Origin of the sequence: Microbacterium sp., from assembly GCF_036566905.1 — a bacterium.
In the GTDB taxonomy this organism is placed as follows: Bacteria; Actinomycetota; Actinomycetes; order Actinomycetales; family Microbacteriaceae; genus Microbacterium.
This window is the reverse complement of record NZ_DATCVK010000204.1, coordinates 1-51,838: the sequence shown is the minus strand read 5'-3', so window position 1 is coordinate 51,838 and position 51,838 is coordinate 1. Positions and strand designations below refer to the sequence as shown.

The 51,838-nt window shown below is 71.0% G+C and carries 46 protein-coding genes; 26 read left to right on the top strand and 20 right to left on the bottom strand.

Annotated elements, in window-relative coordinates; all coding sequences use genetic code 11:
* The coding region (locus VIP82_RS17295) for a CHAT domain-containing protein (RefSeq protein ID WP_331910853.1) at positions 1-1,689 on the top strand (1,689 nt) is incomplete at its 5' end.
* Positions 1,673-3,928 (top strand): caspase family protein, encoded by a 2,256-nt coding sequence (locus tag VIP82_RS17290; RefSeq protein ID WP_331910851.1) that lies wholly within the window; start codon positions 1,673-1,675, stop codon positions 3,926-3,928. The genes VIP82_RS17295 and VIP82_RS17290, both read left to right, overlap by 17 nt.
* A gap of 19 nt (positions 3,929-3,947) precedes the next feature.
* Here the strand turns inward: VIP82_RS17290 and VIP82_RS17285 are convergent, their stop codons facing one another.
* Positions 3,948-5,498 (bottom strand): 5-oxoprolinase subunit B/C family protein, encoded by a 1,551-nt coding sequence (locus VIP82_RS17285; RefSeq protein ID WP_331910849.1) that lies wholly within the window; start codon positions 5,496-5,498, stop codon positions 3,948-3,950.
* A 16-nt stretch (positions 5,499-5,514) separates the two neighbouring features.
* Entirely contained in the window at positions 5,515-6,270 is a 756-nt protein-coding gene (locus tag VIP82_RS17280; protein WP_331910847.1) for a 5-oxoprolinase subunit PxpA, read from the bottom strand.
* Positions 6,271-6,386: 116 nt separating this feature from the next.
* On the opposite strand from VIP82_RS17280, the gene VIP82_RS17275 reads away from it, so the two are divergent.
* A complete protein-coding gene (locus tag VIP82_RS17275) occupies positions 6,387-8,156 on the top strand; it encodes a dipeptide ABC transporter ATP-binding protein (protein WP_331910845.1) in 1,770 nt (589 codons plus the stop codon).
* Positions 8,157-8,175: 19 nt separating this feature from the next.
* Here the strand turns inward: VIP82_RS17275 and VIP82_RS17270 are convergent, their stop codons facing one another.
* The 3 genes from VIP82_RS17270 to VIP82_RS17260 form a co-directional block, all read right to left on the bottom strand.
* Positions 8,176-9,138, bottom strand: a complete 963-nt coding sequence (locus VIP82_RS17270; protein ID WP_331910843.1) for an ABC transporter permease — start codon at positions 9,136-9,138, stop codon at positions 8,176-8,178.
* Between the two features lie 43 nt (positions 9,139-9,181).
* Positions 9,182-10,186, bottom strand: coding sequence for an ABC transporter permease (locus tag VIP82_RS17265; protein ID WP_331910841.1), 1,005 nt, complete (start codon positions 10,184-10,186; stop codon positions 9,182-9,184).
* A 104-nt stretch (positions 10,187-10,290) separates the two neighbouring features.
* Positions 10,291-11,949 carry an ABC transporter substrate-binding protein gene (locus VIP82_RS17260; RefSeq protein WP_331910839.1) on the bottom strand — a complete coding sequence of 553 codons (1,659 nt, stop codon included), beginning with the start codon at positions 11,947-11,949 and terminating at the stop codon, positions 10,291-10,293.
* A 257-nt stretch (positions 11,950-12,206) separates the two neighbouring features.
* On the opposite strand from VIP82_RS17260, the gene VIP82_RS17255 reads away from it, so the two are divergent.
* The 3 genes from VIP82_RS17255 to VIP82_RS17245 all read left to right on the top strand — a co-directional run bounded on the left by VIP82_RS17255 (position 12,207) and on the right by VIP82_RS17245 (position 14,227).
* Complete coding sequence (locus VIP82_RS17255) at positions 12,207-13,070, top strand: spermidine synthase (protein WP_331910837.1); 864 nt, start codon at positions 12,207-12,209, stop codon at positions 13,068-13,070.
* A gap of 87 nt (positions 13,071-13,157) precedes the next feature.
* Positions 13,158-13,685, top strand: a complete 528-nt coding sequence (locus VIP82_RS17250) for a tetratricopeptide repeat protein (protein WP_331910835.1) — start codon at positions 13,158-13,160, stop codon at positions 13,683-13,685.
* A gap of 50 nt (positions 13,686-13,735) precedes the next feature.
* Positions 13,736-14,227, top strand: a complete 492-nt coding sequence (locus VIP82_RS17245) for a SprT-like domain-containing protein (protein ID WP_331910833.1) — start codon at positions 13,736-13,738, stop codon at positions 14,225-14,227.
* A 6-nt stretch (positions 14,228-14,233) separates the two neighbouring features.
* On the opposite strand, the gene VIP82_RS17240 is transcribed toward VIP82_RS17245, so the two are convergent.
* Positions 14,234-14,875, bottom strand: coding sequence for a 2-phosphosulfolactate phosphatase (locus VIP82_RS17240; RefSeq protein ID WP_331910831.1), 642 nt, complete (start codon positions 14,873-14,875; stop codon positions 14,234-14,236).
* A gap of 87 nt (positions 14,876-14,962) precedes the next feature.
* On the opposite strand from VIP82_RS17240, the gene VIP82_RS17235 reads away from it, so the two are divergent.
* Positions 14,963-15,469, top strand: coding sequence for a hypothetical protein (locus VIP82_RS17235; RefSeq protein ID WP_331910829.1), 507 nt, complete (start codon positions 14,963-14,965; stop codon positions 15,467-15,469).
* A 6-nt stretch (positions 15,470-15,475) separates the two neighbouring features.
* On the opposite strand, the gene VIP82_RS17230 is transcribed toward VIP82_RS17235, so the two are convergent.
* Entirely contained in the window at positions 15,476-16,069 is a 594-nt protein-coding gene (locus tag VIP82_RS17230) for an NADPH-dependent FMN reductase (RefSeq protein ID WP_331910827.1), read from the bottom strand.
* A 142-nt stretch (positions 16,070-16,211) separates the two neighbouring features.
* On the opposite strand from VIP82_RS17230, the gene VIP82_RS17225 reads away from it, so the two are divergent.
* Positions 16,212-17,954: a gluzincin family metallopeptidase gene (locus VIP82_RS17225; RefSeq protein WP_331910825.1), complete on the top strand. Its 1,743-nt coding sequence runs from the start codon at positions 16,212-16,214 to the stop codon at positions 17,952-17,954.
* Positions 17,951-19,255 (top strand): ComEC/Rec2 family competence protein, encoded by a 1,305-nt coding sequence (locus VIP82_RS17220; RefSeq protein ID WP_331910823.1) that lies wholly within the window; start codon positions 17,951-17,953, stop codon positions 19,253-19,255. Before VIP82_RS17225 ends, VIP82_RS17220 begins: the two co-directional genes overlap by 4 nt.
* A 47-nt stretch (positions 19,256-19,302) precedes the next feature.
* Here VIP82_RS17220 and VIP82_RS17215 read toward each other — a convergent pair whose 3' ends face one another.
* Together VIP82_RS17215 and VIP82_RS17210 are read right to left on the bottom strand one after the other, a co-directional pair.
* Positions 19,303-20,760 (bottom strand): ABC transporter permease, encoded by a 1,458-nt coding sequence (locus tag VIP82_RS17215; protein WP_331910855.1) that lies wholly within the window; start codon positions 20,758-20,760, stop codon positions 19,303-19,305.
* 23 nt (positions 20,761-20,783) lie between these two features.
* Positions 20,784-21,602, bottom strand: coding sequence for an ABC transporter ATP-binding protein (locus tag VIP82_RS17210; protein ID WP_331910821.1), 819 nt, complete (start codon positions 21,600-21,602; stop codon positions 20,784-20,786).
* Positions 21,603-21,742: 140 nt separating this feature from the next.
* On the opposite strand from VIP82_RS17210, the gene VIP82_RS17205 reads away from it, so the two are divergent.
* Complete coding sequence (locus VIP82_RS17205; RefSeq protein WP_331910819.1) at positions 21,743-22,432, top strand: hemerythrin domain-containing protein; 690 nt, start codon at positions 21,743-21,745, stop codon at positions 22,430-22,432.
* Positions 22,433-22,455: 23 nt separating this feature from the next.
* On the opposite strand, the gene VIP82_RS17200 is transcribed toward VIP82_RS17205, so the two are convergent.
* From VIP82_RS17200 to VIP82_RS17190, 3 genes are read right to left on the bottom strand one after another with little or no spacing between them, the layout of a single operon-like run.
* Complete coding sequence (locus tag VIP82_RS17200; protein WP_331910817.1) at positions 22,456-22,863, bottom strand: VOC family protein; 408 nt, start codon at positions 22,861-22,863, stop codon at positions 22,456-22,458.
* Between the two features lie 41 nt (positions 22,864-22,904).
* The gene (locus VIP82_RS17195) at positions 22,905-23,558 is read right to left on the bottom strand and encodes a response regulator (RefSeq protein WP_331910815.1); all 654 of its coding nucleotides are present in this window, start codon (positions 23,556-23,558) and stop codon (positions 22,905-22,907) included.
* Positions 23,555-24,757, bottom strand: a complete 1,203-nt coding sequence (locus tag VIP82_RS17190) for a histidine kinase (RefSeq protein WP_331910813.1) — start codon at positions 24,755-24,757, stop codon at positions 23,555-23,557. Before VIP82_RS17190 ends, VIP82_RS17195 begins: the two co-directional genes overlap by 4 nt.
* Before the next feature lie 272 nt (positions 24,758-25,029).
* Here VIP82_RS17190 and VIP82_RS17185 point away from each other — a divergent pair, with 272 nt between their 5' ends.
* The 9 genes from VIP82_RS17185 (at position 25,030) to VIP82_RS17145 (ending at position 35,223) form a co-directional block, all read left to right on the top strand.
* Complete coding sequence (locus tag VIP82_RS17185) at positions 25,030-25,878, top strand: nitrilase-related carbon-nitrogen hydrolase (protein WP_331910811.1); 849 nt, start codon at positions 25,030-25,032, stop codon at positions 25,876-25,878.
* A gap of 9 nt (positions 25,879-25,887) precedes the next feature.
* The gene (gene hydA / locus VIP82_RS17180; protein ID WP_331910809.1) at positions 25,888-27,321 is read left to right on the top strand and encodes a dihydropyrimidinase; all 1,434 of its coding nucleotides are present in this window, start codon (positions 25,888-25,890) and stop codon (positions 27,319-27,321) included.
* 30 nt (positions 27,322-27,351) lie between these two features.
* The gene (locus tag VIP82_RS17175) at positions 27,352-28,368 is read left to right on the top strand and encodes a TIGR03842 family LLM class F420-dependent oxidoreductase (RefSeq protein WP_331910807.1); all 1,017 of its coding nucleotides are present in this window, start codon (positions 27,352-27,354) and stop codon (positions 28,366-28,368) included.
* A 10-nt stretch (positions 28,369-28,378) separates the two neighbouring features.
* On the top strand, positions 28,379-29,308 hold the full coding sequence (locus VIP82_RS17170) for an ABC transporter permease (RefSeq protein ID WP_331910805.1): 930 nt from the start codon (positions 28,379-28,381) through the stop codon (positions 29,306-29,308).
* On the top strand, positions 29,305-30,096 hold the full coding sequence (locus tag VIP82_RS17165; protein ID WP_331910803.1) for an ABC transporter ATP-binding protein: 792 nt from the start codon (positions 29,305-29,307) through the stop codon (positions 30,094-30,096). The genes VIP82_RS17170 and VIP82_RS17165 overlap by 4 nt, the downstream gene beginning before the upstream one ends.
* Positions 30,093-30,926, top strand: a complete 834-nt coding sequence (locus VIP82_RS17160; RefSeq protein ID WP_331910801.1) for an ABC transporter permease — start codon at positions 30,093-30,095, stop codon at positions 30,924-30,926. The genes VIP82_RS17165 and VIP82_RS17160 overlap by 4 nt, the downstream gene beginning before the upstream one ends.
* 58 nt (positions 30,927-30,984) lie before the next feature.
* Positions 30,985-32,175, top strand: a complete 1,191-nt coding sequence (locus tag VIP82_RS17155) for an ABC transporter substrate-binding protein (protein WP_331910799.1) — start codon at positions 30,985-30,987, stop codon at positions 32,173-32,175.
* 131 nt (positions 32,176-32,306) lie between these two features.
* Complete coding sequence (locus VIP82_RS17150) at positions 32,307-33,623, top strand: aspartate aminotransferase family protein (RefSeq protein ID WP_331910797.1); 1,317 nt, start codon at positions 32,307-32,309, stop codon at positions 33,621-33,623.
* Positions 33,624-33,690: 67 nt separating this feature from the next.
* Positions 33,691-35,223, top strand: coding sequence for a CoA-acylating methylmalonate-semialdehyde dehydrogenase (locus tag VIP82_RS17145; RefSeq protein WP_331910795.1), 1,533 nt, complete (start codon positions 33,691-33,693; stop codon positions 35,221-35,223).
* A gap of 13 nt (positions 35,224-35,236) precedes the next feature.
* On the opposite strand, the gene VIP82_RS17140 is transcribed toward VIP82_RS17145, so the two are convergent.
* Both VIP82_RS17140 and VIP82_RS17135 read right to left on the bottom strand, forming a co-directional pair.
* Positions 35,237-36,208, bottom strand: a complete 972-nt coding sequence (locus VIP82_RS17140) for a diacylglycerol/lipid kinase family protein (RefSeq protein WP_331910793.1) — start codon at positions 36,206-36,208, stop codon at positions 35,237-35,239.
* Between the two features lie 22 nt (positions 36,209-36,230).
* A complete protein-coding gene (locus VIP82_RS17135; RefSeq protein ID WP_331910791.1) occupies positions 36,231-36,701 on the bottom strand; it encodes an Lrp/AsnC family transcriptional regulator in 471 nt (156 codons plus the stop codon).
* 125 nt (positions 36,702-36,826) lie between these two features.
* Here VIP82_RS17135 and VIP82_RS17130 point away from each other — a divergent pair, with 125 nt between their 5' ends.
* The 3 genes from VIP82_RS17130 (at position 36,827) to VIP82_RS17120 (ending at position 40,200) form a co-directional block, all read left to right on the top strand.
* Positions 36,827-38,275: a DUF6421 family protein gene (locus tag VIP82_RS17130; protein WP_331910789.1), complete on the top strand. Its 1,449-nt coding sequence runs from the start codon at positions 36,827-36,829 to the stop codon at positions 38,273-38,275.
* Between the two features lie 93 nt (positions 38,276-38,368).
* Positions 38,369-39,082, top strand: coding sequence for an SDR family NAD(P)-dependent oxidoreductase (locus VIP82_RS17125; protein ID WP_331910787.1), 714 nt, complete (start codon positions 38,369-38,371; stop codon positions 39,080-39,082).
* Positions 39,083-39,129: 47 nt separating this feature from the next.
* The gene (locus VIP82_RS17120) at positions 39,130-40,200 is read left to right on the top strand and encodes a threonine aldolase family protein (RefSeq protein WP_331910785.1); all 1,071 of its coding nucleotides are present in this window, start codon (positions 39,130-39,132) and stop codon (positions 40,198-40,200) included.
* A gap of 188 nt (positions 40,201-40,388) precedes the next feature.
* On the opposite strand, the gene VIP82_RS17115 is transcribed toward VIP82_RS17120, so the two are convergent.
* The 3 genes from VIP82_RS17115 to VIP82_RS17105 form a co-directional block, all read right to left on the bottom strand.
* Positions 40,389-42,152, bottom strand: a complete 1,764-nt coding sequence (locus VIP82_RS17115; RefSeq protein WP_331910783.1) for a coiled-coil domain-containing protein — start codon at positions 42,150-42,152, stop codon at positions 40,389-40,391.
* 205 nt (positions 42,153-42,357) lie between these two features.
* The gene (locus VIP82_RS17110; protein ID WP_331910781.1) at positions 42,358-44,271 is read right to left on the bottom strand and encodes a M3 family metallopeptidase; all 1,914 of its coding nucleotides are present in this window, start codon (positions 44,269-44,271) and stop codon (positions 42,358-42,360) included.
* A gap of 62 nt (positions 44,272-44,333) precedes the next feature.
* On the bottom strand, positions 44,334-44,921 hold the full coding sequence (locus tag VIP82_RS17105) for an NUDIX hydrolase family protein (RefSeq protein WP_331910779.1): 588 nt from the start codon (positions 44,919-44,921) through the stop codon (positions 44,334-44,336).
* A gap of 121 nt (positions 44,922-45,042) precedes the next feature.
* Between VIP82_RS17105 and VIP82_RS17100 the strand changes: the two genes are divergently transcribed.
* Positions 45,043-45,714 (top strand): alpha/beta hydrolase, encoded by a 672-nt coding sequence (locus VIP82_RS17100; RefSeq protein WP_331910777.1) that lies wholly within the window; start codon positions 45,043-45,045, stop codon positions 45,712-45,714.
* Here the strand turns inward: VIP82_RS17100 and VIP82_RS17095 are convergent.
* Entirely contained in the window at positions 45,711-45,962 is a 252-nt protein-coding gene (locus VIP82_RS17095; protein ID WP_331910775.1) for a hypothetical protein, read from the bottom strand. The genes VIP82_RS17100 and VIP82_RS17095 overlap by 4 nt on opposite strands.
* 322 nt (positions 45,963-46,284) lie before the next feature.
* On the opposite strand from VIP82_RS17095, the gene VIP82_RS17090 reads away from it, so the two are divergent.
* The 3 genes from VIP82_RS17090 to VIP82_RS17080 all read left to right on the top strand — a co-directional run bounded on the left by VIP82_RS17090 (position 46,285) and on the right by VIP82_RS17080 (position 48,479).
* Positions 46,285-47,949: an ABC-F family ATP-binding cassette domain-containing protein gene (locus tag VIP82_RS17090; protein ID WP_331910773.1), complete on the top strand. Its 1,665-nt coding sequence runs from the start codon at positions 46,285-46,287 to the stop codon at positions 47,947-47,949.
* Between the two features lie 104 nt (positions 47,950-48,053).
* On the top strand, positions 48,054-48,236 hold the full coding sequence (locus VIP82_RS17085) for a PspC domain-containing protein (protein ID WP_331910771.1): 183 nt from the start codon (positions 48,054-48,056) through the stop codon (positions 48,234-48,236).
* A gap of 60 nt (positions 48,237-48,296) precedes the next feature.
* Positions 48,297-48,479, top strand: coding sequence for a PspC domain-containing protein (locus VIP82_RS17080; RefSeq protein WP_331910769.1), 183 nt, complete (start codon positions 48,297-48,299; stop codon positions 48,477-48,479).
* A gap of 6 nt (positions 48,480-48,485) precedes the next feature.
* Here VIP82_RS17080 and VIP82_RS17075 read toward each other — a convergent pair whose 3' ends face one another.
* Positions 48,486-49,244 carry a hypothetical protein gene (locus tag VIP82_RS17075; RefSeq protein ID WP_331910767.1) on the bottom strand — a complete coding sequence of 253 codons (759 nt, stop codon included), beginning with the start codon at positions 49,242-49,244 and terminating at the stop codon, positions 48,486-48,488.
* A 399-nt stretch (positions 49,245-49,643) separates the two neighbouring features.
* Positions 49,644-51,838 (bottom strand): bifunctional polysaccharide deacetylase/glycosyltransferase family 2 protein (locus VIP82_RS17070; protein WP_331910765.1); only part of this gene is annotated, 2,195 nt, incomplete at its 5' end.

Below are 51,838 nucleotides of genomic sequence, written 5' to 3'. Positions count from 1 at the left end.
GGGCTCGCACCTGCCGCACCGGCACCGCCCGTGCCCGCACCCGCTCCGGCCGCGCCCGCACCGGCTCCGGGGTCGCCGACCACCGGTCTGGACGGCGCGACACCGGTCCCGGCCGTCGTCGACGCGGAGGTTCCCTCGCGCGTCGTCGCCGGCGTCGCGTTCGATGCGGTCGTCAGGCTGTCGCTGGAGGACCTCGCCCCGACGGCCGGCACCGCGCACAAGAAGACCCGGGCACGGTTCGACCCGTCGCGTGACATCGAAGTCGGCATGCAGCTGCGCGGCCTCGCCTTCGCCGACGGCACCCCGTCGGTCGTCACGACCTCGCTGCCCGCGAACGGGGACGGTCCCCGGCGACTCGTCTTCCGACTGGTACCCGACGCACCCGGGCGTGGCCACATCACCGTGACGTTCACCCAGCCGCCCGTGGTGGCGCCGCTCGCCGTGCTGGCACTGAGCACCCTGATCCTCTCGGACGACGCCGACGACCCGACCGGCGACGTGCGTCTGGTGGCGGCATCCGTCGCCGCGCCGCCGCGCAGCATCGCGGACCTCCCGACCCTCGTGATCGACGAGTCGATCTCACGCGGCCGCTCCGAGCTGCTCATCACGGCGAAGATCGGCAGAACCGTCGTGAAGAACTCGGTGCGTCTCGACGACAAGAGCGCATACGTCGAGGGCATCTACGCGGACCTCGCGGCGATCAGATCGGCGTATCGCCAGGCGGTGGAGGAGGATCCCGACGAGGCCGAGGAGGCCGCCGACACCGTCCGCCGCGATGTGCGCACACTCGGCGCCCGGATCGCGGAGGATCTTCTCGGCGATGAGGTCAACGCCCTGCTGTGGAGCCGGCGCCGGAGGATCTCGCAACTGGTGCTGCAGACGTCAGGGGAACTCGACATCCCGTGGGAGATCCTGCACCTCGTGCCCGTCGGCACGCAGCGACCCGACCCGGAGCGCTACTTCCTCGGCGACCTCGGGCTCACGCGCTGGATGTACGGGACGACACGACCGACCGTCCTGCCCGTCGATACCAGCCGTGTCGTCGCGATCGCCCCCGACTACATCGATCACAATCTGACCCTCCCGCGCGCCCGCGAGGAGATCGAGACCCTCGGCGACCTGCTGGCGCTCAGCCCCCGCCCGGCCGCCGATCCCGTCGCGTTCCGCCAGGCGATCGCGGATGGCTTCGACCTTCTCCACTTCGCCGGGCACGGCCGATGGCGAGACGTCGATCCGCGTGGGCAGGAGATCGCGTTCGCCGCGTTCTCAGAGGATCACGACGACGGAACCGCCTCGTACACCGACTCCGACGCCCGGCGCGACCTGCCCGAACTCGACGAGCCGCAGGCCGCGGCATCCGCCCCGTTCGTGTTCCTGAGCGCGTGCGACGTGGGCCGGCTCCGCTCGGGCGCCACCGGGCTCGGCGGGTTCGCGGAGGTGTTCCTCCGCGGCGGAGCGGGCGTGTTCATCGGGTGCTCGTGGGCGGTTCGCGATGACGTCACCGCGCTGTTCGTCCGCACCTTCTACACGCAGACGCTCGGCGAGGGCGCAACCGTCGGCGAGGCGGTGCTCGCCGCACGACGGGCGGCCCGCGAGGCCGGCGACCTCACCTCGCTCGCCTTCACCGTCTTCGCCGACCCGCGGGCGAAGCTCGTCCGCAGCGGCCTCGCGCGTGACGACCACCCCTGACCTCACCCTCCACCACCAGCAGACAGGACGTGACACCATGCCCGACACCACCGCGACCGCCCGTGGCGCGACGCTCAGCGCCGCGGAGCTCACCGCACTGCGCAAGCACGTCGTCCACACCGAGGACGGCAGGCTCGCCACGGCAGCGAGCGCCAAGCCACGCACCGTCGACGATTTCAAGACCACGGCCGACGACGTCAAGCGGATGATCGACGTCGACCTCGGCGCGTTCGTGGACCAGCAGGCGAAGAAGACGCCGGCCGGCGAGGCGCCCGCGCCCGTTCCGGTGCTCATCTGGGCCCACGGCGGGCTCACCGACAAGGCCGCGGGGCTGCAGACGGCCCAGCGGCAGGTCGGGTGGTGGAAGAAGAACGGCGTGTATCCCCTCCACCTGGTCTGGGAGAGCGGTTTCAAGACCACTCTCGAAGACGTCGTCCGGGGCAAGGCCGGCAAGCGCGGTTTCACCGACCTCACGGATCTCGCCGTGGAGGCCGCGGCCCGGGTGCTCGGCGGGCGGAAGTTCTGGGACGACATGAAGCTCGACTCCGCCGGCGCCTGCCTTCCGGCCGTCGACGGCGGCGCAGCCGGCGGCGCGTACGTGCTCGCGGCGGCGCTGCGGGAGTACATGGCCGCGAACGCCGGCGCCATCGAGCTGCACATCGCGGGGCACAGCGCCGGGTCGATCTACCACTCGCACTTCGTGCCGCGGCTGTTCGAGGGCGACGACAAGGTCGAGAGCGTGAAGAGCGTGACCTTCCTGGCGCCCGCGGTGCGCGTCGACACCTTCGAGGCGACACTGCTGCCCCTGGCCGAGACCGGGAAGATCGAGAACCTGTCGATCTTCACGATGAACGAGAACCAGGAGAGGCGCGACAACACGGCGGGGGTCTACCGCAAATCGCTCCTGTATCTCGTCTCGCGGGCGTTCGAGGCGGAGAAGGATGCCGAGATCCTCGGTCTCGAGGAGCACCTGCGTCGCTCGGGACGGACGATGGCCTACCTCGGCGACACCTCCGAGCGCCTCGTCCTCGGTCCCGTCGCCCGCGGCCGGCGCAGCAGCACGCAGGCGACCTCGCACGGCGACTTCGACAACGACGAGGAGACGATGATGAGTCTCGCGCGGCGCGTCGTCGGCGTGCCCGACAGCGACGAGACCGACCACGTGGCCGTCTTCCCGCGCCGGACGCGCGAGGTCAGCGAATTCACCCCTGCGCCGCGCCCCGAGCCGACCGGCGCCCGCGGTGCCGCACCGCGCAAGCTCGCCCTCTGCATCGGCATCGACGCGTACCCCAAGGACCCGCTGAGCGGCTGCGTGGCGGACGCCGAGGCGTGGGCCGACGCGCTCACCGACGCCGGCTTCAAGGTGGAGTCGATCCACAACGCGGACGCCACCCGCGACGCGATCCTGCGGGCGATGCTCGACAAGGTCTCGTCGGCGCGCGACGGCGACATCGTCGCGATCCAGTTCGCGGGCCACGGCACGTTCGTCCCCGACCTCGACGGCGACGAGACCGACACGTTCGGGCCCAAGGATGAGGCTCTCTGCCCGGTCGACTTCCGCGAGGGTCAGCTCATCGTCGACGACGACCTCGGCGCCATCTGGGACGCGATCCCAGACGGGGTGTCGGTCACGCTCTTCTTCGACTCGTGCCACTCCGGCTCGGTGAACCGCGAGATCACGCCCACCGAGTTCGAGTCGCGGAAGATCCCCGCCGGCGCGACACCGCGCATGACGGTGCTCGACGCGGACGAGGAGGCGGCGTTCCGTGAGGAGCGCGCGGCGTCCCCGGCGGATGCCTTCCGCACGGCCGCCTGGAAGCGGGTCGTCGAGGTCGAGACCGACCGCGCCGCGGTGCCGCGTGCGCAGCGGGCCGACGGCCGGGAGGTGCTGATCAGCGCCTGCCAGCCCGATCAGGTCGCTCTCGAGACGAACGGGCACGGCGTGTTCACGTCGGCCGCCCTCAGCGTGTTCGCCAAGACGCCGGCGCTCACCAACAGCGAGTTCGTCGCCGCGGTGTTCGACATCCTCGACGACACCTACGAGCAGCGACCGATGCTGTCGGCGGCCGGTGCCCTGAATGCGCGCGGCCTGCTGTCCTCGCTGCACGACGCGCTTCCCGCTGCGGCATCCGTCGCGATCGAGACGGACGGCCACCGCGCGCCGGCCGAGATGCGCACCGCCGCCATCGTGGCCATTCTGCGCGCGACCGCCGACCTGCTGGAGGCCGGCGGCAAGTGAGGCGGCTTCGGTAGTCCCGTCACACGGGCGGGCGCGCGTGCCGGAATCGGATGCGCGTGCCCGGCCGGGCCTGCGCGACGAGGTCGAGGCAGGCCGCCGTCACGACCGCGATCACGGGGTAGCCACCGGTCACGGGCCCGTCCGCGAGGAGGATCGTGGGCCGGCCGCTGGGCGGCACCTGCAGCGCCCCCGGGACCATGCCCTCGCTCGGCAGCTCGCCGGTGCGCACGCGGGCGAGCTCGGGCCCGTCGAGGCGTGCGCCCACGCGATCGGCGTGATTCGAGACCGTCCACACGGCGTCGTACAGCGTCGTCAGCGCCTCCGGCGCGAACCAGTCGGCGCGCGGCCCCGGTGCGAGCTCGAGCTCGAGCTCGTCGTCGTGCGGCGCGCCCCACGCCGCGGGCGGCGCGACCGGGATCGGCATGCGGGCGTCGTCGAGGACCCCGACGCCGTCACCGGCGCGGAGCGCCGCAGGTCCGAGTCCCGCGAGCAGATCGGTCGAGCGCGAGCCGAGGGCGGTGCGGCCGTCGAGCCCGCCCCGCACCGCGACGTAGGCGCGCGCCCCGTGCGAGAACCAGTCCAGATGCAGCTCGGCGCCCGCCGGCCACCGATGCGCCGCGTACGGATCGGCCTCCCGCCCGTCGATCCGGACGACACCCCAGGCGCCGGTCACCGCGACCCACAGATCCGTCTCCGCGACGGCACGCAGCCCGCCCATCGTGACCTCGATGGCGGCTGCGCCCTCGGGGTTGCCGAGCAGTCGGTTGGCGGTGCGCAGGGCCCCACGATCCAGTGCCCCCGAGACGGCCACGCCGACGGATGCCGCGCCCTCTCGTCCGAGGTCCTGCAGGGTTGCCAGCAGGCCCGGTTCGAGGATCCGGATGCCGCCGGCTCGCGCGTCGCTCGGGGCTGGAGGGGGCGTGGGCGCGGCGGCGGCACCGGCCTGCGCCATCGGCCGGAACCGAACGCGGGTCCCCGGCGCGAGGAGCGCGGGGGATGCGGCATCCGGGTCGAACAGCGGCGCGGTGGTCGTGCCGATGAGCCGCCAGCCGCCCGGGGTGTCGCGCGGATAGGCGCCGGAGAATCCGCCGGCCAGCCCCACCGCGCCCGCGGGGACGCGCGTGCGCGGCGACTCGAGGCGCGGGACGTCGAACGACCAGTCATCGCTCGCGAGGTAGCCGAAGCCCGGCGCGAAGCCGGTGAACGCGACGCGCCACTGCGCGGCGGAATGCCGTCGCACCAGCTCGTCGGCACCGATGCCGAGCAGGCGCGCGGTGTCATCGAGATCAGCCCCGTCGTACACGATGTCGAGGTCGACGAGCGGTCCATCAGCCCCGGCGCCAGTCCCGGCGTCCGCGGCGGCGGCGAGCGCCCAGGCACGTGCGGCCGTCAGCGGCATCAGCCCCGGATCGACACGGACCAGCAGGGTCCGTGCGGCCGGGACGAGGTCGACGACGCCGTCCGGTCGCGAGGCGGCGAGCGCGGCGTGGAGCGCCAGCACTTCGTCGAGCGCATCGGCTTCGAGGAGGAACGCCCGCTCCCCCACGGGCCGCACGCGCGCATTCAGCACGGCGACCACCTGCGGCTCACCATGGTGCCCGCACCTCCACGCCCGCGCCGTCGAGCGCGGCACGCACCGCGCGAGCCATCTCGACGGCAGCCGGCGAGTCGCCGTGCACGCACAGGGAGGCGGCATCGGCCCTCACGAGCGACCCGTCGATCGCGTCGACCACGCCCTCCCGCGACAGCCGCACGGCCCGCGCCGCCACCTGCTCGGGGTCGTCGAGCAGGGCACCCGGCCGCGAGCGGGGCACGAGCGAGCCGTCGGGCAGGTAGCCGCGGTCGAGGAAGGCCTCGTGCACGAACGGAAGGCCGACGGATGCCGCAGCCGCCGTCATCTCGCCCGGCAGGCCCAGCACCGGCAGCGGCCGCCCGACGACGGCGGAGACGTCGGCCACGACGCGGGCGACGGCGTCGGCCTGAGCCCGGTCGCGGATCACGGCGTGATAGAGCGCCCCGTGCGGCTTGACGTACCGGAGGTCGGCACCGGCGAGGCGCAGGGCTTCGAGCTGCTCGGCGACGGCCGCCGCGAGGTCGGCGGGGTCGATCGCCACGGCGATGCGCCCGAAGTTCTCGCGGTCGGGGTACGACGGATGAGCTCCCACCGCCACGCCGAACCGCTCGGCTCGTGTGACGGCGTCGCGCATCGACACGGCGTCGCCCGCATGCCCGCCGCACGCGATGCTCGCGCTCGAGATCACCGCGAACATCGCCTCGTCGTCGGCGGTCGGCATCCCGTCGACGGTCTCGCCGAGGTCCGCGTTGAGGTCGATCTCCGCCATGGCTCCACGGTACTGCGGCAGCGCCCGGGCGAGCGGGGGACCCCGCGCGTTACGGATCCGTAAAGGCTGGCGCCGCACCGATGCGCGAAATCACTCCGGCAGGCAGGATGGAGCGCATGGCCCGATCCACTGAACGTGTCGCGGCCGGGGCGCCGCTGCTCCAGGTCCGCGACGTCGCCGTCGAGTTCCAGACCATCGACGGCCCGGTGCACGCCGTCGAAGGCATCGACCTCGACCTCGCGGCCGGTGAGACGCTCGCGATCGTGGGCGAGTCGGGCTCGGGCAAGTCGACCACCGCGATGGCGGTCATCGGCCTGCTGCCGGGCAACGGCAAGGTCACTCGGGGCAGCATCATGTTCGAGGGCGAAGACCTCGTCGGCGCCTCCGAGGGCGTCATGCGCACGATCCGCGGCCGCTCGATCGGGCTCGTGCCGCAGGACCCGATGTCCAACCTCAACCCGGTGGCCAAGATCGGCAGCCAGATCGCCGAGACACTCCTCGCGCACGGCCTCGCCACCCGGCGGGATGTCGACCGCAAGGTGGTCGAGACGCTCGCCGCGGCGGGCCTTCCCGACGCCGCCGCCCGCGCGAAGCAGTACCCGCACGAGTTCTCCGGCGGCATGCGCCAGCGCGCGCTCATCGCGATCGGCCTCGCGTGCGACCCGAAGCTGCTCATCGCCGACGAGCCGACGAGCGCCCTCGACGTCACGGTGCAGAAGACGATCCTCGATCAGCTCGACCGAATGACGAGCGAACGCGGCACGTCGGTCATGCTGATCACGCACGACCTGGGCCTCGCCGCAGAGCGCGCCGCACGTGTGGTCGTCATGAACCGCGGACGCATCGTCGAGCAGGGCCCGGCGCGGCAGATCCTCGAGGACCCGCAGCACCCGTACACGCAGGCGCTCGTCAAGGCCGCGCCCTCGGTCGCCGCGGTGCGGCTGCGGCCCGACGTGTTCCGCGCCACCGCTCCCGCGGCGCCGAAGCCCGACATCGCCCCGGCCATCGAGCCGACGGATGCCGCCCCCGCCGCGGTGACCGAGCACGGGGTGACCTCGGCCGAGCCTCCGGCCGAGACCGCGGCCGAGGCATCCGCTCCCGACTACATCGTCGAGGTCGAGAACCTCACCAAGGTCTTCAAGGTGCGCGGCAGCAAGGAGGACTTCACCGCGGTGCAGGACGTGTCGTTCGCCATCCCGCGCGGCGAGACGGTGGCGATCGTGGGCGAGTCGGGATCGGGCAAGACCACCACGGCGCGCATGATGCTGCGCGTCTTCGAGCCGACGAGCGGCTCCATCCGCTTCGACGGCCAGGACGTCACGACGCTCAAGGGCGGCGACCTCAAGCAGTTCCGCCAGCGCGTGCAGCCGATCTTCCAAGACCCCTACTCGTCGCTGAACCCCATGTTCTCGATCGAGCGGATCATCTCCGAACCCCTCGACTTCTACAAGCGCGGATCGTCGAAGGAGCGCGCCGCCCGTGTGCGGCAGCTGCTCGACGACGTCGCGCTGCCTCAGTCGATGCTGCGCCGGTACCCGTCCGAGCTGTCGGGCGGCCAGCGGCAGCGCGTCGCCATCGCGCGCGCCCTCGCACTGTCTCCCGACCTCATCGTCTGCGACGAGCCGGTGTCGGCCCTCGACGTGCTCGTGCAGGACCAGGTGCTGACGCTCCTGCGCGACCTGCAGCGCGAGTACGGCCTGAGCTACCTCTTCATCTCGCACGACCTGGCCGTCGTGCGGCTGATCAGCGACTACGTGTGCGTCATGAAGGACGGGCAGCTCGTGGAGGCGGCATCCTCCGAGGAGATCTTCACCAACCCCCGCGACCCGTACACGCGTCGCCTGCTCGCCTCGATCCCCGGCAACGAGCTCGACATCGCGGTCTGACCGCCGCGCTTCGACAGGCTCAGCGGGCGCGGGTGCGTGGGTCCATGGCCTCGCGCAGCGCCTCGCCGAGGAGCGTGAAGCCCAGCGCCGTGACGGTGATGCAGATGCCGGGCAGGATCGCGATCCAGGGGTTCACGGCCAGCTCGAGCTGCGCGTAGGTGAGCATGCGGCCCCACTCGGCGGTCTGCGGCACGCCGCCGCCGAGACCGAGGTACGACAGGCCGGCGGCTTCGATGACCGCGGTAGCGAGCGTGAGCGTCGCCTGCACGATGACCGGTCCGACCGCGTTGGGCAGCACATGGCTCATCGTGATGCGCCCGCGGCCGAGGCCGAGGGTGGCGGCCGACAGCACGTAGTCGCTCGAGCGCTGCTGCAGCATCGATGCCCGGAGCAGTCGCGCGAAGATCGGCACCTGCGCGGCGCCGATGGCGATCATGATCGCGAGGGGGGTCTGCCCCATCAGCGCCGCGATCGAGACGGCGAGCAGCAGCGAGGGCACCGACAGCAGGATGTCGACGAAGCGCATGATCGTCGTGTCGACCCAGCCGCCGAACGTGGCGGCGACGAGACCGAGGATCATGCCGCCGACGAGGCCGAGCAGCGTCGAGACGATGCCGATCACGAGCGACGCCCGCGCACCCCAGATGAGCTTGGAGAGCATGTCGCCGCCGAAGCGGTCGAGGCCGAGCGGGAAGCCCTCGATCTCGCCGGGACCGGGGATGTGACCGGGGGTGATGTACTGCTGCCCCGGAAGCTCCTCGGGACCGTACGGCGCGAGCAGGGGCGCGAAGATCGCCACGAGAACGAAGATCGCGATGATGACCGCGCCGACCCATGCGCTCGGGTTGCGGCGCAGGCGGCGGAAGACGTCGCGCCAGAAACCGCCGCCGCGGGTCTTCGCAGCGAGCAGCTCCTTGTCGTCGACGGCGGTGTCGTCGACGGGTCCGCCGCTGGGGGCGGGGGGAAGCATCGCGGACGTCATGCCGCACCTCCGATGGGGTTTCTGATCAGCTGAGCGCGCGTCATCACTGCACCCGCACTCTCGGATCGATGAAGCTGTACGACACGTCCACGGCCAGGTTGATGAGCGCGTAGATGACGGCGATGAAGAGGATGAACCCCTGCAGCACCGGGTAGTCGCGCGTGAAGATGGCGCGCGAGAGGAACGAGCCGATGCCGGGGTAGGCGAACACCGACTCGGTCAGGATCGCCCCCGACAGCAGCAGGCCGAACTGGAGGCCGATCGTGGTCACCACCGGCAGCAGCGAGTTGCGCAGGATGAACCGGCCGCGGATCGTGCCGCGGGAGATGCCCTTCGCCATGCCGGTGCGGACGTAGTCCGAGTTCTGCACCTCGAGCACCGAGGCGCGGGTGATGCGCGTGATGATCGCGAGCGGGATGGTCGCCAGGGCGATGCCCGGCAGGATCAGGTGCAGGAACGCGTCCCACGCGGCATCCCACTCCCCCGTGATGATGCCGTCCAAGACGTAGAAGTTCGTGTAGTGCGTCGCGTCGAGGCGCGGGTCCTGGCGGCCGTCGGAGGGGAGCCAGCCGAGCTGCACCGCGAAGATCCACTTCAGGATCACGCCGAGGAAGAACACCGGGATCGTGATGCCGATGAGGCTCGCGAAGACGGCGAAGTGATCGGCGGGCTTGCCCTGCCTGCGTGCCGCCCAGTAGCCGATCGTGATGCCGACGCCCACGGCGAGGATGATCGCGAACATCGTCAGTTCGAGGGTGGCCGGGAACCGGCGCGCGAACTCCTCGGTGACGGGACGCTGGGTCTGGATCGAGACGCCGAAGTTGCCCTGCAGCAGCTGGCCCAGCCAGGTGAAGTACTGGGCGATCAGCGGCTCGTTGAAGCCGTAGAGCTCATTGATCTCGGCGATGCGCTCCGGTGTGGCCCGTTCGCCGAGGAGCGCGACGGCCGGCCCGCCGGGGAGGGCGCGAACCCAGAAGAACAAGAGGATGGTCAAACCGAAAAGCGTCGGGACGAGCAGAAGGAGGCGCCTGCCGATGGTGCGTAGCACGTGGGATTCTCCGGGGACGGCGACCGGCGGTCGCGGGCGGGCGGACGGCGGGACCCGGATGCCCCGCCCCGGCGCGGGCCGGGACGGGGCATCCGGTCACGGCGTCACTCGCTGAGCTCGACCATGTTGTAGACCTCGTCCTGCACCGGGCTAGCCGGGTAGGACGTGACGCGCGCGTCGAACGCGAGCGTCGGCACCGGGTGCGCGAGCGGCACACCGGGCAGGAACTCCATGATCTGCTCGTTGATCGCCTTGTAGGCGGCCTCCTGCTCGTCCTCGGTCGCGAGACCGCGTGCGTCGGTCAGCGCCTGGAACAGCTCGGCGTTGTCGAAGCCCCACTCGTTGGTCGGCAGACCGAAGAACGTGCCCACGAAGTTGTCGGGGTCGTTGTAGTCGCCGGTCCAGCCGAGAAGGTGGATGCCGTGCTCCGTGCCGCCCTGGATCAGGTCGAGGTACTCGACCCACTCGTTCGTCACGGGGTTGATCACGATGCCGACGGCCTCGAGCTGGCTCTGCAGGTTGGTGAAGATCTGCTCGGGGTTCGGCATGTACGGCCGCGAGATGTTCACCGGGTAGTTGAACGTGACCGTCAGCGGGTTCGCCTCGGTGTAGCCGGCCTCGGCGAGGAGGGCCTTGGCGGCCTCTGGGTCGTAGGCGTAGTCGGTGACGTCCTCGTTCCAGCCGATGACGGCCTCGGGCATGAACTGGCTCGCCGCCACCGTGCCCTCCGGGAGCACCTGCGTGATGAGCGCGTCCTTGTCGATCGCCTGCGCGATCGCCTGGCGCACCTTCGGGTCGGACAGGCCCGGAGCGGCCTGGTTCATGCCGAGGTACAGGACGTTGAACGGGTCCCGGTTGACGAGCGAGAACCCGGCGTCCTCGAGCGCCTGCAGGTCGGCGGGCGCGACCAGGTCGTAGCCGTCGATGCTGCCGGCCTCGAGCGCCTGACGGCGTGCCGTCGTGTCGCCGATGACGCGGAAGATGACCTCCTGGACATCGCCCTGCTCGCCCCAGTAGTCGGGGTTGGCCTTGAGGACCGTCTGCTCGCCGAGCGAGATCGAGTCGAACACGAACGGACCGGTGCCGGTCGGGTGCTCCTGGCCGTACTCGCTCTGGATGGGCGCCTCTTCGGTGCCGCCCACCTCGTCGGCCCCGTACTCCTCGAGTGCCGTCGGGCTCTGGATCGAGAACGACGGCAGCGACAGTGCGGGAATGAACCCGGCGAACGGCTGCTTCAGCGTGATGGTCGCCTGCGTCTCGCTGTCGGCGGTGCAGCTGTCGTAGATGGAGTCAGCACCGAAGCCGCGCATGATGACGCCCCAGTAGTACGCCATGCTCTGCGACGCCGCGACACCGGTGAAGGCGTTCTGGCGGTCGAAGTTGAAGCAGACGGCCTCGGCGTTGAAGTCCGTGCCGTCGTGGAAGGTCACGCCCTCTTCGAGGGTGAAGACGTAGGTCGTGTCGTCCGGCTGCTCCCAGCTCTTGGCCAGGAGCGGGGCGGGGTCGGCGGTGCCGGGCACCGTGCCGACGAGGCCCTCGAAGATCTGGCGCGCGACGCGGAACGTCTCGCCGTCGCTCGCGAACGCGGGGTCGAGGCTGGCCGGGTCTCCCGACGCGCCGAAGACGAACGTCGAGTCGACGTCGCTGCTCTCTTCGTCGCTGCCGCCGTCGTCGCGCTGACTCGCGCAGGCGGTGAGGACGATCGCGCCGACGGCGACCGCGGCCACGCCGGCGAGCCAGCGCCTTCTCGCAGTGTGGAGCATGTGCTGTGCACCTTCCATGTCGTGTGGGCTCCGCTGCACGTCATCGTGGAGCAGAGGTGCGCGCAAGCCCTCAGCGGGGTGTGATGCTCCGACGCTACCCGGGCGCAGCACCCGCGTCGGTTACACCTGTGTCTCGATTCGGTTTCGGCGGCGACGGATGCCGTGATCTCAGCGTTCTGCGCAGGGCCCCGCACCGATGCCGGGCAGAAGTGTCAACGACACCCGGCTCGCTGCGGCGTTGCGGCTAACGTGGAGGCATGGCACGCGCACGGGAAGAGGCCGCCGTCCCGGCCGTCCGTCTTTCAGATGGCACACTCGCCCGCGTGGTGCGGTCGTCCTTCGGCGGCGGCTGGGAGCTCGATGTCGACGGCACGCCGCAGTCGCACGTCGACCAGGACGACCCGACCCACCTGCACTTCGAGTACGTCGCCCGCATGGGGGCCGTGATCGACCGGCTCAGGATGCCGGGGCAGCCGCTGACCGCGATCCACCTGGGCGCCGGCGCCCTCACGATCCCCCGCTACGTCGAGGCGACGCGGCCGGGCTCGCGGCAGCAGGTGGTCGAGCTGGAACCCGCCCTCTGGGACCTGGTGCGCGAGAACCTGCCGCTGCCGCGCGGCGCCTCGATCCGGGTGCGGATCGGCGACGCCCGCGAGGCGCTCGGGCGGCTTCCCGCCGGGCTGGTCGGCGCCGCGGACCTCGTCGTGTCGGACGTGTACTCGGGCGCGCAGACCCCGGCACACCTGACGACCGTGGAGTTCTTCACGGAGGCCTCGCGCTTCCTCGCCCCCGACGGCGTGCTGCTGGTCAACGTCGCCGACGGCGCCGGCCTCGCCTTCGCGCGCCGCGAGGTCGCCACGGTGCAGGCGGTGCTCCAGCACGTCATCGTGCTCGCGGAGGTGCAGACGCTCAAGGGCCGCCGCTTCGGCAACCTCGTGATCGCCGCCTCCCGGGCCCCTCTGCCGACCGAATGGCTCCCCCGGCTCATGGCGGCCGGTCCGCACCCCGCCAAGGTGGCGGAGGGCCGCGAGCTCGACGAGTTCGCGCGCGGCGCCCGGGTCGCCACCGACGCCGATGCGACCCCGTCGCCGAAGCCCTCGGCATCCGTGTTCACCCGCTGACCGGCACGACTCGGCGTGGCACGCCCGCGAGGATCGGGGCGGCAGGCACACTGGGATGTGCCATCGGCGCGGCGAAGGGAGTCAGACGTGAGCTACATCAGCGGGTACGATCCCGACACTCTCCGCGAACAGGTGAATCCGAGCCAGTGCAAGGAGCGGCTCGAAGAGATCGGCGAGCAGCGCAGCCTTCCGGCGCTCCTCGAGCGCGTGTGGCTCCTCAAGGTGCTGGATCGCGCCGAGGACGCCCTGGTGATCTCGGAGCAGTCCGTGCGCGTGGCGCGCATGGCCGGCACCCGCAAGGACCTCCTGCGGGCCCGCATCCTCCATGCGACCGTGCTGCAGGCGCGGGGCGCCTTCACCGCCGCCGAGCAGGAGCTCACCACCTGCGCGGCGGAGGCCGAGGGACAGGGCTGGGCCAGCATCGGCGCCTTCGCCTACCAGCATCGGGGCAAGGTCCACTTCGACGCCGGCGACTACGAGTCCGCGCGCAAGGACTTCAAGCGCGCACTGTTCCTGCGCCAGGAGTCCGGCGCCACCGAGGACCAGCTGGAGTCCACTCTCCTCGCGATCGACGCCGCCGACCGGCGCCGGGCCGCGGCATCCGTCGCCAGCTGAGGTGGATGCCGTCGCTCTGAGTGTCGGAGATATGTTCTAGTCTCGCCTCCATGTCGGAACTGCATCGCGTGCGGCACTGGGCCGAAGCCCTCATAGCCGCCCACCTCGACCCCTCGTGGAGCTTCGCGTTCGACAACGCCAAGCGGCGCGCGGGGCTGTGCGACTACACGCACAAGCGCATCAGCGTGTCGCGCTACCTGGCGGCGCGCTACGACGACGACACCAACCACCAGACCCTGCTGCACGAGGTGGCGCATGCCCTGGCGGGTCCTCGCGCCGGACACGGTCCCCGCTGGAAGGCTGTCGCGCGCGAACTCGGCTACGTGGGCGGCGCGACCCACCAGGGCGAGACCGCGACCGAGCTGGCCCCGTGGGTCGGCGTGTGCCCGGCCGGCCATGTCGCCTACCGGCACCGCAAGGCGACCCGGCCCACGTCGTGCGCCAAGTGCGCTCCGCATTTCGACGAGCGCCACGCCTTCACGTGGACCCGGCGCGAGATCACCCGCGCGACGCGCCTGGCCGCGCTCACCCCGCGGGACTGAAGCGCATCAGTACGCGACGAACGAACCTTCGCGCAGCACCGGCACGACGGATGCCGCATCCACCGCGGCGACGTCGAGGACCTCGTCACGGGCACCCCGGTCGAGGAGCTCCTGACCCGAGCCGCTCGCGGTGAGCAGGTGGCGCACCGCGCCGCGCAGGCCGCGGAACGCCTCGCACGCGGCGGCGGACTCCGGCGAGGTGTGGTCGATGCCGAGCGCGCCGAGGGCGTCGACGATCGCGCCGGCGCCGAGCTGGTCCTCGACGGCGAATCTCAGCGGCGCGTCCGGCTCGCGGCCGGCGAGCTCGCCGGCCGCGATCACCGCGATGCTCGTGCGCTCGGCGCGGCGGTGCTGGATGTCGAGCACCGCGTCGGCCACCGCTGCCGCGTTGCGGAGACACCCCAGCAGCACCGTGGCATCCGACCCGCCGGCGGCCTCGGCGATGGCGGCGCCGTTGAGCGAGACCGCGTGGGCGGAGGCGTCGAGCGGCACGCTCTCGCCGCGCGCGACGGCATCCGTCACCGTCGTCGAGAACCGCAGCACGTCGACGATCACGACGACGTCGGCGGGCGCGAGGCGCCGGAGTCCGGCGACTCCCCAGTCGTGGCGGACCTGGTAGCGGCGCTGGTCGAAGGGACTCTCGGGCATCCGTCCAGCGTAGAACGCAGCATCCGGAATCCATGCCGTCGAGCCTCCGCCCCGTGCCCACGCGGAGGCAGGGTGCGAGACTGGAGCATGCGGATCCTGCTGAAGTTCGTGATCGACTGCGACCCCGACGCCGCGTGGCGGGCGGTGCACTCGCCGCGAGCGGTGGCCGAGCTCTACGGCCCGGTGATGGATCTGGCGCCGCTGGTGCCGCGCGGCCTGCCGACCTCGTGGACTCCCGGCGACGACGTGCCCGTGCAGCTGTCGGCGTTCGGCTCGGTGCCGATGGGGCGCCAGCTGATCCACGTCAGCGAGCGGTCGGTCGACGAGCCCGGCGGGCGCGTGCGGGTCTTCCGCGACAGCGGCATCCCGCTGACCGGTCCGCTCGCGAGCCTCGACGTCTGGGATCACCAGATGGCCGTGTCGCCGGCGCCGGGGCAGCCCGGCAAGACGCTGTGGCGGGACCGCCTCGTGATCGGCGGTCCGACCGCGCCGTTGCTGTGGCCGGTGCTGTGGGGCATCTGGCAGTGGCGCGCGGCGCGCGTGAAAGCCCTCGCACCCGGCTGGGCGCACGACCCCGAGCCCGCCGACGCCTGAGCGAGGTCAGGCCTGCGGGATCACCGTGAGCACCCGCGCGGTGTACTCGAGGAACTTCCCCATGAACATGCGGAGGAACTCCTCGGTCGACGCGACGGTCACCTCACCGTCGGCTTCGATGAGTCCCGGCGTGAAGTGGATGTACGCCTCGGGAGTCGTCATCTGGCGCGCGTTGAGGAAGCTCAGCGTGCTGCGCAGCGACTGCTGGCCCACGGCGGTGCCGATCTGCCCCGGGGACGCGCCGATGACGGCGGTCGGCTTGTCGGTCCACGCGCTCTGACCCCACGGCCGGCTGCCCCAGTCGATCGCGTTCTTCAGGGCGCCGGGGATCGACCGGTTGTACTCGGGCGTCACGAACAGCAGCGCGTCGGCCGAGCGCACCGCGGCCTTGAAGTCGAGCGCGGCGTGCGGATAGTCGGTGTCGAGGTCACGGTTGTACAGCGGAAGGTCGGCGTACGAGATCTCGAAGAACTCGAACTCCGGCGGCGCGAGCCGCTGCAGGGCCAGCGCCAGGCGCCGGTTGACGGATTCGCGCGACAGGCTGCCGACGATGACGCCGACGCGGTAGGGCGGTTCGTGCTCCACGATGTCGATCTGCATGATCCCAGCCTGCACCCGCCCGCCGGTCGGCGCACCCCACCGGACAATCGTCCCGTCACGGCGTATCACCCGCGTGCAGCGACCGCTCTTCCCCAGCGGAGCAAACCGCTGCAAGGTGGAGCCGAGGACCTGGGGGTGCGCCATGACCGATGGTGTCGAGTACGCCGAGCCCGCCGACGAGCCGCGCACGCACGTGACGCTGCGGCTCATCGCGCAGGATCCTGCGGTCAGCGGCGACGACGGCAGGATCCTGACGGCACGGGTGAAGGTGCCGTGGTCGCGCATGGAGGACGGCCCGCGCGGGGCCCGGCTGCACGTCGTCGACTACGACACGGCGACGGGTCGCTACGTCAAGCACGAACCGCTGGGAAAGGACGACCTGTTCGCGGATGCCGAGGACCAGGTCCTGCGCACAGATCTGGCCTTCCATGCCCAGCACGTCTACGCCACCGCGGCTCGTACACTGTCGACCTTCGAGACGGCGCTCGGCCGGCGGCTTCCCTGGGGATTCGGCAGCCACCAGCTCTACCTGGTGCCGCACGCGTTCGCCGAGGCGAACGCGTACTACTCGTTCGAGGACCGGGCCCTGCTGTTCGGCTACGTGCCGCCGTCGGACCCCCGTGGCGAGGCCGTCTACACCTGCCTGAGCCACGACGTGGTGGTGCACGAGACCACGCACGCCGTGCTGGACGGACTCCGCCGCCGGTTCCTCGAGCCGAGCCTGCCCGATCAGGCGGCCTTCCACGAAGGCTTCGCCGACATCGTCGCGCTCCTCTCAGTGTTCTCGATGCGTCCCGTCATCGAGCAGGCTCTCGGCAAGCCGGACAAGAGCGGCCGCATCCCGCGCGGCCGCATCCAGCCGGACGCGCTCCGCAGGAGCATGCTCGCCCGCGTCGCTGAGCAGATCGGCAGTGTGCTGACCCAGGGCCGCGGAGCGCTCCGCGAGTCCGCGTTGAACCCGCCTCCGGCGGACTGGGCGAAGCGGCCCGAGTTCCTCGAGCCGCACCGGCGCGGCGAGGTCCTGGTCGCGATCGCCTTCGATCTGCTGATCGAGATCTGGTATCGGCGGCTCCAGGCGCTCTTCTCCCGCCCGAACGGCGAGGCCGCAGGCGGCCGGGGCATCACGGTCGACCGCGCCCGCGCCGCCGAAGAGGGCGCCAAAGCGGCATCCCAGCTGCTCACGATGCTCATCCGCGGTCTGGACTACCTGCCGCCCGTCGAATTCGACTTCGGCGATCTGCTCAACGCCGTCCTGCTGGCCGACAACGAGCTCGTGCCGGACGACGACCTCGGCTACCGCCAGCTTCTGATGGACGGATTCGCCAAGGCCGGCATCCGGCGATCGTCCGACCGGGTCACCGACGTCCTCGAGGCCGAGCTCGCACCGCGCTATCTCGGGATCAACTTCGCCGGACTGCGCAGCGACCGCGACGAGGTGTTCCGGTTCCTGTGGCAGAACGCGCGCCGTCTCGATGTGTCGACGGACTACTACACGGTGATCGAGTCCGTCCTGCCGACGCAGCGGATCGGTCCCGACGGCCTGATCGTGCCGGAGTCGGTCGCCACGTATGTGCAGATGGCGGACATGACGGCGCGAGAGTTCACCGACGAGTCCGGGCTGCAGCTCTCCCCCGCGATCGCCCCGAACACCCCCGTGCAGCTGTTCGGCGGCGGCACGCTGATCTTCGACCAGTTCGGCAGGCTCAAGCTGCACATCCACAAGCGTCTCGACGACTGGCGCCGGCAGCAGAAGCGGCTCGACCACCTCGAGCGGACCGGGCGTCGCGACGCGTCGGCGCGCCTCGGATTCTCGGACGGGATTGCCCGCGGGCAGACGTTCGCCGAGCTGCACCGCACCGAGCAGAGTTCCGGGGAGACATGGTGAGCACTCCGATCCGCGTCCGCGTCCGCATGTACCAGGTCGGCTTCGGCGACTGCTTCCTGGTGTCGGTCGAATACGACGCGCCGCTGCCGGACGGCCGCGGCGAGCGGCACATCCTGATCGACTTCGGCACGAGCCATTCGCCCCGGGAGGGCATGGCTCGCGGGCGCATGGGCGACGTCGCGGCGCTCATCGAGGAGCACACCGGCGGTGAACTCGACGTTCTCGTGGTGACCCACCGGCACCGCGACCATCTGCGTGGGTTCGAGGTCGACGCCGGCGCGGCGATCATGAAGCGACTCGCACCCAAGCTCGTGGTGCGATCGTGGACCGAGGATCCCGAACTCCCGGAGACCGCGGACGGCCCGGCGGTGGCGTCGAACGAAGCGGCAGGCGTGAGTCGCGCGTCGGCGAGGTACGCCGCTCTTCTCTCGCAGGCGCAGGAGGAGGTCGCACGGCTCGCCACGCTCGTGGGACTCGACGACGAGGTCCGGGCGGCCGCCGAGGACCAGCTCAAGAACGCCGAGGCGGTCGCCCTGCTGAACGAGCTCTCGCGCGACGGCCGCGGCCGCTATCTGCACGCCGGCATGGACTCGGGCATCGACGACGTCGTCCCCGGGCTCACCGCGACGGTGCTCGGCCCTCCCACCGTCGATCAGGATCCACGGGTCGCGCAGCAGCGCGAGGAGGACCCGGAGTACTGGCTCACCGCACTCGGCGCGTCACTGCGTGTGGTGGGGTCGGCCGCCGAGACCGATGCCCGAGCGCCGATGACGCATGGGCCGGGCCCGGTCCGCTGGCTGATCGACCGGCTCGCGAACCAGCGCTCCCGCTCCGCCGCACGACTCGTCCGCGACCTGGACGAGGCGCTGAACAACACCAGCGTCATCCTGCTGCTGAAGGTGGGCGGCGTGTCGCTGCTGCTCTCGGGCGACGCCCAGATCGAGAACTGGCGGCACACGCTCGATCAGCTGAGTGACGATGCGGACCTCCGCGACCGGCTGGCGAAGATCGACCTCTACAAGGTGGGCCACCACGGCAGCCGCAACGCGACGCCACGATCGCTGCACGCACTGTGGAAGGCGCGCGCCGCTGACCTGCCCCGGCTCACGGCGGTGATGTCGACGCGGCAGGGGGTTCATGGCAAGAACGACAACGCGGTTCCGCAGGAGCACCTCGTCGAAGCGCTCCGCGAGGTGGCCGATCTCTACTCGACCGACGACCTCGACGCCGGCGAGGAGTATGTCGAACTCGTGGCGGATGCCGCTCGCGGCCCGTTCCGCCTCGTTCCCCGACCCGCATGACGGATGCCGCGGCGCGAAAGCCTGCGCCGCGGCATCCGGGTCCCGCCTCAGTCGGCGAGCGCCTCGACCGGGGCGACGCGCGTCGCCAGCCGTGTCGGCACGACCGCAGCCACCAGGGTGAGGATCGCCGTCGCGACCACGATGATCGCGACCGGAATCCATGGCACGGCCGGCGCGACCAGCGTCGGCGCGGCGAACGAGGGCGGCATGGGCACCGCGCCGAGGAGCGACTGCGCCCCGGCCCATCCGTAGGCGGTGCCGAGCACGAGTCCGGTGACCGTCGCGGTGATCGTGATGTGAGCGGCCTCGAGCAGCACCATCCGCCGTACCTGGCCCGTCGAGACACCGAGCGCACGCAGCAGTCCGAGTTCGCGTCGGCGCTGCACGACGCCGATCGTGAGGAGGTTGACGAGCCCGACCGCCGCGATGACGGCCGAGACGGCGACCAGGCCCATCATGATGCCGGCGAACGTGTCGAGGAGCGTGTTCAGCTCGTCGGGCGCATCGCCGCCCGCCGACGTGGTGAGCACCGCCTTCACCGTCTCGAGCGCGACCGCGAACATCGTCACGAGCGTCACGCCCATCACGACGCCGATGGCCATCCGGCTCGAGCGCTCCGGATAGCGGAGGGCGTTCTCGGCGGCCAGGCGCGCCGTGGCCGATCGCCCGAAGAGCCGGCCGACGAGCCGCAGCACCGGCGGCATCACGAGCGTCGCGCCGAGCGCGAGGCCCGTGAACGAGAAGATCCCGCCGAAGAAGGCGACGATCACCCCGAGCGGCGTGACCAGTCCGAGCAGGATGCCGACAGCGAGGAGGGCGCCGCCGATCGCGAACAGCGCGATCGCGACGCCGTTGCGCGTGCCTCGCCGGGTGAACGCGTCGTGGGATGCCTCGACCGAGCCGCCGAGCGCCTGCAGCGGCGTGACCGTCAGCACCCGGCGCGACCCGGCCCACGCGGCGATCCACGTGGTCAGCGCGACGACCACGGCCGGGATCACGAGCACCGCCTGCACGACGGCGTAGTCGACGCCCTCGATACCCAGCGCCCAGCTGGCCAGCACGACACCGGCCCACGACACGAGCGTGCCTCCGACGAGTCCCAGCGCGGCGCCGATGACGCCGACGACCAGACCCTGCCGCGCGACCTCGGAGCGCTGCGAGCGCGCCGAGGCGCCGATCAGGCGCAGCAGTGCGATGCGCCGCGTGCGTCCGGCGATGACGGTGGCGAACGTGTTCGCGGTCACGATGGCCGCGACGTACACGGCGACGCCGATGAGCAGGACGCTCATGATCGCGAGCACGATGGCGAGCATGCTGCTCAGCCCGAGGTACGGATCCGCGCGCAGCACGGCCGCGATGAACCCGGTCGCGCTCAGCAGGATCGCCCCGAACGCGCTCGAGATCGCGGCGACGAGGATGCTCGCGCCCATGCCGCGCTCGCGCAGCCAGGCGAGCGGGGCGGCCGCACCCGACGACGCGGTGACGGATGCCGCCGGCTGCGGCATCCGTCCCGTCTGGGCGACCGCGGTCACGACGTCACCTCCGCGACGGCGTGGCCGACGGCCGACGCGGCGGCGACCGGCGCCCCTGCGCTCAGCTCGGACGCGAGCATGTACGCCGAGATCTCTTCGGCGCTCTGGCGCGGCTTGTCGGCGACGATGCGGCCGTCTCCGAGGAACAGCACGCGGTCGGCGTGCGAGGCGGCAACGGGGTCGTGGGTGACCATCGCGATCGACTGGCCGTGCTCGCGCGTGGCGGCGGCGAGGAGGGCGAGCACCTCGCGCCCCGAGCGCGAGTCGAGGTTGCCCGTCGGTTCGTCGGCGAACACCAGATCGGGCGCCGTCGCGAGCGCGCGGGCGATCGCGACGCGCTGCTGCTGGCCGCCCGACAGCTGATGCGGCCGGTGGCCGAGGCGGCTGGTGAGGCCGAGGCGCTCGACGAGACCGTCGATGCGCGCCCGCTCGAGCGCCGTCGGACGGCGTCCGTCGAGGTCGAACGGCAGCAGGATGTTGCCGAGGGCGTCGAGGGTGGGCACGAGGTTGAACGCCTGGAAGACGAACCCCACCCGTCGGCGGCGCAGGATGGTGAGCTCGAGGTCGGAGAGACCGGTGATGTCGGTGTCGCCGATCCAGGCCCGCCCGGAGCTCGGCGCGTCGAGGCCGGCCATGATGTGCATCAGCGTCGACTTGCCCGATCCCGACGGACCCATGATCGCGGTGAACTCGCCGCGGCGGATGCCGACGCTCACGCCGTCGAGCGCGTGCACCGTGCTCTCGCCCGTGCCGTACGTCTTGCTGAGCTGCTGCACCCGGGCGGCGAGGCCCAGGTCGGTCGATGAGAGTTCCATGACTTCGACGTTAGGAACCCGCACGCGCCCCGCGCGTCGCCCGGACGAGGCATCGGCGTACATCTCCGGGATGATCTTCCCTGCGCCGCCTCGCAGGACTATCGTCTCGTCCAGCCCGACCCGCGTCTCGAGGAGCCGCCATGCCCGCTACGCCCCTGCCGCCCAGCGGCGCGCTGCCCGAAGCCCCGAAGACGTGCGATGCGAGTGGGATGGTGGAGATCCATCGCCTCTTCCGCCGCGGGTTCGGCGAGGCGCCCGATCTCATCAGACGGGTGCGCACCGGCGACACCGCGCACGCAGCGGTCGTCGCCACGCAGCTCGAGACCCTGTCGCTCGGACTGCACGCACACCACGAGGGTGAGGACGAACGGCTGTGGCCGGCACTCGATGAACGAGCGCCATCCTGCGCCGCGCACGTCGAGCGCATGAAGGCTCAGCACGCCGAACTGCTCGTGCACCTGAGCGCGATGGATCGAGCACTGCCGGCGTGGCGCGCTTCGGCGAGTGCAACGGATGCCGCGCCCGTGCTGGCCGCCCTCGACGGCGTCAATGCGGCGATCGCGGTGCACCTCCCCGACGAGGAGACCAACATCGTGCCCGTCATGGAACACACCATCACCGAGGCCGAGGTGGAGTGGTTCTCGGAGCACGGCCGCAAGTCGATCCCCAAGGGCCAGATGTGGCAGCAGCTGGGCGAGATCCTCGCCGCGCAGCCCGACGGCGGCGACGAGTGGCTGCACAAGCACATGCCCGCGCCCGGCCGGCTCGCCTGGCGCTGGATCGGCCGACGCAAGTACGCCGCCCACCGCGTCGCGCTCGAGGGCCGCTGACCCACCGGGGTCGGCCGCGGGGGTCAGGAGGCGTCGGGCGAGGCTGCCTCGTCGGAGGTGATCAGGATCGCGTTGCCGTCGGGGTCGTCGACGATGGCGGCGTAGGGACCCACGGTCTGCGTCGGCGGCATCCGGCCCCGGTAGCCGGCGTCCACGAGGTCGGCCCACGTGCTGTCGACGACCGCGTCGTCGCCGACGTAGAACTCCAGCATCTGCGAATAGCCGCCGCCGGCGGGCGGCGCCCAGGTCGGGTCGTAGCGGGAGGCGAACCCGGTCGTGATCAGCAGCGTGACGCCGCTGCCCATGCGGTGCGCGACCACCGGGCGAGCGGGGTCGGGGTCGGCGATGTCGAGCCCGAGCCTGCGGTAGAAGCGCACCGATGCGTCGAGATCCGCCACTTCGAGGACGACCATGCTCAGCTGCAGTTCCATGCGCCCGATTCTGCCGAACGCAGCACGGCGGTGGGCCGGAACTACGCCAGGCCGTGCTCGAACGCGAACACGACGAGCTGCACGCGGTCCCGCAGCCCGAGCTTCGTGAGGATGCGGCTGATGTGCGTCTTCACGGTGGCCTCCGAGAGGAACTCGCGTGCGGCGATCTCCGCGTTCGAGAGGCCGCGCGCGGCGAGGGCGAAGATCTCGCGCTCACGGTCGGTGAGGTCGCCGTAGGCCGGCGGCACCGGCCGGGGCGCGGCATCCGTGAAGCGCTCGAAGAGCTCCCGAGTCGCGGATGCCGCGATCACGGCCGAGCCGGCATGCACCGTACGGATCGCGGCGAGCAGGAACTCGGGATCGGCGTCCTTGAGGAGGAACCCGCTCGCGCCCTGGCGGATGGCCCGCGCCGCCGCCTCGTCGAGGTCGAAGGTCGTGAGCATCACGATGCGGGGCGACGCAGCTCCGGGCTCCGGGGCATCGGCGAGGAGTTCCGCGGTGGCGGCGAGGCCGTCCATGACGGGCATGCGGATGTCCATGAGCACGACGTCCGGCCGAGACCGGCGCACCGCGTCGATCCCCTCGCGGCCGTCGGCGGCCTCGGCGACGACCTCGAGATCGGGCTGCGAGTCGATGAGCATGCGGATGCCGGCGCGGAACAGCGCCTGGTCGTCGACGAGCACGACGCGGATCATGCGAGATCTCCGATCGGGATGTGCGCGCGCACGGTGAAGGCGCCGAACTCGTCGGCCGCGTCGAGGCGGCCGCCCGCGAGCTGCGCACGCTCGCGCATGCCGATGAGGCCGTGGCCGAACCTCCCCGGCTGGGTGCCCGGCACGATCGGGTTGCGCACGTCGAGCTCGACGCGATCGGGGAGCCACGCGAGCCGCACGTCGACGGGGCCGCCGGGGGCACCGTGGCGGAGCGCATTCGTCAGCGCCTCCTGCAGGATGCGGTAGACGGCGAGCTGCACGGCCGCCGCCGGCTCGCCCTCGGCCGAACTGCGCTGCGGCGCGGGGTCGACGTCGACGCGCAGCTCCACGCCGGCGGCGCGCACCTGTGCGTAGAGCTCCTCGAGATCGGCGATCGTCGGCTGCGGCCCGTCCCCCTGACGGTGGCGCAGCTGGCCGAGGAGCAGCCGCACGTCGGCGAGCGCCGAACGCGCGGTGCTCGAGATCGTCGCCAGCGCGTCGGTCGCGACCGCGGGGTCGGTCGCCGCGGCGTAGCGCGCACCGTCGGCCTGGGCGATCACGACGGCGAGCGAGTGGGCGACGACGTCGTGCATGTCGCGGGCGATGCGCACGCGCTCCTGCTCAGCGACGGTCTCCGCCTCGGCGCGCTGCTGCGCCTCGCGGTTCTCCCGCGCGCGCACCGCCGTGCGCACGAGCGCGCCGATCGTCCACGAGAGCCCCAGGGCGAACGCGGCGGCGACGAGCGTCACGAGGGCGATGGGCAGCGTCTGCCACGACAGGCCGCCGCCCGCGAACACCGGGCCGGCGAACAGATAGACGGTGATCACCAACGCACCGACGATCGCGGAGATGAATCCCGCCCAGTACACCGGCCGCACCCCGTATGCCGCCGTGGCGTACAGCACCGCGAAGATCGCGACGTCCGAGAAGCTGGGCGGGCGCCCCAGGCCGATCTGCGCCACAGCGCCCAGCCAAGCGAGCCCGAGCGCGAGCGCCGGCGACAGCCGGCGCACCGCGAGAGCGGCGCTGAAGATGCCCGCGATGAGCAGGCCGAACGCGGTGTGCCCGTCCGATCCGAACAGGTACTCCACGCCGAACGCACCCGTCGCCATGACCGCCTCGACGGGCCAGGCGACCAGCAGGAAGACCAGCGCGACCGACACGTCGGTGACGAGCTGGTATGTCTTCAGGCGGCGGAACACCGTTTCACGTTACGGGACGCGCTGTGCGGCGGCATCCGTCCAGAGATGTACCGCGGATGCCACGGCATCCGCCCTGCGATCCATCGAAAGGTCTGCCGAACCAACCATTGCGCCGCACCGGGTCAGGCTTTACTGTCGCGTCACAGGCCGAAACCGACGGGAAACGTCGGGTCGACAGGATCGGGGTGCAGGGCCGCCGCGGGAGCGGACCCCGCCGGTCCCACCCGAGGGACGAGGAACACGGCATCCGCCGGTTCACGAACGGAGAGACGATGACGACGGTACGCGCGGCGATTTCGCAGACCACCTGGACGGGCGACAAGGAGTCGATGCTCGACAAGCACGAAGGGTTCGCGCGGGACGCCGCGAGCCAGGGCGCGCAGGTGGTGTGCTTCCAGGAGCTGTTCTACGGCCCCTACTTCGGGATCACGCAGGACAAGAAGTACTACCGCTTCGCCGAGCCGGTCGACGGCCCCATCGTGCAGCGCTTCGCCGCGATCGCCAAGGAGCTCGGGCTCGTGATGGTGCTCCCCATCTACGAGGAGGCCGAGACCGGGGTGTACTACAACACCGCAGTGCTGGTCGACGCCGACGGCTCGACGCTCGGCACCTACCGAAAGCACCACCTGCCGCACCTCGACCGGTTCTGGGAGAAGTTCTACTTCCGCCCCGGCAACCTCGGGTACCCGGTCTTCGAGACCGCGGTGGGACGCGTCGGCATGTACATCTGCTACGACCGCCACTTCCCCGAGGGATGGCGCGAACTCGGCCTCGCCGACGCGCACATGGTCTTCAACCCGAACGCCACGAAGCCGGGACTGTCGAACCGGCTGTGGGAGGTGGAAGGCCCCGCCGCGGCCGTCGCCAACGGCTACTTCGTGCTGCAGCCCAACCGCGTCGGACGTGAGGACAACGAGTACGGCGATCTCGCGGTGGACTTCTACGGCACGAGCCAGGTGATCGACCCGCGGGGCAACTTCGTGGGCGAGCGCGGGTCGGGCGAGCACGAGGAGCTGCTCGTGCGCGACCTCGACCTCGACATGGTGCGCGAGATGCGCGACGACTGGCAGTTCTACCGCGACCGCCGGCCCGACTCGTACACGCGGATCGCGAAGCCGTAGGGGGCAGGAATGGCAACCACACTCATCACGGGCGGAACCGTCGTCTCGGCGACCGGTCGCGGCGAAGCGGACGTGCTCATCGACGGCGAGACCATCGTCGCCGTCCTGGCGCCGGGGTCCCAGCTTCTCGGGACGGATGTCGCGGCATCCGTCGACACCGTCATCGACGCCACCGGCAAGTACGTGATCCCAGGCGGCATCGACGCGCACACGCACATGGAGCTGCCGTTCGGCGGCACCAACGCGTCCGACACGTTCGAGACCGGCACGCGGGCGGCCGCCTGGGGCGGCACCACCTCGATCATCGACTTCGCGGTGCAGCGCTACGGCGAGCGCGTGCAGGACGGCCTGGCCGCCTGGCATGAGAAGGCCGCCGGCAACTGCGCCATCGACTACGGCTTCCATCAGATCATCGGCGGCGTCGACGACGACTCGCTCGCCGCGATGCGCGGACTCGTCGACGAGGGCATCTCGAGCTTCAAGCTCTTCATGGCCTACCCGGGCGTCTTCTACTCCGACGACGCGCAGGTGCTGAAGGCGATGCAGGTGTCGCAGGAGACCGGCATGCTCACGATGATGCACGCCGAGAACGGCCCGGCGATCGACGTGCTGGCGGCGCAGCTGGCGGATGCCGGCAAGAAGGCGCCGTACTACCACGGCATCGCCCGCGCCTGGCAGATGGAGGAGGAGGCCACCCACCGGGCCATCATGCTCGCCAACCTCACCGGCGCCCCGCTGTACGTCGTGCACGTGAGCGCGAAGCAGGCGGTCGACCAGCTCGCGTGGGCGCGCGACCAGGGCTGGAACGTGTTCGGCGAGACCTGTCCGCAGTACCTCTACCTGTCGCTCGAGGAGCAGCTCGGCGCCTTCAGCGAGGAGTGGGGGCAGTTCGAGGGCGCGAAGTGGGTGTGCTCGACGCCGCTGCGCAGCAGCAAGGACGGCCACCAGCACCACATGTGGCAGGCGCTGCGCACCAACGACATCCAGATGGTATCGACCGACCACTGCCCGTTCTGCATGAAGGGGCAGAAGGACCTCGGCCTCGACGACTTCCGCGCGATCCCCAACGGCATCGGCTCGGTCGAGCACCGCATGGACCTCATGTACCAGGGGGTCGTGACCGGCAAGATCACGCTCGAGCGGTGGGTGGAGCTCACCTCGACGACGCCCGCGCGCATGTTCGGCCTCTACGGCCGCAAGGGCGTCATCCAGCCGGGCGCGGACGGCGACGTCGTGGTCTACGACCCCGACGGCCACACCAGCATCTCCGCGGCATCCCACCACATGAACATGGACCACTCGGCGTGGGAGGGATTCGAGATCGACGGGCACGTCGACACCGTGATCTCACGCGGCAAGGTCGTGGTCGACGGCGGGCAGTACCACGGCTCCAAGGGCGACGGCCGCTTCCTCAAGCGCGGCCTCTCGCAGTACCTCATCTGACCGCCCGCGGTCGCTGACCTAGGAGCAACCATGGACTTCGGAGTCGTTCTCCAGACCAATCCGCCCGCCGCGCGCACCGTGCAGCTCGCCCGGCTCGCCGAGGCACACGGGTTCAGCCACGTGTGGACGTTCGACTCGCACCTGCTGTGGCAGGAGCCCTACGTCATCCACTCCGCGATCCTCGCCGAGACCAAGCGGGTCACGGTCGGGCCGTTCGTCACGAACCCCGCGACGCGCGATTGGACGGTCACGGCATCGGTCTTCGCCACGCTCAACGAGATGTACGGCAACCGCACGATCTGCGGCATCGGCCGCGGCGACTCGGCGGTGCGGGTCACCAACGGCAAGCCGGTGACGATGGCCGAGCTGCGCGAGTCGATCCACGTGATCCGCGAGCTGGCCAACTCCCGCCCGGTCGAGTACAAGGGCGCGACCCTGCAGTTCCCATGGAGCCGCGGGTCGCAGCTCGACGTCTGGGTGGCCGCCTACGGCCCGCTGGCGCTCAAGCTCACCGGCGAGGTCGGCGACGGCTTCATCCTGCAGCTCGCGGACGTCGACATCGCCGCCTGGATGATCAAGACGGTGAAGGATGCCGCCGCGGCCGCCGGCCGCGACCCCGAGTCGCTCGCCTTCTGCGTGGCGGCGCCCATGTACATCGGCGACGACCGCGCGCACATGCGCGACCAGTGCCGGTGGTTCGGCGGGATGGTGGGCAACCACGTCGCCGACATCGTGGCCAAGTACGGCGAGCATGGGGCCGTTCCCGATGCGCTGACCGACTACATCGCCGGCCGCCAGGGCTACGACTACAACACGCACGGCAAGGCCGACAACGACCACGTCGACTTCGTGCCCGACGAGATCGTCGAGCGCTTCTGCATCCTCGGCACCGCCGACGAGCACATCGCCAAGCTCGAGCAGCTGCGCGAGCTCGGCGTCACCCAGTTCGCCGGCTATCTGCAGCACGACAACAAGGAGGAGACCCTCCGCGTCTACGGCGAGACCGTGATCCCTGCGCTCCAGACTCACGTCGCCGCGAAGAAGTGAGGGCTGCGGCATGAGACCGATCGGCTGGTCGGCCCGAAGGCAGGGCGAGCTGCGCGGCTGGATCGCCGCGGGCTGGGGAGCCCTCGGCGTGCTCGCCGTGCTCGTGCTGTGGGAGCTGTACAAGTTCCTCGGCCCCAGCGACGGGTTCGTGGTCGGCGCGGTGGCCGGCGAGTCGGGCTCGGGGGTCATGATCCTGCCGCGCACCCACGACCGCGCCATGCCGCACGTCTGGGACATGGTCGCCCGGCTGTTCGCCCCGACCAGCGGCGGCGACACCCCGCCGCTGTGGGTCTCGGTCGCCGGCGCCGCGCTCGTGACTCTCGGCATCGCGGCCGTCGGCTGGCTGATCGGCGTCGCCGTCGGAGCGGTGCTCGGTCTCGTCATGCAGCGCTGGCGCCTGCTGGAATGGGGCCTCCTCCCCTGGATCGTGGTCAGCCAGATCGTGCCGCTCATCGCCTTCGCCCCGGTCGTCAACGCGATCGGCAATCAGATCGACCGCGGTGGCGGCTCGTGGCCGCAGTGGCTGTCGGTCGCCGTCATCGCGTCGTACCTCGCGTTCTTCCCGGTCGCCGTCGGCGTGCTCCGCGGCCTCGGCTCACCCGACCGCATCCACCTCGATCTGATGACCAGCTACGCCGCCGGCTATTGGCCGACGCTCCTGCGTCTGCGCCTGCCCGCCGCGGTGCCGCACCTGCTGCCCGCGCTCCGGCTCGCCGCCGCGAACGCCGTGCTCGGCGCGGTCGTCGCCGAGGTGTCGATCGGCATGCGCGGCGGGATCGGCCGCATGCTGATCCAGCTGGCCGGCCAGGCCTCGAGCGACCCCGCCGCGCCGTGGGGGCCGACGTTCGGCTCGATCGCCCTCGGCCTGATCGCCGCCGGCTCGGTGGCCCTGATCGGGCTCGGACTCGCCAATTACCGCAGAGGAGAGGCCACCGCATGACGGACCTTGCCGTGCACGCAGCAGGAGTCGGGAAGGTGTTCCCGACGAAGACCGGGGAGGTCGTCGCGCTCACCGAGGTCGAGCTCGAGGTCGCCGCCGGCGAGTTCGTGTCGCTCATCGGCCCCTCGGGCTGCGGCAAGTCCACGCTGCTGCGCCTGATCGCCGACCTCGACCAGGCCACCACCGGCACCCTCGAGATCTTCGGCAAGCCCGCCAAGCGCGCCCGCATCGACCAGGACTACGGCATCGCCTTCCAGCAGGCAGGACTCCTGCCGTGGCGCACGGTTGCCGCCAACATCGGACTGCCGCTCGAGCTGCACGGCACCGGCAAAGGCGAGCGGGCGAGCCGTGTCGCCGAGCTCGCCGAGCTGGTCGGTCTGTCGGACTTCGTCGACCGGTACCCCGACCAGCTGTCCGGCGGCATGCAGCAGCGCGTCGCGATCGCCCGCGCACTCGCCGCGCGGCCGAAGCTCCTCCTCATGGACGAGCCGTTCGGCGCGCTCGACGAGATGACGCGCGAGCGGCTCCAGTCCGAACTCACCCGCATCGCGGCCGAGACCTCGGCCGCCGTGGTGTTCGTGACGCACTCGATCCCGGAGGCGGTCTTCCTCTCCGACCGTGTCGTGGTGATGAGCCCGCGTCCTGGCCGCATCACCGACGTCATCGAGACGGGCCTCGGCGACCAGCGCGACGAGTCGTTGCGCGAGTCGCCGGCGTTCTTCGACCGCGTCACCGCCGTCCGCGAGGCGCTGCACGGCTCGCCTGTGGCGAGGGCGAGTGAATCATGACGGATGCTGCGACCACCATGCTGCCCGCCCCGCCGACGCCGGCGGGAGCGGCGCCGGGTCCCGGCGAGCGCGAGCTTCCGAGCTGGCTGCGGTGGGTGGCGCCCGTCGTGGTCGGCATCCTCATCCTCGCGATCTGGATCTTCTGGGTCGACGTGCTGGGCACCGCTCCTCGGATGCTGCCGAGCCCAATCGCGATCGCCGAGGAGTTCGTCCGCCGGTTCCCGATCATCCTCGACGACATGAAGATCACGGCCACGAACGCGCTGATCGGCCTCGTGGTGGGCTCCCTCCTCGCGCTCCTGTTCGCCGGACTCGCCGCCGCGGCCCGACCCGTCGACGGCATGCTCGCTCCGCTGGTGTCGGCGCTCGCGGTCATCCCGATCGTCGCCGTCACGCCGATCCTCAACACCATGTTCGGCGCGTCGAGCCAGTTCGGGCGACAGGCGGTGGCGACGATCGCGGCGTTCATCCCGGTGTTCGTCAACGTCCTGCGCGGCCTCCGCCAGACCCGGCCCGTGCATCGCGACCTGCTGCGCTCGTCGGCGGCATCCGGCTTCCAGACGTTCCGCGTGCTCACCTTGCCGACCGCGCTGCCCTACCTGATGACGGGTCTGCGCATCGCGAGCTCGCTCGCCGTGATCGCCGCGCTGGTCGCCGAGTACTTCGGCGGTCCGGCCGACGGCATCGGCACCGCGATCGCGACCTACGCGAAATCGGGGCGTGCCGCCCTCGCGTGGGCATACGTCCTCGGCGGCATCATCATCGGCCTCGTGTTCTTCCTCGTGACCTCGCTCCTCGAGCGGCTGGCGACGAGGCGGTCGCCGGCCTGACCGGCGGGTTTCGACAGGCTCTACCACCAAGAAAGACGCACCACACGAAAGGAACGCAATGAGACACAGCAACTCGCGCAGCTCCGGCATCCGACGTGGGCTGGCCGCGGCATCCGTCGCGACGATCGCGGCACTTGCTCTCGCCGCCTGCTCAGGCTCCGGCGACTCCGGCGACAGCGGCGACGACGCGGACTTCGAGCCGCTCAGCTCGATCAAGCTGCAGCTGCAGTGGCTGCCGCAGGCCCAGTTCGCCGGCTACTACGTCGCCCAGGAGAAGGGCTACTTCGAGGAGGAGGGCTTCGACGACGTCGAGATCGTGCCCTCGGGCGGTGACATCGTGCCGCAGGACGCTCTGGTCGCGGGCGACGTCGACTTCGCGATCGCCTGGGTGCCCAAGGTGCTCGGCACGCTGGAGGCGACGGGCGTCGAGCTCACCGACATCGCGCAGGTGTTCCAGAAGTCGGGCACGCTCCAGGTGGCGTGGAAGGGCGACGGCATCACGTCCGTCTCGGACTTCGAAGGCAAGCGCATCGGCTCGTGGGGCTTCGGCAACGAGTGGGAGATCTTCGCGGCCATGGCCGCGGAGGACCTCGACTCCACGTCCGTGTCGATCACGACGCAGGACTTCTCGATGAACGCCCTGCTCGACCGTGACGTCGACGCCGCCCAGGCGATGACGTACAACGAGTGGGCGCAGATCCTCGAGGTCGTGAACCCGGAGACGGGCGAGCTCTACCAGCCTGAGGACTTCGACGTCATCTCGTACGAAGACACCGAAGGCGCCATGCTGCAGGACGCGATCTGGGCCGATACCCAGCGCCTCGAGGACGACCCCGCGTACGCCGACGCCGCCGTCCGGTTCCTGAAGGCCGTGACCAAGGGCTGGATCTACGCGCGCGACAACCCCGAGGAGGCTGCGACGATCGTCTACGACATCGCCTCCAACGCCGAGGCCGCGTTCCCCGTGGGACCCGTCCACCAGCTGTGGCAGATGAACGAGGTCAACAAGCTCATCTGGACGGGCGCCGACTTCGGGCTCGTCGACGAGGCCGCGTGGGACAAGACCGTCGCAGGAGCGCTGTCGGCGAAGAACCAGGACGACCTCGAGCTCATCACCACCGAGCCCGCCGACTCGGCCTACTCGAACGAGTACATCGAGAAGGCGCTCGCCGAGCTGAAGGACGAGGGCATCGAGGTCGCCGGCGAGTACACGCCGATCGACGTCACCCTCACCGAGGGCGGTCAGTAGGTCAGGAGGCCGTTTCGTCTCGCTGGTTCCTCGCTCGCTCAACGGCCGGACTCCGTGCTCCGGTCGTTGAGCGGGCGAAGCGAGACGGCAACGCCCTTGACCCGCCGACGGAGAACGGGAAGCGTGGCCGCATGACCGAAGACCTCGACGCCCTCGCGAAGGAGCTCGATCGCGAGCACGTGTTCCACTCCTGGTCCGCGCAGGCTGGGCTCGACCTCCCCGTCATCGCCGGCGGCTCCGGGACGGTGGTGTGGGATCACGCGGGCCGCCGCATGCTCGACTTCTCGAGCCAGCTGGTGAACGTCAACATCGGGCACCAGCATCCTGCCGTCGTCGCGGCCATCCGGACACAGGCCGACGAGCTCGCGACGATCGGCCCTGCCACCGCCAACCTCGCCCGGGGCCGGGCGGCGCAGCGCATCCTCGGCAAGGCGCCGGACGGATTCGCCAAGGTGTTCTTCACCAACGGCGGCGCCGACGCGATCGAGAACGCCATCCGCATGGCCCGCCTGCACACCGGCCGCGACACGGTTCTGTCGACCTACCGGTCGTATCACGGCAACACCGGCGCGGCGATCGTCGCGACCGGCGACTGGCGACGGATGCCGAACCAGTTCGCCCGCGGCCACGTGCACTTCTTCGGTCCGTATCTGTACCGCTCCGAGTTCTGGGCGACCACGCCCGAGGAGGAGTCCGAGCGGGCGCTGCACCACCTCGAGCGCGTCATCCAGTCAGAGGGCCCCTCGACGATCGCGGCGCTGCTGCTCGAGTCGATTCCGGGCACCGCGGGCATCCTGCTGCCGCCGCCCGGCTACCTCGCCGGCGTGCGGGCGCTGGCCGACGAATACGGCATCGTGCTGATCCTCGACGAGGTCATGGCCGGCTTCGGCCGCACCGGCCGCTGGTTCGCGTTCCAGGGGTATGACGTCGTGCCCGACCTCATCACGTTCGCGAAGGGCGTGAACTCCGGCTACGTCCCGGTGGGCGGCGTGATCATCTCGGACGCGATCTCGGCGACCTTCGACGACCGCGTCTTCCCCGGTGGGCTCACCTATTCCGGGCACCCGCTGGCGGCGGCATCCATCGTCGCGTCCATCGACGCGATGGAGGCCGAGGGCATCGTCGACAATGCCCGCCGCGTCGGCGAGGACGCGATCGGCCCAGGGCTCCGCGAGCTCGCCGCTCGGCATCCGCTCATCGGCGAGGTGCGCGGCGAAGGCGTCTTCTGGGCGCTCGAGCTCGTCTCGGACCGCGAGACGCGCGAGCCGGTGGGCGCCGACGTGATCGGCCGGCTCAAGAAGGAGCTCACCTCGCGCGGCCTGCTGCCGTTCGCCGCCGACAATCGCATCCACGTCGTGCCGCCCTGCGTCGTCACCGACGGGGAGGTGCAGGAGGCGATCGCGATCTACGATGAAGCCCTGACGAGCGTCGAGGAAGACCTCTTCTGACGCGTGCATCCCGCACTGCTGGGCGATCACGAAACGCTCAGGCGGATTCCAAAGGAGGAACACGACAATGACGGACACGATGGAGCACACCGAGACGGTGGATGCCGACACGGCTGTCCTGGATCACTGGGTGAACGGCGCCCCCTGGGCGGGGGCATCCGATCGCACCGGACAGGTGTTCAACCCGGCACTCGGCATCGTGCAGAAGCAGGTGCGGTTCGCGTCGCGCGCCGATGTGGGCGACGCGGTCGACGCCGCGTCGGCGTCGTGGGCGCTCTGGCGCGACGCCTCGATCGCGAAGCGCCAGGCGGTGCTGTTCAACTTCCGCGAGCTGCTGAACCAGCGCAAGCAGGAGCTCGCCGAGATCCTCACCGCCGAGCACGGCAAGGTGCTCTCGGACGCACTGGGCGAGATCGCCCGCGGCATGGAGGTCGTCGAGTTCGCGTGCGGCGTCGGGCACCTCACCAAGGGCGCCTACTCCGAGAACGTCTCGACCGGCATCGACGTGTACACACTCCGCCAGCCGCTCGGAGTGGTGGGCATCATCAGCCCCTTCAACTTCCCGGCGATGGTTCCGCTGTGGTTCTTCTCCGTGGCGCTCGCCGCCGGCAACGCGGTGGTGCTCAAGCCCAGTGAGAAGGACCCGACCGCCGCGAACTGGATGGCCGCACTGCTGACCGAGGCCGGCCTGCCGGAGGGCGTCTTCAACGTCGTCCACGGCGACAAGGAGGCCGTCGACGCGCTCCTCGAGCACCCCGACGTGCGCGGGATCTCGTTCGTCGGCTCGACGCCGATCGCCAAGTACGTCTACGAGACGGCGACCGCGCACGGCAAGCGGGTGCAGGCGTTCGGCGGCGCCAAGAACCACATGCTGGTGCTTCCGGATGCCGACCTCGACCTCGCCGCGGACGCCGCCGTGAACGCGGGCTTCGGCTCGGCGGGCGAGCGCTGCATGGCCATCTCGGTGGTGCTGGCCGTCGACACGGTGGCCGACGAGTTCGTCGCCAAGGTGTCGGAGCGGATGAAGACCCTTCGCACCGGCGACGGCATGCGAGGGTGCGACATGGGCCCGCTCATCACCGGGCAGCACCGTGACAAGGTCACCTCGTACATCGACGTGGCCGCCTCCGACGGGGCCTCGGTGGTCGTCGACGGTCGCGACGTCGACATCGACGGCGACCCGAACGGGTTCTGGCTCGGCCCGACCCTCATCGACAACGTGCCGACGACCTCGTCGGTGTACGCCGACGAGGTGTTCGGTCCGGTTCTCTCGGTCGTGCGGGTCGAGGGCTACGAAGACGGTCTCGACATCATCAACTCCAGCCCGTACGGCAACGGCACCGCCATCTTCACCAACGACGGCGGCGCGGCCCGCCGCTTCCAGCACGAGGCGACCGTGGGCATGATCGGCATCAACGTGCCCATCCCCGTGCCCGTCGCGTACCACTCGTTCGGTGGATGGAAGGCGTCTCACTTCGGGGACACGAAGGCGTACGGCCCGCACGCGTTCGAGTTCTTCACCGCGGAGAAGGCCGTCACCTCACGCTGGCTCGACCCGTCGCACGGCGGGATCAACCTGGGCTTCCCCCAGCACGACTGACCCGGCGGGCGCGTCAGCCCTCGCGCGGTGGCACGAAGACCGTCACCGCGCGGGGGATGGCGACGCAGCGCAGCGTGAAGCCCGCGGGCGCCTGCTCTTCGAGCTCGCCGTCGTGGACGAAGACCGACGGATGCCCCTCCTCGAGGCGCACCGTCATGGCGAACTCCGGCTCGACCAGGCGCTCGACGTCGGAGCGAGGCGGCATGAGCCTCACGGCTCGCAACACGGCGGCGGTGCGCCGCCCGAACGCGAGAGACGCCATCGCCCGCAGGCGTGAGCCGCGCGCGTGGTGGATGCGCACGTCGAGCGTCGGCTCGACGAGCGTCTCGCGCTGCATCGTCGCGACGCGCTGGGGATCATTGCGTCCGATGCCGACGAACACCGACCACACGCGCGCCCGCCGCCCCTCGCGCACGACCGTCAGCGACTCGGCGGTCCTGAGGGTCCGCCACGCGGCGACGATTCCGCCCAGCCACTTGCCGAGGGACGCACGCCGCCGATCGCGTTCGTCGATGAGCTCGGGGTATGTCCCCACCGACACCGCGTTGAGCGCCAGGATCGGCTCGCCGTCGTCCGCCCGGGCCTCGATCGCACTCACCTCGATCGTGGTACCGCTCTGGAGCGCGTCGATGGCCGTGTCCACGTCGTCGAGGCCCGCCGAGCGGGCGAAGTGGTTGAAGGTTCCACCCGGCATCACCAGGAGCGGGCGCCCGTGCTCCCGCGCGAGCCCCGCCATCCGCGATACCGAGCCGTCGCCCCCGTAGACGCCGAGGACGGCGGGTGGTTCCTCCGATCGCATCGCATCGGCGACCACCTCCGCGAGGTCCTCCCCGTCGGCGAGCTCGTGGATCGTGGCCTCGGGCAGTCGCGTGGCGAAGGTCTCGGCGGGGTCCGCCCGCACCACGGCGGTGCCGGAAGCGGCGTTCCGCACGATGAAGACTCCCCGGCCGTCGGCGAACGCGGGCGGCTCGGGTGACGGAGGCATGCTCCCGAGGCTACCCGCGGACTCAGGCAGGGAAGACCGGCCTGTTCTCGTAGAAGGTCTGGAGCACGACCGTGGTGCGCGTGTTGACCGACGCGGCCGAACGGATGTCGCGGATGAGCGTCTCCAGGTGCCGGGGCGAGGCGACCCGCACCAGCAGCATGTAGCTCGCGTCGCCGGCGATCGAGTGGCACGCCTCGATCTCGGACAGGTGCTCGAGAAGCTCGGGGGCGTTGTCGGGCTGCCCGGGGTCGAGCGGCGTGATCTCGACGAATGCGGCGAGCGGCTTGCCGACGGCTTCGGCGTCGACGAGTGCGCGATAGCCCGTGATGACGCCACGAGCCTCCAGCCGGCGCAGCCGCGTCTGCACGGCCGAGACCGAGAGCCCGACGGCCGCGGAGAGCCCGGCCAGCGTCGCACGCGCGTTGCGCGACACCTCGCGCACGATGCCCGCGTCGATCTCGTCGTCGAGGCGTCCGGGGCCGTCTTCGCTCATGCCCCGAGACTATCAGCGGCCGCGGGCACCGACAGGAAGTCTTCCTGTCGTAGGTTTATCCTGCCGGAAGATGTCCCGTAGAATCGACTCCGAGATCATCCTCGACTCGAAGATCGGAGGTTCACATGTCCATCCACGCCCGCAGCACGCAGGTCATCGTCGGCGAACCCGAGGTTGTCGAGGACCCCCGGCTCGCGGAGAAAAGCGACGCGTGGCGGCAGCTCAAGGACGCGGCGACCGCCATCCAGGCCCTGCAGGCGCAGGACGGCTCCGTTCCGAATGTCGCCGCTCACGTCGATGCTCGCGCCCACGTCGACGGGATCGTCGCAGGCATCCGCGCGCTCGCGCCCGCGTTCCCGCATGACGCCGAGTACCTGGCCGCATCGGTGCGCGACTTCGAGCGCTGGGCGGACGAGGGCTTCGGCATCCCGGACTTCCTCGATTCGCTGCAGGCTTTCCAGCCGCAGCAGCACCGTGCCGACGGCATCCGTCATCTCGTCGTCTTCCCGATGTACACGCAGAACGGCTCGAGCGACCGTCGCGTCGAGGCGGTGCTGGTCGAGGTGATCTGGCCCGAGTTCATCGCGCGGCTCGAGGCCGGCGACTACGGCAACAAGCTGTTCGTGTCGCTGCGCTTCCTCGACTTCACGCCGGGTTACGACACGAACAGCGCCGTGCTCTTCCCCGAGACCGTGGCGATGCGCGAGCTCCCGCGGTTCACGTGGGGCGCGATCTTCCAGGACCGCGAGGCGGCGCGTTACCGCCGCGTCGTGCGCGCCGCCGCCGAGATCACGAAGCTCGAGCTGCCCGCAGACGCCGCGCGCATGCTCGACGATCAAGCGCTCACCGAGAAGACGTTCGTGATGTGGGACATCATCCACGACCGCACCCACATGCGCGGCGACCTGCCGTTCGATCCCTTCATGATCAAACAGCGGATGCCGTACTTCCTGTACTCGCTGGAGGAGCTGCGGTGCGACCTCACCGCCTTCCGCGAGTGCGTCGCGATCCAGCATCGGCTGTCGGCGCGGATCGATGCTCTCTCGGCCGGTGAGCCCGTCGAACCGCTGGACCCGGCCGAGGTCGAGACGCTCGAGCACGCGAAGCTCGTGCAGTACGCCGTGATCTTCGACCGGATCTTCCGCTTCGCGATCACCGGGTCGCGGGTACGCAATTACGACGGGCTCGGCGGCCAGCTGCTGTTCGCGTGGCTGCACCAGCGCGACGTGCTGCACTGGACCGACACGGCGCTGACGTTCGACTGGGAGAACGTGCCCGCCGCCGTTGTCGCGCTCGGCGAGGCGATCGACGAGCTCTACTGGCGCTCGATCGACCGGCCCAAGATCGCGCACTGGCTCGCGGCCTACGACCTGGTGCGGACCACGCTGACACCCCACCCGGCGTCGCGCTGGGCACGCGGACTCCCCGACGAGATCCTCGCCGGAGCACCCAAGGGCTACACCGACGCGGTCATGGACGACGAGTTCCCGCTGTCGATGTTCTTCGAGGCGCTCGACAAGAAGATGAAGCCGGTCATCGAGTCGACCGCCGGCATCACCGGCCGCCACTCCTGATCGCGTCCACCGTTCTCGCCGATCGCGCACGGCCCCGGCGAGAACGTGGTCGTTCGCCGCGACCGTGCGTTCTCGACGTGGAAGGGTAGTTGCATGAGCGTTGAAGGCAAAGTCGTCGTCATCGCCGGAGCCACCAGTGCGTCCGGTCTCGCCACGGCCCGCGAGCTGGTGGCTGCGGGGGCGCGGGTCATCGCGGTCGGACGGGATCCCGAGAAGCTGAACGACCTCGTGGACTCCGTCGGAGCGGAAGCCGGAGTCGCGGACGTGGGTTCGGCCGGGAGCCTCCGCTCCGAGGTGTGCGACCTGACCGATGAAGCCGACGTCGCCGCCCTCGCCGAGCGCGTGCACGCCGCCGACGGCCCCGTCGACGGAGTGCTCCACCTCGTCGGCGGATGGCGCGGCGGCGGCGGCCTCGCCGGACAGACCGAGGAGGACTACCTCTTGCTCGAACGCTCCTTCACCGCGCTGCGCCACGTCAGCCGGGCGTTCGACGCCGACCTGCGCGCGTCGTCGTCGGCGCGCACCGCCATCGTCTCGTCGCTCGCGGTCACCCGCCCGCTCGCCGGCGGCGCCAACTACGCCGCCGTCAAGTCCGCGAGCGAGGCGTGGGCGCGAGCCGTCGCACAGGGGTTCGCGAAGGCCGCGAAGGACTCCGGGCAGCCGCTGGCCGCGGCATCCGTCATCTTCCGCACCAAGAGCCTCGACGGCCTCGAAGAAGCACTCGCGCAGCGGTTCGCCGACCTCTGGGCGACGCCCGCCACCGAGACGAACGACACGATCGTCGAACTCACCGACCCTTCGCTCTGACGGTCCCCGGCGGAGCCGGGTCGCTGTGCGAACTAGATTGGACACCCGTGACCACGATCCACGACCCGAACCTGCGGGGCTTCGCCTCGGACAACTACTCCGGCATCCACCCCGAGGTGCTGGCCGCGATCGCGGCCGCCAACGACGGCCATCAGGTCTCGTACGGCGACGACGTCTACACCGCGCGCCTGCAGGAGGTCATGGCCGGCCACTTCGGCGAGGGCGTCGAGGCGTACCCGGTGTTCAACGGCACCGGTGCGAACGTCGTCGGGCTGCAGTCGATGCTCCCCCGCTGGGGCGCCGTCGTCACGGCGGGCACGGCGCACATCAACGTCGACGAGGGCGGCGCCCCCGAGCGCGTGGCCGGCATCAAGCTGCTGACCGTGCCGACCGATGACGGCAAGCTCACGCCCGAGCTCATCGACCGCGAAGCGTGGGGCTGGGGCGACGAGCACCGCGCGCAGCCGCTGGCCGTCTCGATCACGCAGTCCACCGAGCTCGGCACGCTGTACACGGTCGACGAAATCGCCGCGATCGCCGACCACGCGCACAGCCTGGGCATGCGCGTGCACATGGACGGCTCGCGCATCTCGAACGCCGCCGCGTCGCTCGGCGTCCCGTTCCGGGCGTTCACCCGCGACGCGGGCGTCGACGTGCTGAGCTTCGGGGGCACCAAGAACGGCGCAATGCTCGGCGAGGCCATCGTGGTGCTCAACCCGGAGGCATCGGAGGGCCTGAAGTTCCTGCGCAAGCTCGACATGCAGCTGGCCTCGAAGATGCGCTTCGTGTCGGCGCAGCTGCTCGCCCTGCTCGAGGGCGACCTGTGGCTCCGCAACGCCTCGCACTCCAACGCGATGGCGCAGCGCCTGCGCGCGGGCATCGAGGCGGGCCTCGCCGACGGCTCGATCGCCGGCGTCGCGTTCACGCAGCCGACGCAGGCGAACGGCGTTTTCGCCACGCTGCCCGACGGCGTCGCGGACCGCCTGCGCACGTCCTTCAAGTTCTACGACTGGGATGCCGCGAAGAACGAGGTGCGCTGGATGTGCAGCTTCGACACCTCCGAGAACGACATCGACGCCTTCCTCGCCGCGATCGCCCGCGAGACCTCCGCGACCTAGTCGAGCGCCCCCACCTGATGCCCGGTCGTTGAGCGAGCGAGGAACGAGCGAGACGAAACGCCCACCCTGCGCCCGGTCGTTGAGCGAGCGAGGAACGAGCGAGACGAAACGCCCCGCACCCGACGCAGCAGCCGGGTTCGGGGCGTTTCGTCTCGGGCGCTAGAGCGCCGTTCGCTCAACGACCGGAGTCAGTAGTCGCGTGACTCCTCGTGGTCCGCGACGTCCTCGCCCTGCTCGCCGACCGCCGCTTCGCGCGCTTCGCCGTCCTTCACCTCAACCTCGGAGGTGTCGGCGTCGGAGATCTCTGCGTCGGCCTCGGCCTGAGCGTCGGCGAGTTCCGCGTCGGCATCGGCCGGCTCTTCGGACTGCTCGGCGACATCGGACTCGCGGGCCCCGGCGTCCTCGACCTCGGCAGCCTGGACCTCGGCAGCCTCGACCTCGTCGGCCTCGCGCTCGACCGGCGCGCCGGGACCGGCATCCGCCTGCTCCAGCTCAACGCCCTCGATTGCGACGTCATCGTCCGTGGTGACGGCCGACCTCGCCGACGTCTCGGGGCGGATGAGCTCCTTCACCTCGGCCATGAAGCTCATCAGCTGGTGCTGCTGCCAGCGCAGCTGACGCGTGCGGTCCTCCGCGTCACGCAGCACGGCCTGCGAGTGCGTCGTCACCAGGTCGATGATGCGCTCCGCCTTCACGTGCGCCCGCTCGAGGTGCTCGCGTGCGCGCAGCTGCGCGTCGGCCTCGATCTGCTGGGACTGCGCGCGCATCAGCCGCTCGAAGTCCTCGGCCTTCACCGACACGCGCTGCGCGTGATCGAGCGAAGCGGCCACCTGGTCGTTGGCGTCCTGCGTGATGCGCTCGGCATGGGCGACCGCCTGGTTGTGCAGCACGAGGAACTCCTGGTGCGCGTCATCCTGACGGCGGGTGAGGGATGCCTCGAACTCGAGTGCCCGCAGGCGCAGCTCGCGCACCGCCTCCTCGGCCTCCGACCGGTCGCGTGCCGTCTCGCGCGCGACGGCGGAGCGCAGCACTGCTGCCCCCTTCTCCGCCTCCGAGCGGATGGCAGCGGCCTCGCGCTCGGCCTGCGAGACCTTCTCGGCGGCGTGCGCCGCCTCGCGCTCGATGCGGGATTCATGGGCGGTCAGCTCGGTGTCGATCTTGAGCCGCACCTGCTGGGCGTCGTGCTGGGCCTGCGAGAGGATCGCCTCCGCCTCGGCCAGCGCTGACGAACGGCGGTTCGCGATCTCTTCGCGGGCCGCCTCGAGAAGCCGGTCGCCCTGGACGCTCGCGTTGCGGATGAGCAGGCTCGCCTGGTCCTCGGCGACGCGCAGCACCTCCTCGAACTGCTGGCGGTTCGGCGACTCCGTCGTCGCGCCGACGAGCTCGTCGCTCAGGGTCTGCACCCGCTGCTCGGCGTCGGCGAGCTTCGCGTTGGCGAGTTCGATCTCGCCCCGCAGCCGCTCGACGATGTCGCCCTCCTCGTCGCGCGCGGCGGAAGCGTCGGCCGCGATGCGCTCGAGCTCCGCCCGGCGGCCCTCCTCGGCCCCGGCGAGCGCCTCCTCGAGCCGCTCGATCTCCTGCTGCTTGGCCTCGAGCGCGGCATCGAGCTCGGCGCGGCGGGCGGCGATCGCGGCGTCGATCTCGGCCTGGCGCTTCTCGGCGGCCGCCTGGAGCTCCGCCTCCAGGCGCTCCGCCTTGGCACGGCTCTGTGCGACCGCGGCACCGGCACGGCGCTGGTGCTGCTTCAGCTGCGCGACCTCGTCGTGAGCCGCGCGCACGCGTGCGTCGAGTCCGGCGATCGCGGCGTCGACCTCTTCCTTGTCGTACCCGCGGAACGTCGTCGTGAAGCCCGACCCGAACGAGGTCGCCGCCGGGTCGCCGCCGATGAGGTTGTCGAAGGGGGTCGGGTCGTCCTGGCCCGGATTACCGGCGCTCACGGCGTGGTCGGACATCGGTGTGTCTCCGCTTCTGGCTTGCTGTGTCGGCGAGTGCTCTCGGCGGAGGCGTGCGTCCCTGCCCACGGCGCCGGCGAACGTGTCGCCTCGCGCGCGAGCAGCGGTGGCCGCACCGTCCTCGACGACACCGGGGGGTTGTGTCGCAGGTGACTGCGTATCAGGGTAGGTGAACCCTACATCGCGCGGCTGTGCTGGCGAAACGTCAGGAGCCGGCGAGCCACTCCCGGTACGCCTCGAACGACGACGGGCGACCCAGGAAGGCCTTGACGAGGTCGTTCGCGTCGCGCGATCCGCCCCGTTCGAGCACCTCGGAGCGGTAGCGACGCGCGGCCTCGGCATCCATCAGTCCGCCGGCGAAGCCGCTCAGCAGGTCGCGCGCGATCACGAGGCTCCACTGGTACGTGTAGTAGCACGCGCCGTACCCGGTGAGGTGGCCGAACCCCGCGTAGGAGTGGAGTCCCGGCAGCGGCTGGACCGGGCTGGCGGCGGCGTAGAGCCGCTCGGTCTCGGCCTGCAGATCGGCTGGCCGGTCCACGTGAAGGTGGTACGACACGTTCGCGTGTCCGAGCTGCCGGCGCACCTCGAGCGCGCGTCCGAAGGCGTCGGCGGTGCGCATTCGATCCACCAGGTCGGCGGGGATGGGTTCGCCCTGCGCGTCGCCGCTGAACGAGGCGAGCACTCCGGCATCCCATGCCCATTCCTCGAGCAGCTGGCTCGGCGCCTCGACGAAGTCCCATTCGGTCGCCACTCCGCTGAACCGCGCGAATCGCTGGCGGCCACCGAGGATGTCGTGAACCAGGTGACCGAACTCGTGGAAGAACGTCACCACCTCGTCGTGCTCGAGGAGGCCGCGGGAGAAGTTGCACAGCAGCGCGGCCTCGGGAAGCACCCGGCCCGCGACGCCCGGTGCCAGCGGGAAGCAGGCCGCGTGGCTGAACTTGCCCTCGCGCGGGTGCAGGTCGAGGTGGATGCGTCCGAGCCGCTCATCACCGCGCAGCACGTCGAACGACTGCACGTCCTCGTGCCACGCGTGAGCGTCGACCGGCACGTACTGGACGTCGAGCAGGCGGCCGGTGACGTCGAGCACGCCGGCCACGACCCGCTCGAACGGGAAGTACGAGCGGACCCGCTGGGCGTCCACGTCGTACTGCTCCCGCTTGATCGCCCCCAGCAGGTACCAGAAGTCGGCGATGGTCACGACCTCTGCGTCGGGGACATCGCGCCGCAGCCGCTCGAGCAGCTGCGGGTACTCGACCTCTGCCGCCGAGCGCGACGCGTCGTCGAGCCGCGACAGGAAGGCGGGGATCGCCGCACCCGACCCGATCATGCGGGTCTCGGTCTCGTAGTCGGCCCAGTCCGGATAGCCGAGCAGCCGGGCGCGCTCGGCGCGGACGTCGAGCAGTTCGGCCAGGATCGCGTCGTTCGCGGGCCACGCGAGGTCGTTGTAGGCGCTCACGAGGGCGATCCGCGTCCCGCGGTCGCGGGCGTAGTCGCGGACCGGCATGAGGTCGGGGTAGTCGGTCGACAGCGTCACCCGACCGTGCTCGTCGGCGGGGTGGGAGTCGAGGAAGTCCTGTGGCATCCCCGCCAGCCCGTCGGCCGGGACGGTGATCTCGCGACGCCCGTCGCGGATGTTGCGTGAGAACGCCAGCGACAGCTCGGTGTCGCGGTCCGCGAGCTGGCGGGCACGCTCACGTTCGGCGTCGTCGAGCTCCACGCCGCCGCGCCGGAAGTCGCGCAGCAGGTGGGCGAGCAGCCGCGCCTGATCGTCGTCGAGCGCGGTGGCCGGCGCATCGGCGAAGGCGTTCCAGAGATCGCGGTCGAGCAGCCGCGCCGCCGAGAGCGACTCGACCGTCTGCACCTGCGCCTCGGCGCGCTCGCGCACCGCCTGGTCAGGGTGCGACTCGCTCAGGACGTAGGCCTCGCTGAGGGCCTCGCTGAGGGCGATGTCGGCGTCGTTCCACAGGTCCAGACGCTCGACGGTCGCGAGCGACGGCTCGGACTTCAGTCGCTCGTCGATCTCGCGGACCTGGGCGATCCGGGCGGCAGGGCGCTCGTCGGCGAAGGCCGCCCATCCGGCGGCGTCGGACGGAAAGGGCAGGGGCTCAAGGGTCACCCTGCGAGCCTAAGGGGCCACGGGGACGGTCCGCGAGGAAATTCGACGGTGCCGCAGCCTGCTCAGCGCAGCGCGCCCACGCTCGCGAGCGCCAGCCGTACGAGAGTCCCCCGGCCGCCTTCCATCTCGGCGGAGAGGGCATCGGATGCCGCTTCCTCCGGAGTCAGCCACGTGACCTCGAGCGCATCCTGACGCGGCTCGCAGGTCCCGGTCACCGGCACGACGAACGCGAGCGACACCGCATGCTGGCGGTCGTCGTGGTAGGCGCTCACGCCGGGGAGCGGGAAGTACTCGGCGACGGTGAACGGCGTCGGCTGCGGCGGAAGCATCGGGAACGCCATCGGGCCGAGGTCATTCTCGAGGTGGCGGAAGAGGGCGTCGCGGACCGTCTCGCCGTAGCGGACGCGGCCCGAGACGATGGTGCGCGAGATCTCGCCCACCGGTGTCGCCCGCAGCAGGATCCCGACCTGGGTGACCTGTCCCATCCCGTCGGTGCGCACCGGCACGCCCTCGACGTAGAGCATCGGCAGCCGGCGGCGCGCCTCCTCCAGTTCGATGTCGCTCAGCCAGGCCGGATTCGAGATGTTCCCCGCCGGCGGGCCGAACGGCTCGTCGCCCGCAGGTTCGGGGTCAGGGGTGCGCACGGACATGCCTCTTGTATACCCGCTCCGTTCCGATCCTGCCGCGCGTCCTCCGCTCCGACGCGGATGCGCGTCGAATCGTCTACGCGATCGCCTGGGTCGTGTCGGCCGCCGATGGGAGGATGAGGGCATGCCGGAAGCGCTCGTCCTCGACGCCGACGCCGTACTGTGGTCGACCGACCGGTCGGCCGTGGCCGGCCGGCACCTGCTGCTGCTCCTCCACGGCTACGGCGCCGACGAGCACGACCTCTACCCGCTCCGTCAATACCTGCCCGAGGCATTCGCGGTCGCGAGCCTCGCCGCGCCGCTCGCACCACCGTGGCCGGCCCCTGGACGCTCCTGGTATCCGATCGAAGGGCTGGAGGGGCGCGACGCCTCGCATGTGACCCGCGCCGCCGAGGCGGTCATCACGTGGATCGACGCGCATGCCGCGGGTGCGGCATCCATCGGCCTTCTCGGCTTCTCGCAGGGCGGCGCCGTGTCGCTGCAGGCGATGCGCATCGACCCGCAGCGTTTCGCCTACGCCGTCAATCTGTCGGGCTACGCCACGCCCGGCGAACTGCCGGGGGACGCCGCACTCGCCGAGCTGCGGCCGCCGGTGTTCTGGGGCCGGGGAACCAACGACGACGTCATTCCGGACTTCGTCGTCGCCCACACCACGCAGTGGCTGCCCGAACACGCCGATCTCAGCGGCCGCGTCTACCCGGGCCTCACGCACAGCGTCTCGGAGCAGGAACTCGCCGATGTGGCGGCATTCCTCGACAAGCGGCTGACGGCGCTGCAGGACCCGGAATCGGCCTAGCCCTGCGCCGGCGGCTCGCCGTCGTCCGCGACGGATGCGCCCCGCCTCCGGGTCGCCGCGACGGCGTACGCGGACGCGAGAACCGCGCCGAGCCCCAGACCCAGCGAGACACCGACGGCGATGTTGCCGAGCGCTGCTCCCAGCGCCGTGCCGATGCCCACGCCCACGCCGATCCCCGTGCCGAGGGCGGATCCCCACACGCCGGCGATGGGCTGCGGGGCGGCGTGGGGCGCGGAGCGATCGGTCATGCGCCCCACGCTACGCACGCGCGGCACGGCCGGCCTCCCCCCTGCGACGGAGAAGATTCCCTGCCATTCGGACGCATCGTCCGCTATGGTGTCTCTCGGCCTTTGTCCCCTCGGTGAGGAACTCCCTTGAAGCTGATCGACGCATCCGCGCTGTAATCGCGCTGCTCCGTCGACCCTCGACGTCCCGCAGCGCCTGAAGATTCCGCGCTGCCCGTCGATCCATCGCTTCTCCTCCCGCGATGCCTGCGCCTTCACGGCCCGGCACGCTCCGGGCGGGTTCCGCGGTCCTCGGCGTCAGCGCTCGACTGACACAGGAGGCCTCATGCCTGCACACACTCTCACACCTGTCATCGTCCTCGACCGCGTCTCATTCGCCTGGGCCGACGGCACCGTCGCGCTCGCCGACGTCTCCGGATCGTTCGGCACCGGACGCACCGGCCTCGTCGGACGCAACGGCTCCGGAAAGTCCACGCTGCTGCGCCTGATCGCCGGAGATCTCACACCCGCCGCGGGGCACATCGCGCGGACAGCGGATGCCGCGTACCTGCCGCAGCGGCTGACGCTCGACGTGGACCGACCCGTCGCCGACCTGCTCGGCGTCGGCGACACCCTCCGCGCCCTGCGCGCCATCGAGTCCGGCGATGCCGATCCGCGTCACTTCGACGCGGTCGGCTCCGACTGGGACATCGAGGCGCGCGCGCACGCCGCGCTCGCCGAGGCCGGACTCGCGCCCGACATGCTCGATCGCAGTGTCGGGCAGCTGTCGGGCGGAGAGGCGGTGCTCACCGCGATCGCCGGCATCCGTCTGCGCAGTCCCGAGATCGCGCTGCTCGACGAGCCGACCAACAACCTCGACCGCGATGCCCGCGCGCGCCTGTACGACATGGTGCGCTCGTGGCGGGGCGCCCTTGTCGTGGTCAGTCACGACACGGCGCTGCTCGAGCTGATGGACGACACCGCCGAGCTGTATGCGAACGAGTTGTCGGTGTTCGGCGGTCCGTACTCGCAGTGGCGTGCGTGGCTGGAGGCCGAGCAGGGCGCCGCCCGTGACGCCGAGCGAGCGGCGCGCCAGGCCGTCAAGCGCGAGAAGCGCCAGCGCATCGAGGCCGAGACGACGATCTCGCGCCGCGCCGCGATGGGGCAGAAGGCGTTCGAGGAGAAGCGCGTGCCGAAGATCGTCGCGAATGGACGTCGGATGGCGGCCCAGGTCTCGGCGGGCAAGCTGCGCGGCGAGAAGGCCGATCGCGAGGCGTCGGCGCGCGAGGCCCTCGATGTCGCCGAGCGTCGCGTGCGCGACGACGACATCGTGAAGATCGATCTGCCCGATCCCGGCGTGCCCGCAGGGCGCCGTATCGCGACGCTCGGCGACGGCGAGCGGTCCTGGGTGATCCAGGGGCCCGAGCGGGTCGCGCTGATCGGCCCGAACGGCTCGGGCAAGACGACGCTGCTGGAGCGGCTGGTGGGTTCCGGGGGCACCAAGTCCTCGGATTCCGGCGACACTGACGCGGATTCCCGCCCGGACGAGCAGTCCGACGGGTTCTCGAGGAGTGCGGCACGCGGCACGCTGCACACCGACCGCGTCGGATATCTGCCACAGCGCGTCGACGGGCTCGACGACGCGGCATCCGTGCTCGCCAACGTCGTTCCGTCGGCGCCCGGCGTCACGATCGTCGAGCTGCGCAACCGGCTGGCGAGATTCCTCATCCGAGGAGCCGCCGTGGAGCGCCCGGTGGGAACGTTGTCGGGTGGAGAACGCTTCCGTGTGGCTCTGGCCCGACTGATGCTCGCCGATCCCCCGCCGCAACTGCTCGTGTTCGACGAGCCGACGAACAACCTCGACCTCGATACGGTCGACCAGCTCGTCGACGCGATCGCCGCCTACCGCGGCGCGGTGCTCGTGGTGAGCCATGACGACGCGTTCCTCGAGCGCATCGGCGTCAGTCTCGTACTCGAGCTCGACCGCGACGGCAAGCTGACGGAGCGCTGAGCACGGTCCGCGGCGGGGCTTCCTGCCCGGCCGCGGCCTGCTCCCCTGCCAGTCCGGGGGCCAGCACCCGTGCGGGGCCGGTCCGACTCGCGGATGATGAAGACATGAACGCACTCGTCAGACCTCAGCAGGGCCGGTGGATCGCCGGCGTCTGCGCCGCCGTCGCCAACCGCTTCGGGTGGAACGTGACCCTGATCCGGATCCTCACCGTCGTCGCCGTCGTCTTCTTCGGCCTGTCGCTGTGGGCCTACATCCTGCTCTGGATCCTGGTCCCCTCCGAGCGCTGACGCCGAGCAGCCGCTCGCCTGCCCCTGGCGCGCGCACATCTGCCACGCGATGATGAACGCATGCATCGCCTGGTTCGTCCCCGACGGGGACGCATGATCGCCGGGGTCTGCCAGGGCATCGCGGACCGCTTCGGCTGCAGCGTCGTGCCGGTGCGCGTGCTCACGGTCGCGTCGACCGTGTTCTTCGGCGTATCGATCCTGATGTACCTGCTGCTGTGGATCCTCATGCCCGACGACAGCTGAGGTCGGTCAGGGAGCGACGAAAGCCTCCGCGAAGACCGTTGCCAGGTCTTCAGCACCCCAACCGCTGTCGGGCGCGACCTCGACGGTCATGGCGTTGATTCCGTCGGTCGCCTCGTAGACCTGCCCGCCCAGGTAGCCACCCTGGGTGGAGAGGAACGCCTCGACTCCGGGAATGCCGAGGTCGACGGCCTCACCGAGGTCGGCCCATGGGACGTCCCATGCCGCGCCCGACTCGAAGACGGCGAGCGCGATCTGCCGACCGTCGCCCTCGAATGCGCACCACGTGCGGTGCGAGGCGATATCGGCGAGCGCGGTCGCCGCGCTCGGCGGGTCATGGTAACCCGCGGCCTGCGCCGCCACTGGTCGGCCCAGGTGAGTCGTCAGCTCAGCGGCGAGCGTCTCACACCCCTGAGCCGGCCACCACTGCGTCCGGTCGATCTGCCAGTCGATGCCTGCGGCGGCCGCGTTGGCGACGATGCCGGCAGCGATCTCGGCCCCGATCCGATCGGCTTCGGCGCGGCCGAGATCAGGCAGGTCGGATGCATACCCGCTGATCCAGAGGGCGGCGGATTCCGCCTCCCACGAACAGCCCCAGTCGCACGCCTCGAAGTAGTAGTCGGCGTCGGCAGCGGACAATGCGGCGCCATCGAGGCCCGCCTTCGGGATGATCGTGACCTGTCCCGAGACGTTTCCACCGCTCCACTCGCAGACCAGCCCGCCGATGTTATTGATCGCGCGCGTCCAGTTCACGTCCCGACGCGTCATCTCGATTCCCTCTATGCCCGTCGCGGCGGCGAGCACACCGGCGGGAACTGCGATCTCACAGTCCGCGCCGAAGACGCTCGGCGGAAGCGTCCCGGCACTCACCAGAGTCGCGGTGGGCGTCGAGGCGGGAGAAGGTGTCGAGGCGGGGGTCGTAACGGGCGTGGGGCTTGCAGCACCCTGCGCCGCCGGCGCGCACGCGGTAAGCGTGCCGAGTACGGCAAGGGCGGCGAGGGCGAGGGGAAGGGATCGTCGCACGGCATCTCCATCGAGGGGGTCTCGCGACTCTATCGATTCGGAGGCGTACGGCAGGCACGGAACCACAACGATTCGGACACACGACCGTCGTCGTCTTCGCGTCGACGTGACAGGGTCGGCCGAGGCTGAGGCGCAGTCCGCCGATCAGGCGGGCCGCTGCAAGGAGCCGTAGCGCTCCATCCGGTGCCAGCGCAGGCGCGTACCGGCCAGTGCGGTGAAGACCGACTGGATCACGACGAGGTACATCAGCTGCCGGTAGACGAACTGCTGCAGCGGCAGCGACCACAGCGGGCCCGGCGACTCGCGATCCAGGGCGAAGGCGAAGCACGCCATCAGCAGCTGCACGAGCAGGAACGCCGCCCACAGCGCGATGATGCGGACGGGGTCGAGGAAGATGAGCCCGTACAGCGCGAACACGTCGATGACCGGCGCCAGCAGGGGCATCAGCACCTGCAGCACGAGCAGGTAGCCGAGCCCGCGGCGGCCGAGCTTGCCGGCGGCACCTCCCTGGCGAACGGCGTGACGGTGCTTGTACATCGCCTGGAGCGTCCCGTAGCACCAGCGGTAGCGCTGCTTCCACAGCGCGTCGAGCGACTGGGGCGCCTCGGTCCAGGCGCGCGCCGTCTCTTCGTAGACGACCCGCCAGCCGTCGCGGCACAGCGCCATCGTGAGGTCGGTGTCTTCGGCGAGGGTGTCGGAGCTCACGCCGCCGACACCCTCGAGCGCCGTCCGCCGGAATCCGCCGATGGCGCCCGGCACCGTGGGCATGCACTCGGCCACGTCGAACAGGCGGCGGTCCAGGTTGAACCCGACCACATACTCGATGTGCTGCCAGCGTCCGAGGAGTCCGCCTCGGTTCGCGACCTTCGTGTTGCCCGACACCGCACCGACCTTCGGGTCTGCGAACGACTGCACCAGCAGTCGCACCGTGTCGGGTTCGAAGACGGTGTCGCCGTCCACCATCACGATGAGCTCGTGCTGCGCCGCACCGATGCCGGTGTTCAGAGCCGCCGGCTTGCCTTGGTTCTGCTGCCTGATCACGCGGACCCGCGGCAGGCCGAGGCGCTCGACGATGTCGGCGGTGTCGTCGGTGGACCCGTCGTCCACGACGATGATCTCGACGGGATGATCGGATGCCGCGATCGACCGCACCGCAGCGGCGATCCCCGCGGACTCGTTGTACGCGGGGACGATGACCGACACCGGCTCGGTCACCGGCATGAGCATCGGCCCGGCGTCGCGGACGCGACGGACATGACGGATCGCGGCGCCGATCACGAGGACGGCACGCAGCACGACGACGATGCCGCTGAACAGGAGCGCCCAGGTGAGTGCCATCACGATCAGGTCGCTCGTGCGGACGACGGCGATCGTCGCCCAGCCGGCGGCGCGGTCCCACCAGGAGGCCGACGGGTTCGTCGCCTCGACGCCGATCGCCTCGCCGACCGACGTCACCCGATATCCCTGGGCGCCGAGCTGCGTGAGCAGCTCGTCCAGGGCGGCCACCGTCTGGCTGCGGTCGCCGCCGCCGTCGTGCATGAGGATGACCGCCCCGGCGGCGCCGGCGGGGGTGGCCGCATCGACGATGGCGTCCGCACCGGGCGTGGTCCAGTCCTTGCTGTCGAGCGTGGAGAGCACCGAGAGGTAACCATCGGCACCCGCTGCGTCGATCGCTGCCCATGTGTCGTTGGTGACGGCGGTGTTCGTCGAGCTGTACGGCGGGCGGAACAGCGTCGCACTCACACCGGTCGCCGCGGCGATCGCGCGCTGGGTGGCCACGAGCTCCAGATTCTGCTGCCACGGCGGCACGGCGCCGAGGTCGAGGTGCGTGAACGTGTGCACGCCGATCTCGTTGCCGTCGGCCACGATCTCGCGGGCCAGCCCGGGGTTGTCGGCGACCGCGGAGCCGACGGCGAAGAACGTGGCGGTCGCGTCGTGCTCGCGGAGGACCCGGAGGATCTCAGGCGTCCACCGCGGGTCGGGTCCGTCGTCGAAGGTCAGCGCGACCGTGCGCTGAGCGGGGGCCGCGGTGCGCACCCCACCGTCACGGGGGTCGATGACGGGACCGCCGCCGGTGACCTCGGCGGGGACCCGGTCGGCGGCGGTGTCGACGGCCGCGGTTCCCGAGCGGGGATCCGCGGCGGTGACGTACCCGTGCACCACGAGGGCGGCGGCCAGCACGACCAGCACGGCCGCGAGGACGACCCAGTGGACGCGGGTCTTGGCGGCGCGCGCGGCGCTGCGGTGCTCGCGCCGCGTGAGGGTGTCAGCCGTCACGGCTTCGTCGGCTCCGTGGGCTCGGTCGGCGCATTGCCGCGGCCGGGCGCGCTCGCGCTGCT

Coding starts and splice junctions, on each gene's coding strand:
- VIP82_RS17150 (WP_331910797.1), top strand. CDS start 32,307: ATGACCGAAGACCTCGACGCCCTCGCGAAGGAGCTCGATCGCGAGCAC.
- VIP82_RS17235 (WP_331910829.1), top strand. CDS start 14,963: ATGCGGATCCTGCTGAAGTTCGTGATCGACTGCGACCCCGACGCCGCG.
- VIP82_RS17125 (WP_331910787.1), top strand. CDS start 38,369: ATGAGCGTTGAAGGCAAAGTCGTCGTCATCGCCGGAGCCACCAGTGCG.
- VIP82_RS17205 (WP_331910819.1), top strand. CDS start 21,743: ATGCCCGCTACGCCCCTGCCGCCCAGCGGCGCGCTGCCCGAAGCCCCG.
- VIP82_RS17255 (WP_331910837.1), top strand. CDS start 12,207: ATGGCACGCGCACGGGAAGAGGCCGCCGTCCCGGCCGTCCGTCTTTCA.
- VIP82_RS17090 (WP_331910773.1), top strand. CDS start 46,285: ATGCCTGCACACACTCTCACACCTGTCATCGTCCTCGACCGCGTCTCA.
- VIP82_RS17080 (WP_331910769.1), top strand. CDS start 48,297: ATGCATCGCCTGGTTCGTCCCCGACGGGGACGCATGATCGCCGGGGTC.
- VIP82_RS17240 (WP_331910831.1), bottom strand. CDS start 14,875: ATGCCCGAGAGTCCCTTCGACCAGCGCCGCTACCAGGTCCGCCACGAC.
- VIP82_RS17140 (WP_331910793.1), bottom strand. CDS start 36,208: ATGCCTCCGTCACCCGAGCCGCCCGCGTTCGCCGACGGCCGGGGAGTC.
- VIP82_RS17160 (WP_331910801.1), top strand. CDS start 30,093: ATGACGGATGCTGCGACCACCATGCTGCCCGCCCCGCCGACGCCGGCG.
- VIP82_RS17145 (WP_331910795.1), top strand. CDS start 33,691: ATGACGGACACGATGGAGCACACCGAGACGGTGGATGCCGACACGGCT.
- VIP82_RS17225 (WP_331910825.1), top strand. CDS start 16,212: ATGACCGATGGTGTCGAGTACGCCGAGCCCGCCGACGAGCCGCGCACG.
- VIP82_RS17170 (WP_331910805.1), top strand. CDS start 28,379: ATGAGACCGATCGGCTGGTCGGCCCGAAGGCAGGGCGAGCTGCGCGGC.
- VIP82_RS17210 (WP_331910821.1), bottom strand. CDS start 21,602: ATGGAACTCTCATCGACCGACCTGGGCCTCGCCGCCCGGGTGCAGCAG.
- VIP82_RS17175 (WP_331910807.1), top strand. CDS start 27,352: ATGGACTTCGGAGTCGTTCTCCAGACCAATCCGCCCGCCGCGCGCACC.
- VIP82_RS17155 (WP_331910799.1), top strand. CDS start 30,985: ATGAGACACAGCAACTCGCGCAGCTCCGGCATCCGACGTGGGCTGGCC.
- VIP82_RS17230 (WP_331910827.1), bottom strand. CDS start 16,069: ATGCAGATCGACATCGTGGAGCACGAACCGCCCTACCGCGTCGGCGTC.
- VIP82_RS17100 (WP_331910777.1), top strand. CDS start 45,043: ATGCCGGAAGCGCTCGTCCTCGACGCCGACGCCGTACTGTGGTCGACC.
- VIP82_RS17075 (WP_331910767.1), bottom strand. CDS start 49,244: ATGACGCGTCGGGACGTGAACTGGACGCGCGCGATCAATAACATCGGC.
- VIP82_RS17085 (WP_331910771.1), top strand. CDS start 48,054: ATGAACGCACTCGTCAGACCTCAGCAGGGCCGGTGGATCGCCGGCGTC.
- VIP82_RS17215 (WP_331910855.1), bottom strand. CDS start 20,760: ATGCCGCAGCCGGCGGCATCCGTCACCGCGTCGTCGGGTGCGGCCGCC.
- VIP82_RS17185 (WP_331910811.1), top strand. CDS start 25,030: ATGACGACGGTACGCGCGGCGATTTCGCAGACCACCTGGACGGGCGAC.
- VIP82_RS17130 (WP_331910789.1), top strand. CDS start 36,827: ATGTCCATCCACGCCCGCAGCACGCAGGTCATCGTCGGCGAACCCGAG.
- VIP82_RS17105 (WP_331910779.1), bottom strand. CDS start 44,921: ATGTCCGTGCGCACCCCTGACCCCGAACCTGCGGGCGACGAGCCGTTC.
- VIP82_RS17280 (WP_331910847.1), bottom strand. CDS start 6,270: ATGGCGGAGATCGACCTCAACGCGGACCTCGGCGAGACCGTCGACGGG.
- VIP82_RS17095 (WP_331910775.1), bottom strand. CDS start 45,962: ATGACCGATCGCTCCGCGCCCCACGCCGCCCCGCAGCCCATCGCCGGC.
- VIP82_RS17115 (WP_331910783.1), bottom strand. CDS start 42,152: ATGTCCGACCACGCCGTGAGCGCCGGTAATCCGGGCCAGGACGACCCG.
- VIP82_RS17260 (WP_331910839.1), bottom strand. CDS start 11,949: ATGCTCCACACTGCGAGAAGGCGCTGGCTCGCCGGCGTGGCCGCGGTC.
- VIP82_RS17165 (WP_331910803.1), top strand. CDS start 29,305: ATGACGGACCTTGCCGTGCACGCAGCAGGAGTCGGGAAGGTGTTCCCG.
- VIP82_RS17270 (WP_331910843.1), bottom strand. CDS start 9,138: ATGACGTCCGCGATGCTTCCCCCCGCCCCCAGCGGCGGACCCGTCGAC.
- VIP82_RS17135 (WP_331910791.1), bottom strand. CDS start 36,701: ATGAGCGAAGACGGCCCCGGACGCCTCGACGACGAGATCGACGCGGGC.
- VIP82_RS17275 (WP_331910845.1), top strand. CDS start 6,387: ATGGCCCGATCCACTGAACGTGTCGCGGCCGGGGCGCCGCTGCTCCAG.
- VIP82_RS17245 (WP_331910833.1), top strand. CDS start 13,736: ATGTCGGAACTGCATCGCGTGCGGCACTGGGCCGAAGCCCTCATAGCC.
- VIP82_RS17200 (WP_331910817.1), bottom strand. CDS start 22,863: ATGGAACTGCAGCTGAGCATGGTCGTCCTCGAAGTGGCGGATCTCGAC.
- VIP82_RS17195 (WP_331910815.1), bottom strand. CDS start 23,558: ATGATCCGCGTCGTGCTCGTCGACGACCAGGCGCTGTTCCGCGCCGGC.
- hydA (WP_331910809.1), top strand. CDS start 25,888: ATGGCAACCACACTCATCACGGGCGGAACCGTCGTCTCGGCGACCGGT.